The 53884-nt window shown below is 59.6% G+C and carries 52 protein-coding genes, 3 pseudogenes and 1 riboswitch (2 of these 56 cut by a window edge); of the genes and pseudogenes, 20 read left to right on the plus strand and 35 right to left on the minus strand.

The features are described from left to right. From AC2I9W_RS10410 to AC2I9W_RS10440, 7 genes and pseudogenes are all read right to left on the minus strand, one after another. Nucleotides 1-364 carry the 5' portion of an OmpA family protein gene (locus AC2I9W_RS10410; RefSeq protein WP_486409899.1) on the minus strand. 242 nt of this gene lie to the left of the window's left edge, so the window shows 364 of its 606 coding nt (coding positions 1-364); it begins with the start codon at nucleotides 362-364; its stop codon lies beyond the left edge, outside the window. A 14-nt stretch (nucleotides 365-378) separates the two neighbouring features. Further along, on the minus strand, nucleotides 379-4887 hold the full coding sequence (locus tag AC2I9W_RS10415; protein WP_486409900.1) for an autotransporter outer membrane beta-barrel domain-containing protein: 4509 nt from the start codon (nucleotides 4885-4887) through the stop codon (nucleotides 379-381). 175 nt (nucleotides 4888-5062) lie between these two features. Then, nucleotides 5063-6370, minus strand: a complete 1308-nt coding sequence (gene kynU / locus AC2I9W_RS10420; RefSeq protein WP_486409901.1) for a kynureninase — start codon at nucleotides 6368-6370, stop codon at nucleotides 5063-5065. Nucleotides 6371-6449: 79 nt separating this feature from the next. Then, nucleotides 6450-7082 carry an arylformamidase gene (gene kynB, locus AC2I9W_RS10425; protein WP_486409902.1) on the minus strand — a complete coding sequence of 211 codons (633 nt, stop codon included), beginning with the start codon at nucleotides 7080-7082 and terminating at the stop codon, nucleotides 6450-6452. An 8-nt stretch (nucleotides 7083-7090) separates the two neighbouring features. Then, nucleotides 7091-8458, minus strand: a complete 1368-nt coding sequence (locus tag AC2I9W_RS10430) for an amino acid permease (RefSeq protein ID WP_486409903.1) — start codon at nucleotides 8456-8458, stop codon at nucleotides 7091-7093. 98 nt (nucleotides 8459-8556) lie between these two features. Beyond that, nucleotides 8557-8877, minus strand: coding sequence for a helix-turn-helix domain-containing protein (locus AC2I9W_RS10435; protein WP_486410114.1), 321 nt, complete (start codon nucleotides 8875-8877; stop codon nucleotides 8557-8559). A gap of 177 nt (nucleotides 8878-9054) precedes the next feature. Beyond that, a pseudogene (locus AC2I9W_RS10440) lies at nucleotides 9055-9207 on the minus strand (AraC family ligand binding domain-containing protein); the annotation flags it as partial. Between the two features lie 779 nt (nucleotides 9208-9986). Between AC2I9W_RS10440 and AC2I9W_RS10445 the strand changes: the two are divergent. Next, a complete protein-coding gene (locus AC2I9W_RS10445; RefSeq protein WP_486410115.1) occupies nucleotides 9987-10718 on the plus strand; it encodes a Stp1/IreP family PP2C-type Ser/Thr phosphatase in 732 nt (243 codons plus the stop codon). 34 nt (nucleotides 10719-10752) lie between these two features. Here the strand turns inward: AC2I9W_RS10445 and AC2I9W_RS10450 are convergent, their stop codons facing one another. Beyond that, a complete protein-coding gene (locus tag AC2I9W_RS10450) occupies nucleotides 10753-11073 on the minus strand; it encodes a YkgJ family cysteine cluster protein (RefSeq protein ID WP_486409904.1) in 321 nt (106 codons plus the stop codon). 323 nt (nucleotides 11074-11396) lie between these two features. On the opposite strand from AC2I9W_RS10450, the gene AC2I9W_RS10455 reads away from it, so the two are divergent. From AC2I9W_RS10455 to AC2I9W_RS10465, 3 genes are read left to right on the plus strand one after another with little or no spacing between them, the layout of a single operon-like run. Further along, entirely contained in the window at nucleotides 11397-11738 is a 342-nt protein-coding gene (locus AC2I9W_RS10455) for a FeoA family protein (RefSeq protein ID WP_486409905.1), read from the plus strand. Next, the gene (feoB, locus tag AC2I9W_RS10460; protein ID WP_486409906.1) at nucleotides 11735-13669 is read left to right on the plus strand and encodes a ferrous iron transporter B; all 1935 of its coding nucleotides are present in this window, start codon (nucleotides 11735-11737) and stop codon (nucleotides 13667-13669) included. Before AC2I9W_RS10455 ends, feoB begins: the two co-directional genes overlap by 4 nt. Before the next feature lie 13 nt (nucleotides 13670-13682). After that, a complete protein-coding gene (locus AC2I9W_RS10465; RefSeq protein ID WP_486409907.1) occupies nucleotides 13683-13877 on the plus strand; it encodes a hypothetical protein in 195 nt (64 codons plus the stop codon). A gap of 168 nt (nucleotides 13878-14045) precedes the next feature. On the opposite strand, the gene AC2I9W_RS10470 is transcribed toward AC2I9W_RS10465, so the two are convergent. Together AC2I9W_RS10470 and AC2I9W_RS10475 are read right to left on the minus strand one after the other, a co-directional pair. Then, on the minus strand, nucleotides 14046-14411 hold the full coding sequence (locus tag AC2I9W_RS10470; RefSeq protein ID WP_486409908.1) for a YkgJ family cysteine cluster protein: 366 nt from the start codon (nucleotides 14409-14411) through the stop codon (nucleotides 14046-14048). 118 nt (nucleotides 14412-14529) lie between these two features. Next, a complete protein-coding gene (locus tag AC2I9W_RS10475) occupies nucleotides 14530-14793 on the minus strand; it encodes a hypothetical protein (protein ID WP_486409909.1) in 264 nt (87 codons plus the stop codon). On the opposite strand from AC2I9W_RS10475, the gene AC2I9W_RS10480 reads away from it, so the two are divergent. Continuing rightward, entirely contained in the window at nucleotides 14792-14995 is a 204-nt protein-coding gene (locus AC2I9W_RS10480) for a hypothetical protein (protein ID WP_486409910.1), read from the plus strand. The genes AC2I9W_RS10475 and AC2I9W_RS10480 overlap by 2 nt on opposite strands. A gap of 11 nt (nucleotides 14996-15006) precedes the next feature. Here the strand turns inward: AC2I9W_RS10480 and argF are convergent, their stop codons facing one another. Then, nucleotides 15007-15927 carry an ornithine carbamoyltransferase gene (gene argF / locus AC2I9W_RS10485; RefSeq protein ID WP_486409911.1) on the minus strand — a complete coding sequence of 307 codons (921 nt, stop codon included), beginning with the start codon at nucleotides 15925-15927 and terminating at the stop codon, nucleotides 15007-15009. A gap of 18 nt (nucleotides 15928-15945) precedes the next feature. After that, nucleotides 15946-17142: an acetylornithine/succinylornithine family transaminase gene (locus AC2I9W_RS10490; protein WP_486409912.1), complete on the minus strand. Its 1197-nt coding sequence runs from the start codon at nucleotides 17140-17142 to the stop codon at nucleotides 15946-15948. Between the two features lie 237 nt (nucleotides 17143-17379). On the opposite strand from AC2I9W_RS10490, the gene AC2I9W_RS10495 reads away from it, so the two are divergent. Further along, entirely contained in the window at nucleotides 17380-17703 is a 324-nt protein-coding gene (locus AC2I9W_RS10495) for a DUF3579 domain-containing protein (protein ID WP_158392821.1), read from the plus strand. Between the two features lie 285 nt (nucleotides 17704-17988). On the opposite strand, the gene rpsT is transcribed toward AC2I9W_RS10495, so the two are convergent. Then, entirely contained in the window at nucleotides 17989-18282 is a 294-nt protein-coding gene (rpsT, locus tag AC2I9W_RS10500) for a 30S ribosomal protein S20 (RefSeq protein ID WP_486409913.1), read from the minus strand. Between the two features lie 308 nt (nucleotides 18283-18590). On the opposite strand from rpsT, the gene murJ reads away from it, so the two are divergent. Further along, on the plus strand, nucleotides 18591-20156 hold the full coding sequence (murJ, locus tag AC2I9W_RS10505; protein ID WP_486409914.1) for a murein biosynthesis integral membrane protein MurJ: 1566 nt from the start codon (nucleotides 18591-18593) through the stop codon (nucleotides 20154-20156). 101 nt (nucleotides 20157-20257) lie between these two features. Further along, the gene (locus tag AC2I9W_RS10510) at nucleotides 20258-21106 is read left to right on the plus strand and encodes a SirB1 family protein (protein ID WP_486409915.1); all 849 of its coding nucleotides are present in this window, start codon (nucleotides 20258-20260) and stop codon (nucleotides 21104-21106) included. A gap of 36 nt (nucleotides 21107-21142) precedes the next feature. Here AC2I9W_RS10510 and AC2I9W_RS10515 read toward each other — a convergent pair whose 3' ends face one another. Together AC2I9W_RS10515 and purM are read right to left on the minus strand one after the other, a co-directional pair. Beyond that, the gene (locus AC2I9W_RS10515) at nucleotides 21143-22201 is read right to left on the minus strand and encodes an AI-2E family transporter (RefSeq protein WP_486409916.1); all 1059 of its coding nucleotides are present in this window, start codon (nucleotides 22199-22201) and stop codon (nucleotides 21143-21145) included. A 40-nt stretch (nucleotides 22202-22241) separates the two neighbouring features. Then, nucleotides 22242-23294 (minus strand): phosphoribosylformylglycinamidine cyclo-ligase, encoded by a 1053-nt coding sequence (gene purM, locus AC2I9W_RS10520; RefSeq protein WP_486409917.1) that lies wholly within the window; start codon nucleotides 23292-23294, stop codon nucleotides 22242-22244. Nucleotides 23295-23652: 358 nt separating this feature from the next. Between purM and hda the strand changes: the two genes are divergently transcribed. Genes hda through folK form a run of 4 tightly spaced genes read left to right on the plus strand, consistent with a single transcriptional unit; the run spans nucleotide 23653 to nucleotide 27180 of the window. Then, entirely contained in the window at nucleotides 23653-24351 is a 699-nt protein-coding gene (gene hda / locus AC2I9W_RS10525; protein ID WP_486410116.1) for a DnaA regulatory inactivator Hda, read from the plus strand. 57 nt (nucleotides 24352-24408) lie between these two features. Next, complete coding sequence (locus tag AC2I9W_RS10530; RefSeq protein ID WP_486409918.1) at nucleotides 24409-25113, plus strand: histidinol-phosphatase; 705 nt, start codon at nucleotides 24409-24411, stop codon at nucleotides 25111-25113. Further along, nucleotides 25110-26678, plus strand: coding sequence for a polynucleotide adenylyltransferase PcnB (pcnB, locus tag AC2I9W_RS10535; RefSeq protein WP_486409919.1), 1569 nt, complete (start codon nucleotides 25110-25112; stop codon nucleotides 26676-26678). The genes AC2I9W_RS10530 and pcnB overlap by 4 nt, the downstream gene beginning before the upstream one ends. Continuing rightward, on the plus strand, nucleotides 26671-27180 hold the full coding sequence (gene folK / locus AC2I9W_RS10540; RefSeq protein ID WP_486409920.1) for a 2-amino-4-hydroxy-6-hydroxymethyldihydropteridine diphosphokinase: 510 nt from the start codon (nucleotides 26671-26673) through the stop codon (nucleotides 27178-27180). Before pcnB ends, folK begins: the two co-directional genes overlap by 8 nt. A gap of 97 nt (nucleotides 27181-27277) precedes the next feature. On the opposite strand, the gene AC2I9W_RS10545 is transcribed toward folK, so the two are convergent. Continuing rightward, nucleotides 27278-28246: a Bug family tripartite tricarboxylate transporter substrate binding protein gene (locus tag AC2I9W_RS10545; protein WP_486409921.1), complete on the minus strand. Its 969-nt coding sequence runs from the start codon at nucleotides 28244-28246 to the stop codon at nucleotides 27278-27280. Between the two features lie 120 nt (nucleotides 28247-28366). Beyond that, nucleotides 28367-29413, minus strand: a complete 1047-nt coding sequence (locus AC2I9W_RS10550; RefSeq protein ID WP_486410117.1) for a CDP-6-deoxy-delta-3,4-glucoseen reductase — start codon at nucleotides 29411-29413, stop codon at nucleotides 28367-28369. A gap of 98 nt (nucleotides 29414-29511) precedes the next feature. On the opposite strand from AC2I9W_RS10550, the gene AC2I9W_RS10555 reads away from it, so the two are divergent. Continuing rightward, nucleotides 29512-30465, plus strand: coding sequence for an SDR family oxidoreductase (locus tag AC2I9W_RS10555; RefSeq protein WP_486409922.1), 954 nt, complete (start codon nucleotides 29512-29514; stop codon nucleotides 30463-30465). Nucleotides 30466-30571: 106 nt separating this feature from the next. Here the strand turns inward: AC2I9W_RS10555 and AC2I9W_RS10560 are convergent, their stop codons facing one another. Both AC2I9W_RS10560 and AC2I9W_RS10565 read right to left on the minus strand, forming a co-directional pair. Further along, nucleotides 30572-31267, minus strand: coding sequence for a DUF4124 domain-containing protein (locus AC2I9W_RS10560; RefSeq protein WP_486409923.1), 696 nt, complete (start codon nucleotides 31265-31267; stop codon nucleotides 30572-30574). A 79-nt stretch (nucleotides 31268-31346) separates the two neighbouring features. After that, nucleotides 31347-31865: a hypothetical protein gene (locus tag AC2I9W_RS10565; protein ID WP_486409924.1), complete on the minus strand. Its 519-nt coding sequence runs from the start codon at nucleotides 31863-31865 to the stop codon at nucleotides 31347-31349. A 358-nt stretch (nucleotides 31866-32223) separates the two neighbouring features. Then, a riboswitch (FMN riboswitch) is annotated at nucleotides 32224-32392 on the plus strand. Between the two features lie 89 nt (nucleotides 32393-32481). Between AC2I9W_RS10565 and AC2I9W_RS10570 the strand changes: the two genes are divergently transcribed. Continuing rightward, nucleotides 32482-33024 carry a 6,7-dimethyl-8-ribityllumazine synthase gene (locus AC2I9W_RS10570; RefSeq protein ID WP_158392797.1) on the plus strand — a complete coding sequence of 181 codons (543 nt, stop codon included), beginning with the start codon at nucleotides 32482-32484 and terminating at the stop codon, nucleotides 33022-33024. 240 nt (nucleotides 33025-33264) lie between these two features. Continuing rightward, on the plus strand, nucleotides 33265-34401 hold the full coding sequence (locus tag AC2I9W_RS10575; RefSeq protein WP_486409925.1) for a branched-chain amino acid ABC transporter substrate-binding protein: 1137 nt from the start codon (nucleotides 33265-33267) through the stop codon (nucleotides 34399-34401). 163 nt (nucleotides 34402-34564) lie between these two features. Here AC2I9W_RS10575 and AC2I9W_RS10580 read toward each other — a convergent pair whose 3' ends face one another. Further along, on the minus strand, nucleotides 34565-35482 hold the full coding sequence (locus AC2I9W_RS10580) for a LysR family transcriptional regulator (protein ID WP_486409926.1): 918 nt from the start codon (nucleotides 35480-35482) through the stop codon (nucleotides 34565-34567). Nucleotides 35483-35590: 108 nt separating this feature from the next. Here AC2I9W_RS10580 and AC2I9W_RS10585 point away from each other — a divergent pair, with 108 nt between their 5' ends. Beyond that, the gene (locus AC2I9W_RS10585) at nucleotides 35591-36250 is read left to right on the plus strand and encodes an NAD(P)-dependent oxidoreductase (RefSeq protein ID WP_486409927.1); all 660 of its coding nucleotides are present in this window, start codon (nucleotides 35591-35593) and stop codon (nucleotides 36248-36250) included. Nucleotides 36251-36383: 133 nt separating this feature from the next. Then, nucleotides 36384-37598 (plus strand): sugar transporter, encoded by a 1215-nt coding sequence (locus AC2I9W_RS10590; protein ID WP_486409928.1) that lies wholly within the window; start codon nucleotides 36384-36386, stop codon nucleotides 37596-37598. 83 nt (nucleotides 37599-37681) lie between these two features. Here AC2I9W_RS10590 and AC2I9W_RS10595 read toward each other — a convergent pair whose 3' ends face one another. From AC2I9W_RS10595 to AC2I9W_RS10605, 3 genes are all read right to left on the minus strand, one after another. Beyond that, nucleotides 37682-38647, minus strand: coding sequence for a tripartite tricarboxylate transporter substrate binding protein BugE (locus AC2I9W_RS10595; RefSeq protein ID WP_486409929.1), 966 nt, complete (start codon nucleotides 38645-38647; stop codon nucleotides 37682-37684). A gap of 106 nt (nucleotides 38648-38753) precedes the next feature. Next, nucleotides 38754-40004, minus strand: coding sequence for a CaiB/BaiF CoA transferase family protein (locus AC2I9W_RS10600; RefSeq protein WP_486409930.1), 1251 nt, complete (start codon nucleotides 40002-40004; stop codon nucleotides 38754-38756). 327 nt (nucleotides 40005-40331) lie between these two features. Beyond that, nucleotides 40332-41525, minus strand: a complete 1194-nt coding sequence (locus AC2I9W_RS10605; RefSeq protein ID WP_486409931.1) for an acyl-CoA dehydrogenase — start codon at nucleotides 41523-41525, stop codon at nucleotides 40332-40334. Nucleotides 41526-41722: 197 nt separating this feature from the next. Between AC2I9W_RS10605 and AC2I9W_RS10610 the strand changes: the two genes are divergently transcribed. Both AC2I9W_RS10610 and AC2I9W_RS10615 read left to right on the plus strand, forming a co-directional pair. Next, the gene (locus AC2I9W_RS10610) at nucleotides 41723-42688 is read left to right on the plus strand and encodes a LysR family transcriptional regulator (protein ID WP_486409932.1); all 966 of its coding nucleotides are present in this window, start codon (nucleotides 41723-41725) and stop codon (nucleotides 42686-42688) included. A 124-nt stretch (nucleotides 42689-42812) separates the two neighbouring features. Beyond that, nucleotides 42813-43309 (plus strand): annotated as a pseudogene (locus AC2I9W_RS10615) (thiaminase II/PqqC family protein). Nucleotides 43310-43821: 512 nt separating this feature from the next. Here AC2I9W_RS10615 and AC2I9W_RS10620 read toward each other — a convergent pair. Further along, the gene (locus AC2I9W_RS10620) at nucleotides 43822-44562 is read right to left on the minus strand and encodes an LrgB family protein (protein WP_486409933.1); all 741 of its coding nucleotides are present in this window, start codon (nucleotides 44560-44562) and stop codon (nucleotides 43822-43824) included. Continuing rightward, entirely contained in the window at nucleotides 44559-44948 is a 390-nt protein-coding gene (locus tag AC2I9W_RS10625) for a CidA/LrgA family protein (RefSeq protein WP_486409934.1), read from the minus strand. Before AC2I9W_RS10625 ends, AC2I9W_RS10620 begins: the two co-directional genes overlap by 4 nt. 197 nt (nucleotides 44949-45145) lie before the next feature. Between AC2I9W_RS10625 and AC2I9W_RS10630 the strand changes: the two genes are divergently transcribed. Further along, nucleotides 45146-45364: a hypothetical protein gene (locus tag AC2I9W_RS10630; protein ID WP_486409935.1), complete on the plus strand. Its 219-nt coding sequence runs from the start codon at nucleotides 45146-45148 to the stop codon at nucleotides 45362-45364. 806 nt (nucleotides 45365-46170) lie between these two features. Here AC2I9W_RS10630 and AC2I9W_RS10635 read toward each other — a convergent pair. The 10 genes and pseudogenes from AC2I9W_RS10635 to AC2I9W_RS10680 form a co-directional block, all read right to left on the minus strand. Further along, a complete protein-coding gene (locus AC2I9W_RS10635; RefSeq protein WP_486410118.1) occupies nucleotides 46171-48087 on the minus strand; it encodes an autotransporter family protein in 1917 nt (638 codons plus the stop codon). Nucleotides 48088-48900: 813 nt separating this feature from the next. Beyond that, a pseudogene (locus AC2I9W_RS10640) lies at nucleotides 48901-48984 on the minus strand (ESPR domain-containing protein); the annotation flags it as partial. Between the two features lie 173 nt (nucleotides 48985-49157). Further along, nucleotides 49158-50189: an integrase gene (locus tag AC2I9W_RS10645; RefSeq protein ID WP_486409936.1), complete on the minus strand. Its 1032-nt coding sequence runs from the start codon at nucleotides 50187-50189 to the stop codon at nucleotides 49158-49160. 10 nt (nucleotides 50190-50199) lie between these two features. Beyond that, nucleotides 50200-50415, minus strand: coding sequence for a hypothetical protein (locus AC2I9W_RS10650; RefSeq protein WP_486409937.1), 216 nt, complete (start codon nucleotides 50413-50415; stop codon nucleotides 50200-50202). Between the two features lie 4 nt (nucleotides 50416-50419). After that, nucleotides 50420-50632: a hypothetical protein gene (locus AC2I9W_RS10655; protein WP_486409938.1), complete on the minus strand. Its 213-nt coding sequence runs from the start codon at nucleotides 50630-50632 to the stop codon at nucleotides 50420-50422. A 23-nt stretch (nucleotides 50633-50655) separates the two neighbouring features. Continuing rightward, nucleotides 50656-50883: a hypothetical protein gene (locus AC2I9W_RS10660; RefSeq protein ID WP_486409939.1), complete on the minus strand. Its 228-nt coding sequence runs from the start codon at nucleotides 50881-50883 to the stop codon at nucleotides 50656-50658. Between the two features lie 21 nt (nucleotides 50884-50904). After that, a complete protein-coding gene (locus AC2I9W_RS10665; protein ID WP_486409940.1) occupies nucleotides 50905-53016 on the minus strand; it encodes a replication endonuclease in 2112 nt (703 codons plus the stop codon). Nucleotides 53017-53033: 17 nt separating this feature from the next. Then, nucleotides 53034-53459 carry a hypothetical protein gene (locus tag AC2I9W_RS10670; protein ID WP_486409941.1) on the minus strand — a complete coding sequence of 142 codons (426 nt, stop codon included), beginning with the start codon at nucleotides 53457-53459 and terminating at the stop codon, nucleotides 53034-53036. Between the two features lie 2 nt (nucleotides 53460-53461). Beyond that, nucleotides 53462-53608 (minus strand): hypothetical protein, encoded by a 147-nt coding sequence (locus tag AC2I9W_RS10675; protein WP_486409942.1) that lies wholly within the window; start codon nucleotides 53606-53608, stop codon nucleotides 53462-53464. Beyond that, on the minus strand, nucleotides 53605-53884 hold the 3' portion of the coding sequence (locus AC2I9W_RS10680; protein WP_486409943.1) for a hypothetical protein. 116 nt of this gene lie beyond the right edge of the window; 280 of the gene's 396 nt are visible here — the last part of the coding sequence; the start codon falls outside the window, past its right edge; the stop codon is at nucleotides 53605-53607. The genes AC2I9W_RS10675 and AC2I9W_RS10680 overlap by 4 nt, the downstream gene beginning before the upstream one ends.

Here is a 53884-nt window from a genome sequence, read left to right on the forward strand (position 1 = left end):
TGCTGCCCAGGCGGTCGGTGTGGCCGACGACCACAATTTCCGTAATCTGGATGTAGTCGTTGAGCAGCTGCTCAACCAAAGAATCAAGCTCCAGTCGGGCAGAAGGCTTCATCTGGCTCAGGTCTGTGCCATCGAACTTAAACAGCATGTCTGCCTGCAGCCTGACTTTGTAGAGCTGTGGCTTCTGTGGCTCAGGCATGACCTCCGGGGCTACGTCGACCGGCGGTGTAGCCGAGACCACTGGCTCGGGATCACACCAGCGGTGACGTACATCTTGCAGCTGGCCACAGCCAGTCAGGGCGGTGATGATGGCCGCTGCGCTCAGCAGAGAAAACGGCCTGAATGTCTTGGTATGGGTCTTCATGCGGACTCCTTTTCTTACCAGCTGTGGCGCACACCGATGCGACCGTTGTAGCCTTCGCGCTGGACTCCACCCAGAGCCCCCTTGCTGCCATCGAGCGAGCGCTGATAGCGCACATCGACAAACATATAAGTGCTCTTGTTGAAGGCCCACTGTGTGCCCACACCCAGTTCGCCCCAGGTTCTGCCATAGGACTCGCTGTAGCGGGTGCTTGGGTTGTCGGCTGCCGCGCGATTGGAGGTCATATTGACGGAGGAGCTGCCTCCGGTAAGGTCACGCAGCAGGTTGGCGGTGACATAGAAAGTCTTGGTGCGTTTCTTGTCTTGATAGCGGTCATTCCAGGCCAGACGGGCTCCGATGCGGCCACGCAAGGCATCGTTGTTCATGCCAGTGACGCGATACGTCCCGTCGTCGATGTCTTTTAAGCGCACCATCTGATAGCTCAGCTGAGCCTGAGGCTCGATCTGCCAGTGGCTGTCACCCAGTTGCCAGGGGCGACCGACTTCGGCCGAAACACCCAGGCCCCAGCCACTTTGGCTGGCCGAGACGCCGGTTCTGCTGGAGTACTTGTTGCGCAGCCAGGAGGCCTGGCCCACCAGATCTACGTAGCTGCCGTTGTCGGCATACCAAGTGGTGTAGCCACCCAGAGACAGCATGTCGGTGCTGGACTTGCCGGTGTACTTGTCACCAGAAACCAGACCGTTAACGGCGCGATTTTGATCATAGAAGTCGTGGCTGCCCCAGCCGTAGCTGAACATGACACCGGTGTGGCGACGCGAGAGGTCTTGCTCGTTTCGGCTCACATTCACATCTGCACCGAATTGTGCAAAGCCTGTGCTGCTCTTCACTCCATAGCGGTTGTCGCCTTGAAGCTTCAGGTAGTCGGCATTGAGACGGCCCCAGACCGGATAGATCTTATTGTTGGCATTTTTAGCGCTTTGGTATTGGTCGCAGCGCTGGCCGCAGTCGTCCCAGGCCCAGGTTTGTTGCTCGCCTACGCGTTCATGCAATTTTCCCAGCTGGCTGAAGCCCATCTCCAGGTTGGCCTGCTGTGTCTGCACATAGCCGGGCACGGGGTGAGGAGCAATCGGTGCAGGAGTTGGTGCTGGCGCGGGTGCTGGGGGCTCGGGTGGCTGCTTGGGGTCAGGCGCCGGACCGGGTTCTGGCGCAGGAGGTGGTGGAGGCGGAGGTGGCGGCGGTGCAGAAGCTTCCAGCGTCCAGTGGTAGTTGTTGCCTTGCTTGACCAGCTGCGCTTCAGCGCCATTCAATGTTGGAGCAGTCCCGGTGAAGACTGTATCTAGGTGCACAGCGCTGACTTCAACAATGGGAAGATTGGAAATCTTGGCCTGTGTGTCAGAGGTTACGTTGCCGAGTAATCCGCCGGGGACAATGACTGAGGTATGGCCTTGGGCATTGCCGTTGATCTTGAAGGAGTCTGTTTTAAGGTCATTGCCATCATTCCAGGTGTCGTTGAGCAAGAGCTTGGAGCCTGCAACGCCCGTGTAGTTGCCATTGAGGGTCAGGATGGCACCCGGAACGGCATTGGCATTGCGCAGGTCCAAAGTTCCGGCATTGCTGAGCAGATCGGCATTCACCGTCGCTTGAGTCACACCGGTTTTGCTCAGCGTGGAGCCGGGGCTAATGCTCAGAGAGCTAAGGCTGGTGGTGCCGGTTTGACCCAGGTCGCCAGTGAGGTTCAGGCGAGCTTGATCCTGTAGTTTGATGTCAGACCAGTTGATGATCTGGGTGTTGTCGGCAGAACCAGCTCCAGGGGTCTGACCATTGAGGATGGTGGCGCCTCCAATGGTCAAAATGTCGGTGCCTTGACTGCCATCGGCATTGATGCCGCCGTCCATGATGTAGACGTCACGCAGAGAACTATTGCCTAGAAAACTCAGCTGGTCATCGCCTTGACCGAGGCGGAAGTTACCCTTGTAGGTGACGTCGCTGAAGGTCAGGTGATCGGTGCCTTCGCCGGGATTGCTCGTGCGCGAGCGTGTCTCGATATTGCCAATCAGGGTGCCGCCTGACTGGGATAGCGTCAGTGATTTGTACTCGTCGGCATCAATCAACTGGAACAGTGTGGATTCGTTGAAATCTGTGGCGGTAGAGGCAATGCTGCCGGTTTGTCCGCTCATGTCCAGCGTACCGTTTTTGGCTGCGCGCAGATAGAACACCGAGGCCGTATGGCCGGAGTTCCCCATGTCGATCGTGCCCGTGTTCTGGGCTTGAATGTTGAACGTTCGGCTGTTGCTGACATCGGCTCCGGAGGCATCTTGCTGGATGGCAGAAGCCACAACAGCGATTGCCGGGCCTTGGAAGCCATTGGGATTGCTGTTACTGATCTGTCCGGAGTTGATGGCGCTCAGGTTGACCGAAGTGGCCGAGGGCAAGTCAAAGACCGGGGCCACGATGCCGCCCAGGTCATTGTTGTCCATGGACTGCGTCTTGGTGATGTTGGAGGCGCGAATGGTGGCGTTGTTGATCTTGGCCACTTCACCCTGCTGTGCCACATAGATGGCGGCGCCGGCACCAGTTTGAATGCTGCCGCTGTTGTGTACCTTGACAGGGTCGTTGATGGTGTAGGCCGCAATACCGGCATTGGCTGCAGAGCTGGCCGTGTTGCTTTCGGCCATGGGCACGAAAATGTTCTGGTAGTAGCCCTGAGTCGTGTCCATTGAGCGGCTCATATCACCCGCCACCATGATATTGCCAGCGTTGACAATATTCAGGCCAGGCTGAACCCGATTCAGAAAGCTCATGTCAGCAGGGTTCTGAGAAGCTGCGTCCAATGAACCGCCGGGGCGGCTGGCTTCTTCTCCCTGATTGCTGACGGAATGCTCTGGATAGCCTGGAATCGTTTCTTTGTACATGTAGTCTGCAGAAGCAGGTGTTTTGAACTTGTAGTTCTCCTGAATCTGGTCTGCGGTGTAGGTGCCGAGATCCGAGACGGCCAGGGTGTTGGCTGCAGTGGTCGAATTGCTCAATTGCTTGGTTAGACCGGTGGTGGTATTCATCAAGCGGCTGGCACCATTGGTGGTGCCTACGGCTGCAGCCAGCACACCGGTGGTAACGCCTTTGGTCTGGCTCAGGTCAATGGTGGAATTGGCGGCGATGTTGATGTTGACATTGGCGCCGCCCACTGCCAGCACGCCGGTGCCGTCGGTGACATTGCTGCCCAACTGGATCTGGCTGGGTGTACTCAAGGTAGAGTTACGTCGCCCCATCTCCAGCATCACGATGGAAGCGTTGTCGCTCTTGCCCGGGTTGAGCATTTCAATGCCGATGGCATTGGAAATTACGGGAGCTACAGGGCCTGTGGTAATGGCTGCGCCTGTGACTGGGTCCACAGGGTTTTTGTCAACGGTGGTGATCTGACCGCTGAAATCCACATAGTTGTATTCCGTGGGGGTGCCCAGTGTGCCTGCGCCCTGCTGAGCGCCTGTCACCTGGTTCGTACCATTGCGGTACTGGCCGCGCACATTGGCGGTCAGTGCAGGGGCGCGGTTGCTTTCTTGCAGAACCAGCGTGGAATCAATGCTGGCATGCAGCAGCTTGTTGGCCACGGCGACGATGGGGCGGCTGCCGAGTGCGTTGACCTTGGCCCCGCCCTTGAACGTCACATGTTCATTGCTACTCAGTTGCAGCATATTGGTGGCAGAGCCTGCAGCGCCGTTGTAGGTGTTCGTGTGAACGGTGTCGCTGGCGACAGCTTTGTTTGTGCCAGACTGCTGCACATAAGGGTCGCCGTTGACGCCCAGAGTTTTATAGTCACTGCCGTTGGCATAAAACAATGTGGTGAACGCATCGCCTTGACTGGGGATGTTGCACCAGCTGGGCTGTCCGCAGAGAAAGGATGACAAGCTTGAATAGGTGGTGGTGAACTGTCCTCCAACTACGATGATAGGGGCGTTGGCTGTGGCATTCAGGCGCATCTTGGTGGGGGCGACCCAGGATGTTTTGATGCCGTCAGTGGAGGTGCCTGCAATCGATTTCGAATTAATGCCGCTGATCAGCATTCCAGTGGTGTCGCTGCTCTTAGTCAGAATGTCGATATTGATCTGACGTGTAGAGCCAAAGAGCGAGGTATAGGTCGGGTTGCCCGCGTACTGAAATTGATACAGGCCATCCTGGTTGAGGCTCATGTTCTCAAAGGACATGCCTGTCTTGACCATCCTGTAGGTAGGCGATGTCTCCTCCCAGGTACTGCCAAGAGCGTAGCTGTATTCGGTTTGGTTTTTCAGGTAGTGATCGACGTCGATGTAGTAAGAGCGGCCCATAGGGCGGTTGCCTGTACTGACTTCGCTGGCGACGACGGGATTATTGGTGTTGCCAATGGTGTTGATCTCAAGCGGCGGTGCCGAGAGACGGGGGCCAATTACAAGGGCCTGTGCCGTGGAGAGGGCGACACCAAAGACTGCGGCCGTAACGACGGCCTTGGTTTTGCCCCGCGCTCGCCCTGTCTCGGGTACAGCGACCCAAGTTTGTAGTTGCTGGCTCCAGATGCTCTTGAAAATTTTATTCATTCCCATCACCTCATCACAAAAAACTATGCGGTGATGCTCGTATGGGTGCGTGCTAATGACTGTAGGAAAAAACTGTTAATGATTGCATACTTTGTAAAAGATATTGAAGTCAGAAAAGGCCCTGCGATGAGTCGGTACTCACCTTCAGGGCCTTTTGTTTCAGGACGGATAGGGTTTAGGTCACTGCATTGATCTGGTTGAACTCGGACTTCTTCCATTCGCCCGATTCCAGTACCTGGCGCAGATGCTCGACTGCGTGCCAGACATCTTCAAAGCCCACGTACAGTGGCGTGAAGCCAAAACGCAAGATGTCCTTGTGCTTGCCCGTTCCGCCGTCGCCCTTGCGGAAGTCGCCAATCACGCCGCGTGCAATCAGCGCCTGCACGATGGCGTAGGCGCCGCTGTCCTTGCCGTCCACGCCCAGGCCTTCATCACGCGTCAGGCAGACCTGGGAGCCACGCGCTGCATGCTCGCGCGGTGTGGCAAGACCCAGGCCGTAGCCCTGACAGCGTTCTTCTACCAGTTGAATGAACAAATCGGTCAAGGCCAGCGACTTGGCACGCAGCGAGGCCATGCCGCCGAATTGCTCGGCTTCTGTGTAGATGTCGATACCGCATTGCAGCACGCTCATGCTGAGCATGGGCTGAGTGCCGCACAGGTAGCGCTGAATGCCCTGGGCCGGGTGGTAGTCGGGCACAAACTTGAAGGGCTCAGCATGGCCAAACCAGCCCGACAGCGGCTGCCAGAAGCGATTGATCAGGCGTGGGTGCGCCCAGACAAAGGCGGGCGAGCCCGGGCCGCCATTTAGGTATTTGTAGCTGCAGCCCACGGCAAAGTCTGCATTTGCGCCCTTCAAATCTACGGGCACGGCACCGGCGCTGTGGCACAGGTCCCAGATGCAGAGAATGCCTTGGGCGTGTGCGGCAGCCGTGACGGCAGCCATGTCGTGCATGGCCCCGGTGCGGTAGTTGACGTGGGTGAGCATGGAGATCGCCACGTCGGCTTGCAGTGCTCCGGCGATCTCTTCTGGCTCCAGCAGCACCAGTTCCAGCCCATATTCCTGGCAGACGGACTGGGCGATATAGAGGTCGGTGGGGAAGTTGCTGCGCTCGCTGATGATTTTCTTGCGGCTGGGCGAATCTTCACGGGCGATGCGCGCCGCTGCGCTCAGCACTTTGTAGAGGTTGATGGAGGTGGTGTCGGTGAACACCAGCTCGCCCTGACCAACGCCCAGCCATGGCGCGAACTGGTTGCCCAAGCGCTCGGGCAGGGTGATCCAGCCGGCCTTGTTCCACGAGGTGATGAGGTCCTTACCCCACTCCTGGGTCACCACTTCTGCGGCGCGTGCAGCAGCGGCTTTGGGCTGGGCGCCCAGCGAGTTGCCATCCAGATAGATCACGCCCTCTGGCAGGGCAAAGCGATCGCGCAGGGGGCGCAGAGCATCTTGGGCATCCAGCGCCTGGCAGTCTTGCAAAGTGGTCATCGTTTTCCTCGTTTCTTTCTCTATTTTGATAGCTGCTGGCGCTTATTGTGTCTGAATTACAGCCGGTTTTTGCTTGGAATCAGCTCAGGGCTCGCAGCACGGCGCGTACGGGTGACGCATCGGCTTCGGTCAGTTTGAGCGGCAGGGCAATTAGCTCGTAGTCACCTTCGGCCACGGCGTCCAGCACCAGGTTCTCCAGCACGCGGAGGTTGCGCTGGCGTATCACCATGTGGCTGTCCAGTGTCTTGCTGCTGGCGGGGTCTATGCTGGCCGTGTCGATGCCAATGAGCTTGACGCCCAGGTCGGCCAGTTTTTGTACGGTCTCTGGTGCGTAGGCGGCAAGATCCGGGTCCCAGTTGGTGGGCGCAGCCTGGTAGGTGCGCACCAGCACGCGCTGGGGCAGGTCGGAGCTGATGGCGTGGGCGATATGCTGCCATTCGATCAGCGGCCCACAGCCTATGGCGTGAATCACGCGGCAGTGGCCGAGAAAGGCATCTAGATCGATAGCGCCAATGGCCGCGCCCTGCGCATCGTAGTGTAGCGGCGCATCGGCATGCGCGCCCACATGGGGGCTCATGCGAATGGCACTGACATTGACGGGGCAGCCCGGTCCAATCGTGGCGCACCATTCCTGCGAATAGGCGGTGTCGCCGGGGAACACCGGGCTGGACGGGGCAATGGCGGGAGAAATATCCCAGAGTTGTCGTGTCATGGTGGCAGTCATTTTTTGCGGTACCAAAGCGTATAGGCAAGTATGAGCACGATCAGAAAGGGCACGCCCACCAGGGTGGTGGTGTGGAACTCCTTGGTAAACAGTGTGGTGACGATGACGCCCAGCATGAGCAAGGCACCGATCAGCGTCAGCACCGGAAAGCCCCACATGCGGAACTCCAGCTTCTGTCCCGGATGCTCGCGCTGCCAGCGGGGTCGAAAGAACAGGTGCGTCACAAAAACCATAAACCAGGCGAACATGGCGCCGAACATGGCAATCGACATCATCAGCTCCAGCGATTGCTCGGGCTTCCAGACATTGAGCACCATGGCCACACACATGCCCATGCAGGACACGGCAATCGCGCCCAGCGGCACGCCGCTCTTGCTGAGCTTGCTCAGGCCCTTGGGGGCATAGCCGCCGCGAGAGAGACTGAACATCATGCGCGAGGTCACATAGAGCTGGCTGTTCATGGCCGACAGCGAGGCCAGCAGCACTACAAAGTTCAGCGCCGCAGCCGCGCCGGGGATCTGCAGAATTTCCATCACCTTCACAAAGGGGCTTTTGTCGGTGCTGGCGTGACTCCAGGGCACGATGGCCAGCATCAAGGCCAGCGACAGCAGATAAAACAGCACCAGACGCAGCACCGTGGTGCGAAAGGCGCGGGTCACGGCCTGTTTGGGGTTCTGAGCTTCGCCGGCAGCAATGGCGATGGACTCCAGACTCAGGTAGCTGAAGATGGCCACGATCACGCCCACCCAAGTGCCCCACCAGCCGTTGGGGAAGAAGCCGCCATCGACAAAGTAGTTGTCAAAGCCCACGCCCTTGGGGCGCGTGCCAAAGACCACATAGGCGCCGATGAGGATAAAGGCCACGATGGCAATCACCTTGACCATGGAGAACCAGTACTCCACCTGGCCAAAAGCCTTGACGCTGGTGGCGTTGACGGCGGCCAGCAGGGCTGAGAACAGGGCGACCCAGACCCACTGCTCCACATCCGGAAACCAGTAAGCCATGTACTTGCCCACGGCGGTGACTTCCATGCCCACGGCCAGCACCACGGCGCCCCAGTAGGCGTAACGCACCAAAAAGCCGGCCAGAGGACTGATGTAGTGCTCGGCATAGGCGCCGAAAGAGCCTGAAGTGGGGTGGGCCACCGTCATTTCGGCCAGGCAGCCCATGAGCAGCAGGCCGATGAAGGCGCCGATGCCATAGCTGATGAGCACACTGGGGCCGGCAAAGCCGATGGCAAAGGCGCTGCCCATGAAGAGGCCGGTACCGATGGCGCCGCCAATGGCGATCATGGTCATCTGGGCGGAATTCAGGTGCTGCTGCAGCCCGGTTTCGCGTTGTTGAATACTGTCAAAGTTGGCCATTGCTCACTTGCGCGTGCGAAAAATCGAAGCGGCAAGTATCCCGCGAATGTAGGCCAGAGGCGGGGCGGGCCATGCTTTCCTGAGGCGCTGATGCAGGCTCAGCGCTGTGTTTGAGCGTAATTGCCGGGCGTTAGTGCGTGGTGGGCCTTGAAGGCCCGCTGCATATGGGCCTGGTCGGCAGAGCCCATCTGATGGGCCGCTGATGCCAGTGGTAGACCTTGTGCCAGTAGATGGCGCACGCCATTGAGGCGCAGGTTGAGCCGGTAGGCACCGGGTGTGACGCCGTGAACGGTTCGAACGTGGCGGATGAAGTGGCTGGGGCTCATGCCACAGCGTAGCGCCAGTGTCTGTACCGAGGTTTCATCTTCCGGGCTGTTATGCAGATGCTGCAGGGCTGGCTGGATGGGAGTGGACGGCAGCTTTGATTCATCGCAGGCTTCGGCTGTGCTGCTGCAACTGTGTGTCCGTGCAGTTGCGGCTCAGCGGCTGGCAGAGGTTGGCACCCAGCGCGAAATTTGCGGCGCATGCAGAACTCGCTTGGCAAAGCGCAGCGCGTTGACGCCGCGCCGGGCGTGAACACCGTCCACCTGCACAAATCACATGCGGTAAGACCAGGGCTGCAAGGTCTCGGGTTTACAGGCATGCCAGTGGTCGGGCTCGATCAGTAACAAGCTGCTTGCCGTCAAAGCTTCGGGACTGTCGTTATGTAAAAACAGCGTCTCACCCTCATCCACCAAGCCTATGGAATATTGCGTATGGGCGCGAAAGTGTTAGCTGTGCAGTATTGATGACGCAGGCGAGCAAGATGATGGCCAGAGCTTGGGTCAGTCGCCGCTGGCACAAAGGCGTATTCAGCCAGCCCAGCAGTAGATGACCAATGGCAGCCTAGCAGCCAACGCCAATCAGGCATGTCAGCAAGGAAATGCCGCAGAACACCAGCAAGGCGCTTGAGAGAGGCAGTTGCTGACTGGATAGCGGCACTACAAACATGCCTACGCCTGAAAGCGCCATCAGCCACGCTTGGGGGTTGAGGCTTTGAATGGTGATGCCTTGTATAGGGAGCCCAGAGCTGCAGCTGTGGCTTTTCAAGCAGCCAGTGCCTCCCTTGATCCCATCAACCAGACGGTCAGCGCGTTGCTGAGACTGGTCCCATGACATCAAAGAAAGCCGCGCATGCGCTCTGGTGACCGTGGCGCAAGGCCAAAACGTTAACAGGGCCGGGAGTGATGGCCCCGGTCAATGCAAATCCGGCCATGCCCCCAAGTGTTGAATTCATGGAGAGCTTCCGCAAGAGCCAGACAGGCCAGAAAGAACAGATGGTGCAGTCTGCTGCCTCATGTCACATGGGTATTGAACAAAATTGCCCCCTTCTTTGGTGTTCACAGTGCAAAACAGTGTTTCGTGGGGTCAATAGATGTTGTAACTTGCGTTACGCTTGGACGCTCTTCTCGCGCACCGATTCACCGCACCTCAACCCATGCCGCCTGTTGCCACTTCCAGCCATTCCCGCATCTGGCCAGCCGTGAACATGGTCGGGCGCGTAGACATGGGGCGCCAGCGCAGCAATAACGAGGACTGTGTGGGCGTGGCTCCTCAGGCGACGCCTTGGCCTGTGGCCGTCCTGGCCGATGGCATGGGGGGCTATAACGCCGGTGAGGTGGCCAGCGTCATGGCCGTGGAGCTGGTCACAGCCGCTGTGCAAAGCGGCCCAGCAGCCGATGACACATTGAAGACGGCGCAGTGCGAACTGATGGATGCACTTCAGATGGCCAATAGCGCCATTTATTCGGCGGCCCAGTCCACACCGGGCTGCAGAGGCATGGGCACCACGGTGGTGGTGGCCATGGTGTTGGGTGATGAGTTGCTGATTGCCCATCTTGGGGATTCACGTGCCTATGTATGGCGCGAGGGGCAGCTCATGCGGCTGACCCATGACCACTCTCTGGTGCAGCAAAATATTGACGCCGGACTGATGACTGAAGAAGAGGCCAAGGCCTCGCGTTACGGTCATCTGGTGACGCGGGCGCTGGGGGTGGTGTCTCAGGTAGAGCCGGAGCTGACCCACTGGCCGTTGCAGGATCAGGACCGTATCTTGCTGTGCTCTGATGGCCTCACTGATATGCTGGCCGACACCTGCTTGCAGAGCCTGTTTGAAGAGGACCTGGCGTTACCCCAGCTGCTGGATGCGCTGATTGAGGCCGCAAATGCGGCAGGTGGCAAAGACAATATTGGCGTGGTTTTGATGGAAAAACAGGGCTGAGCCCTTTCCAGTAAAGCGGATGGCGCTTCTGTATTCAGAGCAGACCACTTTCCAGTGCCGGCAGGTTGTTGCGCAGGCGCGCGCGGTTGCAAGCATCTGAGCCCGCGGCAAACTCCCGGCAAGGGGAGGGGCGCCATTCATAAATCCCGCAACTGGCTTTCTCTCCCACCTTACCGACCAGGGCGGCGCAGCGCGGTCTGGCCCAGTCGGTGCCGCGCATGCGGCAGGTGTAGTCCGTAACTTCTTCAATCAGCCCAGATGGGACGCGGCCTCCATGTTCCTGGGACTCGTGTACGGAAAAGTCGACACGAAATGACGCGCAGCAGGCGCCGCAACTGAGGCAGGGGTGGGACATAGTGGTGGCGGAATTTTTCCGGTGGGGCGGAAATTCTCGCAGCTGATCAAGGCCTTGGCTGAAAAAATCAGCGCTTTCTGCACGTCACTTTGACTGCTGGAAGCCATTTTTTCAGCGTTGGCAAAAACATTGGGTCTGGAGCTTGTCAATCGGGTTGCTCAATACCCGCCCAAAAATCCCTGCTGCTGATGCCGTGGCGGGACCGCAGACTGTCAATCACCTACAGTTGATAGAAAATGAGAATCAAAATCAATTAATAATGCGGTATGAGCTTTATGCAGTCCACCCCAGCCATGTCTGAGGCCGCGTCAGTTACTTCATCCATGAATGCTTCTTCTGTTCAAGCGTCTGAATCCGGCGTGCAATCTTCCAATACCTCAACCGGTTCGGGTCACACCGAGTCCGGCATGCCTGTGATGGGCTTGAATGCTCTGACCCCGAATCAGCCCGCCCGTGTGGTGGACTTGATTGCGGGCCCTGATGGGGATGACAGCCTGCTGCTCAGACTGATGGAGATCGGCTTTCTGCCAGGAGAGTCTGTGCGCATTGTCGCCACCGGCTTTCCCGGCCCAGATCCGCTGGCTGTGCGCATTGGTCAGGCGACGTTCGCCTTGCGCAGCCATGAAGCTGCTCTGGTGCTGGTGCAACTGGAGGAGGCGGCATGAGCGTGCATGAATCTCCCGTCACCATGGTGAGCTCTTCAGCGGCAGAGCAGCAACCGCTGCGTGCCGCGCTGCTGGGTAACCCGAACTGCGGCAAGACCGCGCTCTTCAATCTGCTGACCGGAGCCCGTCAGAAGGTGGCCAACTACGCCGGCGTGACAGTAGAGCGCAAGGAGGGCTGGCTGACCACGCCAGCCAAGCGCCGCGTGCGCGTGCTGGACTTGCCCGGCACCTACAGTCTGGACGCCCACAGCGAAGACGAGCGCATTACCCGCGACATCGTCAAAGGCGATCACCCCCGTGAAGCGCCGCCCGAGTTGCTGCTGTGCGTAACCGATGCCACCCACCTGCGACTGAATCTGCGTCTGGTGCTGGAGGCGCGCGCTCTGGGCCTGCCCATGGTGGTGGTGCTCAATATGAGCGACATGGCACGCCGCCAAGGGCTGATCATCGACAAGGCCAAGCTCAGCGAGTTGCTGGGCGTGCCCGTGGTGGAGAGCGTGGGCGTGCATCTGTCCGGCGCCAAGGATTTGCTGAACTGGCTGGACAGTGATGAAGCCAAGCAGCTCAAGGCTCCGTTGCTGGATGGGCAGTTCAAGCCCGTCACCGGCAGCAACTCGCGTGCCCAGCTCATGGCACTGCACCAGCAGGTGGCCGAGATTGTGCGTCAGGCCGTGCAGGAGCCTGCTGCGCCCACCCAGCGCGACGACCGCATCGACTCGGTAGTGCTGCACCCCGTTTGGGGCACGCTGCTGCTGGTGGCGACGCTGTTCCTGATGTTCCAGGCTGTCTTCAGCTGGGCTGAGCCGCTGATGGATGGCATTGAGGGCCTGGTCGGTGACTTCGGTCAGTGGGTGCAAGGCGTGATGCCCGATGGCGTGCTGCGCAGCCTGCTGGTCGATGGCGTGATCGCCGGTACCGGCTCGGTCGTGGTCTTCTTGCCGCAGATCCTGATCCTGTTCTTCTTCATTCTGGTGCTGGAAGACTCGGGCTATCTGCCGCGCGCCGCCTTTTTGCTGGACCGCATCATGGGCAGCGTCGGGCTGTCGGGGCGCTCCTTCATTCCGCTGCTGTCCAGCTTTGCCTGCGCCGTTCCCGGCATCATGGCCACGCGCTCCATCAGCAGCTGGCGCGACCGTCTGCTGACCATAATGATTGCGCCGCTGATGACCTGCTCGGCACGCCTGCCCGTGTACACGCTGCTGATCGGGGCCTTTATCCCCGAGCAGGCCGTGGCGGGCCTGTTCAACCTGCAAGGCCTGGTGCTGTTTGCGCTGTACATCGGCGGCATTCTGAGCGCCATGGCTGTGGCCTGGGTGGCCAAGCTGTTCAGCGAGGTCAAGACCCGTACACCGCTGCTGATGGAGCTGCCTTCTTACCGCATTCCCAGCCTGCGCAGCCTGGTGCTGGGCCTGTATGAGCGCGCCATGATCTTCCTGCGCCGTGTGGGCGGCATTATTTTGGCCGTCAGCATTGTGCTTTGGTTCCTCTCCAGCTACCCCGGCGCGCCCGAAGGCGTGACCGAAGGCGCGATTCGCTACAGCTTTGCCGGCCAGATCGGCCGCGCACTGGAAGTGGTGCTGGCGCCCATCGGCTTCAACTGGCAAATTGCCATTGCGCTGGTGCCGGGGATGGCTGCACGCGAGGTGGCGGTGGGTGCGTTGGGCACGGTCTATGCCTTGTCGGCCGTGGGCGATGACGCCATGGCCCAGCAGCTCAGCCCGCTGATTGCCAGCACCTGGTCGCTGGCGACGGCGCTGTCCCTGCTGGTCTGGTTTGTGTTTGCGCCCCAATGCATCTCTACCTTGGCCATGGTCAAGCGCGAGACCAATGGCTGGCGCTACCCGCTGCTGATGGCGGGCTATCTGTTCGCACTGGCCTATCTGGCCAGCTTTGTGACCTATCGCATTGCTCTGGCGCTGGGCTGGGGCTAGGAAAGGACGGACTATGTGGCAGGAGTTGATCGTGGGCGCCATTGTGGTGGTGGCTGCCATCTCGCTGACCTGGCGTTATGTGCCGGCCAGCTTGCGCCAAAAGCTGGCGCGCGTGCACCCGGCGCTGGCGCCCGCGGCTCAAAGCGGCAGCTGCGGTGGCTGCAGTGCCTGCGGTGGCGACAGCTGTTCGGATACGAGAAAGAGCTGACAGGCCTTTGTTTTGCATCTGCAGGCTCCAAAGCCTTGTAAAAAACATAGCTGCCTGCGCTGTTTATTCAATGATTTCAGATGCTTTTTGCTTTGAAATCAATGAGTAGAAAGCGCAGGCAGCTTTTTATTTGATAGCGCAAGAAAGGGTGTCGGCGTTGGCGGCAACTCACGCCGCTTCCAGCCAAGGCTCGATCTCCGCTTCGCTGAGCGCTGGCAGGCCAAACTTTTCGCGGGTGTCGTGGCAGCCATAAGAGGCAAACGGAAATTCGCGGCAGGGGCGCGAGCGCTGCTCGTAAATGCCACAACCCACACAGCCTTCGCCCACCTCGGGCAGCTCGCGCAGAGCCACACAGCGCACGGGCTTGGTGGCTGTGCCATTCATGCGCACGCGGTTGCCTTTGCCGGGCACATCGTGGGTTAGTTCATCGGGCACGGTGCCGCCCATAGACTGCAGCTCGTAAATGGAAAATTCCACGCGATAGTTCTGGCAGCAGACGCCGCAGGTCAGGCAGGGGTGGACGGATTCGGACATGGTTGTTCTTCAAGGATTGAGGCACAGGGAACAAGCTGTCCTCCTCTCTCGAAGGACAGCTGTGCTGGAGTAGGGGGAAGGCCGAGCGGTGAAACGCTGGCTCTCTAAGCCTGGGCCACTAGGTGTGGCCTTGAAGAAACTTCAGATAGAAGTGGTGGATGCGCACATACAGCGCACGCACACGCGCAGCAAAGCATTTGCGCGGGCCGAAAAAAGAGGGCACGCGCGTATGGCGTGCGATATGGGGCTGGCGCAGGGCGAGCAGGCCGCCGCACTGGCCGTAGCGTGCATCCCCCAGAGCGGGGCGCAGCGGAAACAAGAACACCGCCAGCTGGCGCAGAGCCCGCTGGCGGTGTGGAGATGTGATGAGGCTCAGGTGCATGGAATGGATGAATGCAGATGAGCCCGGTCGTGCTGAATCAGGCTGGCTGGTGGCCCAGCAGCAGGTATTCCATCAGTGCCTTTTGCACAAGCATGCGGTTGTGGTTGCGGCACGCAGCATGCTGCCGCTTCACACCCGCGATGCGGGTATGAGCCTGCGCCGAAATCGCATGCTGGCTCTGACGAGCCGCCGTGCGCACTGATGTCTGCGCCATCAGTTCACCCGGCCGAGCAAAAGGTACTCCATGAGTGCCTTTTGCACGTGCATGCGGTTTTCTGCCTCGTCCCAGACGACGGATTGGGGGCCGTCGATGACTTCGGCTTCCACTTCCTCGCCTCGGTGGGCGGGCAGACAGTGCATGAACAAGGCATTGGGCTGAGCGGCAGCCATCATTTCAGAATCCACACACCAGTCGGCAAAGGCCTTCATGCGCACGGCGTTCTCGGCTTCGTAGCCCATGCTGGTCCACACGTCGGTGGTGACCAGATCGGCGCCCTTGCAGGCTTCCAGCGGGTCTTTGAAGACCTTGTAGCAGTCGGGATTGACGGGCTTGCCGTTGAAGGCTAGCTGCTCGTCCACTTCGTAGCCGCTGGGGGTGCTGACGTGGACGGTAAAGCCCAGCAGGTCAGCGGCCTGCAGCCAGGTGTTGGCCATGTTGTTGCCGTCACCCACCCAGGCGACGACCTTGCCCTTGATGGAGCCGCGATGCTCGATGAAGGTGAAGATGTCGGCCAGGATCTGGCAGGGGTGAAACTCGTTGGTCAGGCCGTTGATGACGGGCACGCGCGAGTACTTGGCAAAGCGCTCGATCTTTTCCTGGCCGAAGGTGCGAATCATCACCAGGTCCGTCATACGGCTGATGACGCGTGCGCTGTCCTCGATGGGCTCGGAGCGGCCCAGCTGGCTGTCGCCCGTGGTCAGATGGACCACGGAGCCGCCCAGCTGGTACATGCCGGCCTCAAAGCTCACACGGGTACGGGTGCTGGCCTTCTCGAAGATCATGGCCATGGTGCGGTCGGTCAGCGTATGGTGCTTTTCGTAGCCCTTGAACTTTTTCTTGATCAGGGCAGCACGCTCCAGTAGATAGTCGTACTCGTCAGCGGTGAAGTCGCTAAATTGCAGGTAATGCTTCATGCGGTATTCCTTGTGAGATCAGGCTGCCAGAACGGCTTGCACCAGGGGCTTGAGCTTGGCGACGATTTCGTCGGCTTCCGTCTTGCTCAGGATCAGTGGGGGCACCAGGCGGATGACGGTGTCGGCGGTCACGCTCAGCAGCAGGCCGGCTTCGGCTGCCTGTGCAATCAGCTGGCCGCAGGGCTTGCTCAGCTCCACGCCAATCATCAGGCCCTGGCCGCGCACTTCAACAAAGCCTTCCAGATCGCTCAGAGCGGCTTGCAGCTGGGCCTTCAGGTACTCGCCCACTTCCGTGGTGTGAGCCAGCAGGCCATCTTCTTCCATGATGCGGATGGTCTCGACACCGGCGCGCATGGACAGGGGGTTGCCACCAAAAGTGGAGCCATGGTTGCCAGCAGTCAGCACCTTGGCGGCGGCATTGTGTGCCACCACGGCGCCCACGGGCACGCCAGAGCCCAGACCCTTGGCCAGGGTCATGACGTCAGGCGTGATGCCTGCCCACTGGTGGGCAAACCACTTGCCGGTGCGGCCCATGCCAGCCTGCACTTCGTCCATCATCAGCAGCCAGCCCTTGGCATCGCACAGCTCGCGCACCTGCTTCAGGTAGTCGGCGCGCATGGGGTGCAGGCCGCCTTCGCCCTGAATGGGCTCCATCATGATGGCGACGATATTGGAATTGCCTTCGGTCGCCTTGATCAGAGCATCAAAGTCGTTGGGGGCAACGCGGGTGAAGCCGTCGAGCAATGCGCCAAAGCCGTTGCGGACCTTGGGGTTGGCCGTTGCGCTCATGGTGGCCATGGAGCGGCCGTGGAAAGCATGGTCATAGACCACGATTTCGGGCTTTTCAATGCCCTTGTCCACGCCGTACTTGCGGGCGATCTTGATGGCGGCTTCGTTGGCTTCCAGACCTGTGTTGCAGAAGAACACATTGGTCATGGCTGAGCGCTCGACCAGCAGCTTGGCCAGCTGTTCCTGGCCGGGCACATGGTAGTAGTTGGAGCAGTGGATCAGCTTGGAGAGCTGCTCTTGCAAGGCGGGCACCAGCTTGGGGTGGTTGTGGCCCAGCGTGTTGACGGCAATGCCGCCCAGCGCATCGAGATATTCCTTGCCGTTCACGTCCCAAACGCGGCAGCCCTGGCCTCGCTCCAGCGCGATGGGAACGCGGCCGTAAGTGGGCATAACGTGGGGCGAAGCTGCCTCGATGAAAGCGGTCATTGCAAGAATCTCCTGAAAAGGATGGTCAACGGTGCACAGTGCACCTCGAAAATGCGAGGCCTGATTTTAGAGTGCTCAGATAACCCCAACGTTGCGCTTTGCGCATCGCTGCCATGCAATGAGCCTACGCCATTGTGGGGTTGACAGCATGGCTCTTATATAAGAGTTAGAATGAACCCTTAGGCATGTTGGCGGAGATCCCGCCCGGTTGCCCGGTTTTTATATAGTGAATATTTGATGGTTACCCCTTCCAGCAAAGAATTGTTCATCATGGGCATGACCCATGCCGGCAAAACGTTCCGCCCCAGCGACTGGGCCGAGCGACTGGCCGGGGTCATGAGTCAGTTCCGACCTGGTGGTGCTTGTGCGGGAAGTCATCTGAGCTACTCCCCCTGGTGTGTCCCCACCGTGATGAATGGCACCAAGTGTGTGGTCATCAACCGGGATCTGCGTGACTATGAGCCCATGGCTTGGGACTTCTGCCTGAACTTCGCCAAAGACAACGATCTGCAAGTGGCCGAAGCCTGCCTGATTCCCGATGAGCCCAACAAGAAAGCTTGAGGCGGCTTTCTCTGCAAACAAAATGAACGAACGCACAAAGGTGCGTTTTTTTGTATCTGCATCCCCCTGAGGCGCTGCGTGCCTTCCCCCCCCCAAGGGGACTACAGCCTCGCTGCAGGGTGGCCCTTGCTCTCTGTCACTGATTTGAACTGTGCTTGTTCAACCCAGCCCGCTACGCGGGCACACAAAAAAACCGCCCAAAGGCGGTTTTGATGTTTTTGCTGACAGCGCACCCGTTACAAACGGCAGATGACCGAAGTCATCCGTGCTTGAGGGAGGCTGGTATTAAGCAGCCAGAGCCAGGGTCTTGACCTTGGCGGACAGGCGGCTCTTATCGCGAGCAGCCTTGTTCTTGTGGAAGATGCCCTTGTCAGCGATCGTGTCGATCACGGACTGAGCCTTGGCAAACAGTTCAGCTGCCTTGGTCTTGTCGCCGGCCACGATAGCCTTTTCGACATTCTTAACAGCGGTACGGTACTTGGAACGCAGCGAAGTGTTCGCAGCGTTCAACTTGACGTTCTGGCGAGCGCGCTTGCGGCCGGAAGCCAGGCGGGGGTTCTTTTTGGCTTTAGTTGCCATGATTTATTTCCTTGTGTCTGAGGATGATGTCAGCAAAACATGAGATTCTAGCACACCCCCTGTTCCGCTGCGCGGCTTCCCCCCTCTCTCGCTTCGCGGGAGGGGGGGACGACAGCTTCGCTGCGGGGCGGCCCTTGCTTGCTGTCCTGATTTGCGCGTGCCTTTTTCAGAAGCGTTTGCTGTGGCGTAGTGCAATGGCACCCGTTTGGTTTCGTGGTTTGGGCGCCTAGCTTTTCCGGAGTGCTACAGAGTGCAAAGCGTGCGATCTTCGCAAGCGAGCGCTGGCGTGAACGCATACACTTCGCTGCGTGTCACTGTTCAAAGCCGCCTCCACCGTATCTCTTCTGACGCTGGCCTCCCGCATTTCGGGGCTGGTGCGCGATCTGCTCATGGCCTCCATGTTCGGGGCCAATGCCCTGACCGATGCCTTCAATGTCGCTTTCAGAATTCCCAACCTGTTCCGGCGCCTGTTTGCCGAAGGGGCATTCAGTCAGGCCTTTGTGCCGGTGCTGGCGGCTAGCAAGACCCGGGATGGGGAGGAGGCCACGCGCCGCCTGATTGGTCATGTAGCGACCATGCTGTTTTGGGCGCTGGTCGTTGTCTGTGTGCTGGGGGTGATTGGCGCGCCTTTACTGGTCTGGCTGCTGGCCAGCGGCATGCGCCAGTCTCCTGATGGCTATCAGGCCGCCGTGATGATGACGCGCTGGATGTTTCCCTACATCGGCTTTATGTCGCTGGTGGCGCTTTCGGCGGGCATTCTCAATACCTGGAAGAAGTTTGCCGTGCCAGCGGCCACGCCGGTGCTGCTGAACCTGAGCATGATTGTGGCGGCTGTGTTGGGCGCCCCCTGGCTGCAAAAGCATGGCATTGAACCCATCTATGCCATGGCGGGCGGGGTGATGCTGGGCGGCGTGCTGCAGCTGGCGGTGCAGATTCCTGCGCTGCGCTCCATGTCGCTGATGCCGCGTATCGGCTTTTCGCCAGCGGCCATTCGTGAGGCCTGGAATGAGGCGGGTGTGCGCCGCATTCTCTCGTTGATGGGGCCGGCTCTGCTGGGGGTGGGTGTGGCCCAGGTTTCCTTGATGATCAACACCCAGATCGCCTCTTATATGGCTCCGGGCAGCGTGACCTGGCTGTTCTACGCCGATCGGCTGATGGAGTTTCCTACGGCCTTGCTGGGTGTGGCTTTGGGTGTGGTGCTGACGCCGCAACTGGCTTCGGCCAAGGCAGCGGGCGATGCGCAGCGTTACTCGAACATGCTGGACTGGGGTTTGCGTCTGGTCGTGCTGCTGGCCGTGCCTTGTGCCGTGGGCCTGCTGACCTTTGCCACGCCGCTGGTGGCCACGCTGTTCCACCGCGGCGCGTTGCAGGACAGCGATGTAGGACAAATTTCCTTGGCTTTGATGGGTTATGGCGCAGGCTTGCTGGGTCTGGTGGCCATCAAGGTCTTGGCCCCCGGTTATTACGCCAGCCAGGATATTCGCACCCCGGTCAAGATCGCCATCGTGGTGCTGGTCATCACGCAGTTGCTGAATCTGGTGCTCGTGCCTTCGCTCAAGCACACGGGTCTGGCGTTGTCGATTGGACTGGCCGCTTTGATTAATGCAGGTTGGTTGTTCACAGGTTTGCTGCGTCGTGGCACATACAAGCCCAATCCGGGATGGCTCAAGTTCATCTTGCAAGTGATTGCAGCCAGTGCTTTGCTGTCTGTACTGCTGCTTTGGGGCAGTCAGTCCTTTGACTGGGTGGGGATGCGCAGCAATGGTCTGCTGCGTGCGGGTTTGCTGGCCATCATGATGCTGGCTGCTGCCGTGCTGTATTTTGGTGTATTGGCGCTGTCCGGTCTGAATCTGCGTCAGTTGTTGCGACGCTGATGCAGGCTGCTGGCGAAAAAGTGAGCGGGCCGCGCAAGCGGCTCAAGCGCCTCAGGGCTATTGCGCTTGCATGAGTCGCCAAGGCGGCTTACAAACCGGCTATGAGCTGGACGATTGATGAGCACCCCACGGCCCTGAAGTATTTTGCATCTCTGGTGCAGAGCGATGATGACTTTGCCCTGATGGAGGCCGCCATCAGCATCGCTCAGGATGCGGAGCCTGATCTTGATCTGCAAACCGTGCAGGCCGAGCTGGACAGGCTGCAGGTGCGCCTGGCACAGAGGCTGGCTGGAGAGCAAGATGCTCTTCGCAAGCTCAGCGAGCTCAACAAGTTTTTCTATGGAGAGCTGGGCTTTGCCGGCAACCTGAATAACTACTACGACCCGGCCAACAGCTATATCCACCATGTACTGCAGACGCGCCGTGGCATTCCCATTAGTGTGGCGCTGATCTGGCTGGAGCTGGCCGCCAGCATTGGATTGAATGTGGAAGGGATAGGCTTTCCTGGGCACTTTCTGGTCAAGGCGATCCTGCCGCAAGGGCAGGTGGTGCAGGACCCGCTGACGGGAGACTCCTACTCGGCCAATGCGCTGGCAGAGCGCCTGCAGCCATTTCTGGAGCAGATGGGGGCTGCACCCGACGAAGCACCGCCCCTTGGCTTGTATTTGCAGACTGCCCAGCCAAGAGATGTGATGACGCGCATGCTGCGTAATCTGCAGGAGATTCACCAGGTGCAGCAGGACTGGCCCATGCTGGTGGCGGTGTTCAATCGCCTGATCCTGCTGCAGCCGGGCAGTGAAGAGCTGTACCGGGATCGGGGCATGGCTTACGCCCAATGGGGCGTCAAGGATAAGGCGCTATTGGATTTGGAGCGCTATGCGCAGGCTGCGCAAGGGGTTGAGGCTGTTTTTATTCAAAAAACTATTGCCGGCCTGCGAGAAGCGAGTTGAAGTGCCCAAGTGCGTAACGGCAGATAGATGGCTGGGTTAAACCAGTTGGGCTGCTTCCAGCTCTTTTTTGAGATAAGCGTAGAAAAGTGGCGCAGCCACCAAGCCTGCGGGGCCAAAGACGGACTCGGCCACAAACATCACCGCCAGCAACTCCCACACTCCCATATGTGTGCGGGTGCCGACCACCTTGGCGTTGATCACATATTCGGCCTTGTGGATCAAGATCAGAAAGCCCAGGCAGGCAGCGGCGGCCACAGGCGAGACCGACAGGCCGACCAGCGTCAGCACTGCATTGCACAACAAATTGCCGACGATGGGAATCAGCCCGGCGATGAAAGTCAGGGTGATCAGGGCTGGCGTATAGGGAAGCTGAAGCTTCCAGATGGGCAAGATGCCCAGCAAAAATATGGCTGTCAGCAGCGTGTTGAAGGCGGCGATCCAGAACTGTGCGGCCACGATTTGTTTAAAGGCCTGTGCAAAGTAGCTGATGCGCTGCTGCAAAGCCATGACCAGAGGAGGGTGACGTGTGGCAATGGGGCGTACAGCCGCCAGGGCACCAATGATCAGGCCGACATAGGCATAGAGCAGACCGGTAAGCCAAGCGCGGCCTGCGTTGGCTAGAACACCGGCCTTGGCGGCGAGGTAGCTGGCCAGCTTGTGCTGTATTTCCTGGGCACCGTCAGGCAGCTGGTCAGCGATGTCTGCGGGCAGTTTTTCGCGCAATTCCAGTACGGTTGCGGCCAAATAGTCCAGCAGCTCCTTGTACTGGGCAGGGGCTTCGGTGATGTAAGTGCGGGTCTGAGAGAGGGCGCCGCTGAGCAAAGCCAGTGGAGCCAAAATGATGATGGTGGTTGCGACCACCTGAGTCCAGCGCGGCAGTTGCCCGTTGGCAAAAGCGGCGGGGTTGGTGCGTAACAGCAGGCGAGACAGTGCGCGGGTGAGCATGAAACCCACACACACGCACAACAAGCCTGGCAGTATCCCCTGGTGCATGACGAGCAGCAGTGCTGCTCCCATCAACAAGTAGCTGGCCAATAGGACCTTGGGCGAAGGAGCCTCTTGCGTTGTGATGGGGGCGGGCAAGTGCTGCGTCATTCAAGCTCTCATGGAAAGAGGTGCTGTGATGAAGTGGGGTTTAGCGCACTTCAACAGGCTTGCCGGAGCCGATTTCGGTGATGGAGCCTATGGTATAGACCTTCTCGCCGAGTTCAATCAGTGTGGCTGCAGTGGCTTCAGCATCTTCTGCGGAGACCACCACGACCATGCCGATACCGTTATTGAACGTGCGGTTCATCTCGATATCGTCAATGCCCGCTGTCTTTTGTAGCCAGGCGAACAGCTCGGTCTGCGGCCAGCTGCCGGCTTTCAGGTGGGCTGCAGTGCCCTCGGGCAGCACGCGAGGAATGTTTTCCAGCAGACCGCCGCCAGTGATATGGGCCAGGGCCTTGATGGGGTGCTTTTCCAGAGCGGTCAGCACGTTCTTCACGTACAGGCGGGTGGGTTCCATGATGGCGGCCTTGAAAGGCTTGCCATCCAGCGTTTCAGGCACGGTGCCCTGGCTTTCGGCGCGTTCGATGCACTTGCGCACGAGCGAGAAGCCGTTGGAGTGCACGCCGTGCGAGGCCAGGCCCAGCACCACATCGCCAGGTTGGACGTTCTGGCCGGTCAAAATCTTGGACTTCTCTACTGCACCCACGGCAAAGCCAGCCAGGTCGTACTCGCCATCGGGGTACATGCCGGGCATTTCGGCGGTTTCGCCACCGATCAGCGCACAGCCCGACAGCTCGCAGCCTTTGGCAATGCCGCCCACCACGGCAGCAGCCGTGTCCACGTGCAGCTTGCCGCAGGCGAAGTAATCCAGAAAGAACAGGGGCTCGGCGCCTTGCACCAGCACGTCATTCACACTCATGGCCACCAAGTCGATGCCCACGGTGTCGTGCATACCCCACTCGAAGGCCAGCTTGAGCTTGGTGCCCACGCCGTCAGTGCCGGAAACCAGCACGGGCTCTTTGTAGCGCTTGGGCACTTCGAACAGGGCACCAAAGCCACCGATGCTGGCCATCACGCCTTCGCGCATGGTTTTCTTGGCAAGAGGCTTGATGCGTTCGACCAGAGCGTCGCCTGCGTCGATGTCAACGCCTGCGTCTTTGTAGGAAATGGGGGTAGAGGAGGATGCGGAAGAGCTCATCGATGGATCCGGTGCGGGGGCGCCCTGCTGGGCGGAAACCTCGGGATTCTACGGCTCTTGCCTGGGCCACGGGGGCGGCTGGGCATGCGCCAAAGGGTTTTGCTGGAGCATTCATGGCCTCTGTGCAACAACGGCAGTAGGCAAAATCAGCCCGAAGCCGCTCGGGGGCTGCGAGTGCAGACTAAAATTGGAGCCTTTGTTACCGAGTGGTCATGCTGGAGCATATTTGCAAGGCCTGATCTGAAAGCACGTCCGGGCCATTGTCTCTCTCACCATTGATGCTGATGAATCTCCTGCCAGATTTCGCCGCATGGGCTGTCGAATGCCCAGGGAAGGGGGCGCTGCGCGTATGCCGCAGATGAAACAGCTGGCTTTGGATATCAGCATGGCGCCCGGCCCCACGCTGGCGCGTTTTTTTGTGGGTCCCAATGCGGCAGTGATTGACCACCTGCGCCATTGGGTGGGCGACGGCCAGTTGCAAAAATCCAGAACGCCTGTGCCCACTTATCTCTGGGGTGAGGCAGGATCTGGAAAAAGCCATTTGCTCAAGGCGGTGCGTGAGGCGCTGCGTGAGCAAGGTGCCATGGTGGGCTGGATGGATGCATCCACGCCTTTCCCTCCGGAATTCGATGAGCGCTGGGCGGCAGTGCTGATGGATGACGTGGACATCTACACTCCATTTCAGCAGGCGCGCGCGTTCAACTGGTTTGTGAACGCCACCAGTCCTGCAACAGGCTTGCCACGCTGGGTACTGGCTGCGGGTCAGTTGCCAGTGGCAGACCTCAAGATGCGCGAAGACCTGAGAACCCGTCTGGGCTGGGGTCATGTCTATCAATTGCATTTGCTCGACGAGACAGCACGTCGTGCCGTGCTGCGCCAGGAGGCTGATGCCCGTGGCGTGTTCTTGAGTGATGACGTGATGGATTACATGCTCAGGCGCTTCTCGCGCGATCTGGGCAGCCTGATGCAACTGCTGGACATGCTGGACGGCTTTGCGCTGCGCAACAAGCGTGCCATCACGATCCCGCTGCTCAAGACCATGCTGGAAACCGAGTGAAGTCACGCGCCTCACTCTCCACTTTGGCTTTGCCATCGTACTTTTTGTTGGATTTGCATGTCGATTTCTTCTGATTTGCCAAACAAGCCCAAACTGGCGCTGTTTGACCTGGACCACACATTGCTGCCGCTGGATTCCGATCATGGCTGGGGAGAGTTTTCTATCGCCATTGGCTGGTGTGATCGAGAAGAATTCGGTCGCCAAAACGATGCTTTTTTTGACGACTACCAGGCAGGCAAGCTCAATATCCCTGACTATGTTCGCTTTGCCACGGCTGCCGTGGTTGAGCGTGGCGAAGCCCAAGCGAATGCAGCCCATCAGCGCTTCATGGAGGAGGTCATCCGTCCGGCCATGAAGCCTGCGGCCATTGCCCTGGTGCAGCAGCACCTGGATGCTGGCGACACGGTGGTCATCACCTCGGCTACCAACGAATTTGTGACTGCGCCCATTGCCCAGGCTTTTGGCGTGCAGCATCTGCTGGCTACCAACCTGGAGCGCGATGCCAGCGGCTGGTTCACTGGCGAAATTGCAGGCCTTCCCAATATGCGTGAAGGCAAGGTGGTGCGTATGACCGAATGGCTGACCCAGCGTGGTCAGTCTTGGAGCGATGTGGAGACCACCTTCTACAGCGACTCCATGAACGATGTGCCTCTGCTTGAGAAAGTGGATCACCCGGTGGCCACCAACCCCGATGCGCGCTTGCGTGCCCTGGCCGAGGAACGCGGCTGGCGCATCGTGGACCTATTTAGCGAAGCACCATGATCAAGACCATTATTGACAAGCTGCTGGGCAAGGCGCCCGCAGCCCCCCGCTCGCGCAAGCCCAAGTTCGGCAAACGTGATGAAGTGCCAGTGCAGGTGCACGGCATTGACCCGAACCTGGTGGATCGCCGTGCCATTGATGTGGTGCAGACCCTGAAGCGCTCGGGTTTTGAAGCCTACATCGTGGGCGGCGCCGTGCGTGACCTGCTGCTGGGTCTGCGCCCCAAGGACTTTGACGTGGCCACCAATGCCACGCCCGAGCAGGTCAAGAACCTGTTTCGCCGCGCCTTCATCATCGGCAAGCGCTTTCGCATCGTGCACGTGGTCTATGGCCGTGGCCGCGAGAACGAGGTCATTGAAGTCTCTACCTTCCGCGCCTTTCTGGATAACAGCGCGGCCGAGCAGGTCAGCGGCAATGAGCGCACCAGCAAGAATCAGCTGGCTGGCTTGAAGCATGCCGTGGACGCCAGCGGCCGCGTGCTGCGCGACAACGTCTGGGGCCCGCAGGATCAGGACGCCACGCGCCGCGACTTCACCATCAACGCCATGTACTACGATCCCGAGACACAGATCGTGGTCGACTATCACGGCGGTATTGCAGACGCCAAGAAAAAGGTGCTGCGCATGATTGGCGATCCGGCCACGCGCTACCGCGAAGACCCGGTGCGTATCATCCGCGCCGTGCGTTTTGCGGCCAAGCTGCATGGCAAGGGCTTCAAGCTGGATGCCAAAACGGCCAAGCCCTTGGTCGAGTGCGAGCCACTGTTGCACGATGTGCCCCAAAGCCGTCTGTTTGATGAAATGCTCAAGCTGCTGCAAACCGGCCATGCGCTGGCTTCGGTAGAGCAGCTCAAGGCGCTAGGCCTGTCACGCGGCATCTACCCGCTGCTGGATGTGGTGATGGAGCGTGCCGACCATCCATTTGTGCAGGCCGCCCTCATGGATACCGACCGCCGTGTCGCCGAAGGCAAGCCCGTGGCTCCCAGCTTTTTGCTGGCCTGCGTGCTCTGGCAAGACGTCAAGACCGGCTGGGAAAAACGTCTGGGCAAGGGCTATCACCCCTTTCCTGCGCTGCAGGAGTCGATTGACGAAGTGTTTGACCAGCGCATTGGCGATGTGTCGGGCCGCGGCAAGCTGGCTGCTGACATGCGCGAAATCTGGGTCATGCAGCCGCGCTTTGACAAGCGCACTGGTGCCACGCCTTATTCCATGGTGGCGCAGCCGCGCTTTCGGGCGGGCTTTGACTTCATGCGTTTGCGAGCCGATATCGGCGAAGTGGAAGAAAGTCTGGCCAGCTGGTGGCAGGAGTTTTCGCAGGCCGATGATACGCGTCGCGATGATCTAATTGCCCAGGCCCGTGACGAACAGCGTGCCCGTCAGCGCTCTCAGCAGCAGGCAGCGCCCAAGGTACACCGCGTTGCTAAGAAAAAAACCGAGTCGGAGGAGGCGGGTAGTCCCCTCGATCAGATCGCTGAAGAAGGCGATGCCGCAGCGCCCAAAAAGCGCCGCCGTCGCCGCCGCAAGCCATCGGCTGGCGCCGCTGCAGCCGCTGGCTCTGATGAATAAGCCCTGTGCTTTGGCCGCCGATACGGTGGCCATCGGGCTCGGGGCGAACTTGGGCGATGCATCCCGGACGCTGGCTTGGGCAGTGCAGGCCATTGCCCAGCTGGCACAGACCGAGCTGCTGGCGGTGTCTTCGCTCTACAGCACCAAACCTGTTGACTCATCCGGGCCGGATTATCTGAACGCGGTGGCGCTGGTGCGTACCCAGCAGGAGCCGCTGGCATTTTTGCACGCACTACAGGCGCTGGAGCTTCAGGCAGGGCGAGAACGCCCTTATCGCAATGCTCCGCGTACGCTGGATCTGGATATTGAGCTGTGGGGCAGCTGGCAGTCGAATGATTCGGAACTCATCGTGCCTCATCCGCGGATGTGGGAAAGAGCCTTTGTGCTGGTGCCACTGGCCGAAATTGCACCCGAATGCGTGAGTGCGCAGCTGCTGCAGTCCGTGGCTGAGCAAGGCATCCAGATTAGCCAGAATCAGAGTTGGTGGAAACTTCAGAATTGATAGCTGCTAGCGCTTTACCCGTAAGCGTTTGAGCCATAAAAGATGTAAAAAAAGGCCCCGATGCCTTGGCGTCGGGGCCTTTTTGCAGGCAGTGTATTTAGTCCACCTTGGCGCCTGATGCCTTGACGATGGGCTGATATTTCGTGCGCTCAGCGGCCATGAACTGATCGAACTCAGTAGGTGTGGAGCCCACGGGCTCGGCCATCAAGGCGTGAAAGCGAGTTTTGGTCTCCGGCGCTTGCAGTGCATCGTTGAATGCCTTGCTCAGCTTTTCCAGCACGGGCTTGGGAGTTCCGGCGGGAGCGACCAGACCCCACCAGGTATCAATCGCAAAGCCAGGATAGGTTTTGGACAGTGGCTGCACATTGGGTAGCAGGGGGGAGGTGTTGAGTGATGTCACCGCCAGAGCCACCAGTTTGCCGCTTCGGATATTGGGGGCGGCTGCAGCCAGGTTGTCGATATTGAAGTCGACCTCACCCGATAGCAGGGCCAGCTGTGCAGGGTTGGCGCCGCGATAAGGCACGTGCAAGGCAAAGAATCCTGCTTTTTGCTTGAGCATTTCACCGGCCAGGTGACCAGCCGAGCCATTGCCGCCGCTGCCGTAGTTGAGCTTGCCGGGATGGCTTTTGGCGTAGCTGACCAGATCCGCCACGCTGCGAATCTTGAGTTGCTCGGCCTTGGCGGCATTCATCACCAGCACATTGGGCACGCGCACCATTTGCGTGATGCCGGCAAAGTCCTTGCCCGCGTCATAGGGCATCTTGGTGTAGAGCCAGGGGTTGACGGCGTGGGTGGCGGTAGCTGCCAGACCAATGGTCATGCCGTCAGGGTTGGCCTTGGCCACAGCGTCGGCACCAATATTGCCGCCAGCGCCAGCCTTGTTGTCAATGATGACCACGCCCAGAGAATCACGCACCCGCTCTGCCAGTGCGCGCGAGGTGATGTCCAGAGGACCTCCGGGCGCATAGGGCACGATCAGACGGATGGGCTCTTGTGCTTGGGACAGGGGAGAGGCCAAGGCAGCAGCGGCCGCCATGACCGAGAGAAGGCTGTTTCTACGGTTCATAGATCTCTATTGTGCAAAAAATTGCAGCCGCTCACGGAGAGGTGGTTACTTGCGCAGGAATTTTGCGTGTAAACCCTGATTCGGTATCAAATGCATCAGGGTTTCTGCAAAAGAGGGTGCTTACTTGTCCGCTTCGGACGTGAAGGCGTCGGCGTAGAACTCTTCAGCGGGCAAACCGCGTTCGCTGGTATAAGCAGCGCGGGCCGAATCCACCACGATGGGCGCACCACAGGCATAGACCTGGTGACCGGCCAGGCTGGCAAAGTCATCCATGACAGCCTGGTGCACAAAGCCGGTGCGTCCTGTCCAGTTGTCTTCGGGCAAGGCATCGGACACCACGGGTACATAGGTCAGGCCGGGCATGGCGGCAGCTTGCTCGGCGATCCAGTCTGCGTAGTACAGATCGCCGGGGCGGCGGCCACCCCAGTACAGGGTGACAGAGCGGTTGAAGCCCTTGTGGCGCATGTGCTCGATCAAAGCCTTGATGGGCGCAAAGCCGGTGCCGGAAGCCAGCATGATGATGGGCTTGTCGGAGTCTTCGCGCAGGAAGAAGCTGCCGAACGGGCCTTCCACGCGCAGAATTTCCTTTTCCTTCATGGCACCAAAAACATGATCGGTGAACTTGCCGCCGGGCATGTGACGGATATGCAGCTCAAGCCCAGGAGAGGTTTCCTGCACATGAGGCGCGGTGCCCATGGAGTAGGCGCGGCGTGAGCCATCGCGGAGGATGAACTCCACATACTGGCCTGCGTGGTACTGGAACTTCTCGCTGGCGGGCAATTGCAGGCGCAACTGCATGACGTCGTGAGACTTCTTCTCCAGTGCAGCTACGCGCACTGGCATCTTCTTGATGGGGAAAGAGCTGGCGTCGGTCACCTGGCGCGACTCCAGCACCACATCGCTGTGGGGGGTGGCGCAGCAGGTCAGCACATAGCCATTGGCTTCTTCCTCGGCGCTCAGCGCCTTGTCGGAGTGCGGGCCGTGGCTGACTTCACCATTGAGCTTTTTGCACTTGCAGGAGCCGCAGGCTCCGTCCTTGCAGCCGTAGGGCAAGCCTACGCCGGTACGAATGGCAGCAGCCAGAATGGTCTCAGCACCTTGTGTGGCAAAAGCACGTCCGCTGGGCTGGACGGTAATTTCAAACGAAGCGTTGGCGATCTCGGTCATGACGTTTTGGTTATCCTTGAAGGCGTAAATGGCAGCTATTGCCAAGCGTTGCTGCTGGTGCAGCAACGTGGTGACCCCTTACGCAGCAGTCCCCGATTTTGCCCTCAAACCCAAACCCATTGGGCGCGCTACCAGCGCGCTTTCGTCGCGAACGTGTATTGATCGTCGGGCATGGCGATGTAGGGCAGCGCATTGCCCGGCTATTGAATGCCTCCCCCGGTGCAGGGCGTGGCTTTCAGATACTGGCCCTGAGCCGCAACTCCAGCCGGGTAGCGGCCATCAGAAGCCAGGGCGTGAGGCCTTTGTATGGAGACTTGGACGATGCGGGCAGCCTGCGGCGCTTCGCTGGCATTGCGACGCGTGTGCTGCACCTGGCGCCTCCTGCTGCACTGAGTGCAGAGTCAGAAGGCTGGTGGCTGGACGCACGAACGACGGCACTGATGCAGGCACTGCGCTTGCGCAGTCTGCCGCGCAGCATGGTCTACGCCTCAACAACGGGGGTGTATGGCGATTGTGCTGGGCAGTGGGTGAGAGAGACTCGCCAGGTTGCGCCTGCCACTCCGAGGGCGCAGCGGCGTGTGAACGCAGAACGGGCAGTGCGCTTTGCGGGGCGAGCCGGGATGCGTGCCAGCATCTTGCGCATTCCTGGTATTTATGCGCCGGACAGAGAAGCAGGAACGCCCAAAGCCCGGTTGATGCGTGCCACGCCCGCCCTGCAGCCTGCCGACGACGTATATACCAATCACATTCATGCAGATGATCTGGCTCGGGCTTGTCTTCGCGCCTTGTGGCGAGGGCAGGCACAGCGCGTCTATCACGCCAGTGACGATACCGAGTTGAAGATGGGGGACTATTTCGACCTTGCAGCAGACCTCTATGCTCTGCCCAGGCCGCCACGTATTTCCAGAGAGCAGGCCCGGGCCGAGTTGCCCGCAAGCTTGCTGAGTTTCATGAGCGAGTCACGGCGTTTGTCAAATCAGCGGCTCAAGAAAGAGCTGGGGTTCAGGCTGCGCTACCCCACAGTGCAGCAGGGCTTGCTTGAAAAAGCATAGCGCTGCTGAAAGGGTGCGCTGGACATAAGGGACACCAAAGAAGCGCCGCCGCGCACCAATGGTGTCGTCCCCTTGAGGGGGAAGCGGCGCAGCCGCTCAGGGGGAATCAAGGTATCGGATGCACTCCGCCGCGATTGTCGTAGCAGCGAAATACATTGCAATTGATGATCTTGGCCGGGGGCTGCGATGGTGTGGGGCGCACCGGTGGATAGTGATGGGGTGGGTGGCTGTAGCCCCATTGCGGGCGGTTGATGGCATTGGGCTGCAGTGCTCTGCTTTGCTGCAGTTGCTGATAGGCCGCACTGCCAAGGCAGCTCATTTCCATCTGTGCCTGGGCAGCCTGGCTGCGCTCGCCCCAGGTCGCGGGATCGGGGGAGGCTTCGGCAAGAATGCTGTTGTAGCGCTCGCGTGCCTGGCGGCAGGCGGGGGTGTTTTCCGGGTTGGCGCTGGCTCTGGCCTGGGCTTTTTCGGCGGCCTCTCGCTCCTTGCGTTCAGCGGCTTCTCGCTGGCGGCGCTGCGCTTCGTCGCGTGCAATCTGGGCTTTGCTCAGCTCACGCGCCTTGGCTGCGGCATCGCGCTCCTCGGCAATTTCCTGGGGGCTTTGCGCCGCGCTTATCTGTGCGGATGCTTCGCCGCCCAGGCAACGGCCGTTGGTGTAGGTGACTTCACCCGTCTTGGCATCGGTGCAGCGCATGATTTGCGCCTGGGCCATATGGCTCAGGCTCAGTAGACCCAGCAGTCCCAGCAAGGCAGTCAGACCCAGGCGCAGCCTCGCCATTGCAGGCAATTTCAACTTGAGCATGACGGGCCTCCTGTTCGCTTTTTATATAGTGGGCAATTATGAGGCGGGCGCCGCAAAATCTGAAGCAATGCCCGAGGCTTTAGCTGCCACGCTCAAATTCGCGCCGCTGTGGTGGGCGTTGATCACGATCTTGCTGTTGACGATCACGCCATTGCTGCTGGCGCTCTTGCTGCTGCTGACGTTGAGCCTGCTGACGCTCACGTTCGCGCTGCTGCATCTGCTGCTGACGGTTGCGCTCCTGATCGCGCCTGGCTTGTTCCTGGTCGCGGCGGTTTTGCTCTTGCTGGCGCTGCCATTCACGGCGTTGCTGCTCCTGCATGCGCTGCTGTTCGCGCATTTGTTGTTGGCGTTCGCGCTGTTGCTGGCGCTGCCACTGGTCGCGCTCTCTGGCTTGGCGCTCACGCTCGCGCATTTGCTGGTTGTATTCGCGCTCACGCTGCAGGCGTTCACGTTGACGCTCGCGGGCAGCCCATTCACCACGGTCGTAGCCATAGCTGGGGTAGACAGGTTGAGCGCCATAGATGGGCGGGTTGGAGTAGCCGTAGTTGCCGCCGCCATATCCGCCACCACCGTATCCGCCGCCATAGCCTTCATCCATGGTCACGCAGGCGGTACACAGTATCGCGAGTGCTCCTACTCCTGCCCAGCGGGATGAGTGACGGAGAAATGTGTGCAGTGCCGGAGTTTTCATGCTCGTCCTTGATCTGGTGAGCTCGCACCGCCTTGCGGCAGGGTCTGGCGAGTTTGCTTTTTAACGTGTCAGGGCATGGATAGGTTGACTGCCTGGGTTGAAACCACTCTTTTATTGATAGCTGTTATCGCATGCTGGATAAGCGATTGATGTGATTTAAGCTCATATTTCTCCGCTTGGCGCCTGGGTGACCCTTTTGGCAGAAGTTGTGTCAAACCGTCGCTAGAATGACTTGGTCTTGTGGTGAATCAGCTTCACTGCAAAGCAGCGTTCTCAGGGCGGGGTGAAACTCCCCACCGGCGGTATCTGTAGCAGTGCCTGGCATTGACTGCAGCAGCCCGCGAGCGCCTGCAGTCTCGCCAGAGCCTGCGGGGTCAGCAGACTTGGTGAGATGCCAGGGCCGACGGTCACAGTCCGGATGAAAGAGATCGCGCAGCATCGACTTGTGGCTCCGCATTGGCTGCTTCATGAGTGGGTGCGTTTGCGCACGCCCTGATTCATTGGAATTTCTGGAAATACCACCATGAATCAGACCCCTATCTCCATGAACTTTGAACCCCACGCTACTTCCGAAGGTACGCCCTGGAGAGCCGTGGCCGCACGCAGCCGCATTGCCATCATCAGCGCCAGCTGGCACACCGAGGTGGTGTACCAGGCCCGTGATGCCGCAGAGTCCGAGTTGAAGGCTCAAGGCGTTGCAGCCTCCAACATCACGCATTTCAGCGTGCCTGGTGCGCTGGAGATTCCCTTGATGGCCAAGAAGCTGGCGCAAAGCGGTCAGTTTGACGCCGTGATTGCAACGGCCTTGATCGTCAACGGCGGCATTTATCGCCACGAGTTTGTGACGACAGCAGTTATCGACGGTCTGATGCGTGTGCAGCTCGACAGCGAAGTGCCCGTGTTCTCCGCCGTGCTGACGCCGCGTGACTTCCATGAGCATGGCGATCATGTGGAGTTCTTCCGCCATCACTTTGTGAAAAAGGGCGTGGAAGTGGCCCATGCTTGCCTGGCGACGCTGGATCAGCACGCCAAGGTGGATGCATTGCTGAAGGCCAAGGCGGCCTGAGTCGCAAGACCACCATGAAAAAACGCCCCGCTCAGGGGCGTTTTTCTTTGGCTGAGCCACCAGTCTGGCCAGGGAGCAGAGAAGAGGCTTTTGCAGCACAGCCATACCCGCCTGCCGATCCCTGAAAACGCTGATTGTTGTACCGGTGTAGCACTCGGTGCGCCTATGTGATTGCCTCATTGCCAATGACGGGGTGCGAGGCATAAGGTGGCGGCTTGTCTCAACCGAGTGGAGTGCGCAATGAAGAACTTTGGCAAGTTGTGTATCGCGACAGTCGTAGCAGGTATGGCAGGGGGCGTAATGGCTCAGGAGCAGGTCATCAAGATCGGTCACATCGGCCCGACCTCTGGACCTCAGGCCCACTTCGGCAAGGATGATGAAAACGGCGTGCGAATGGCCATTGAGGACCTGAACGCCAAGGGCATGGAAATCGGCGGCAAAAAGGTCAAGTTCGTGCTGGTGGCCGAGGACGATGTGGCCGACCCCAAGCAAGGTACAGCCGCTTCGCAAAAGCTGTGCGACGACAAGGTGGCCGGTGCCGTGGCGTTTGTGAACTCTGGCGTGGCCATTCCCTCGTCCAAGGTCTTTCAGGACTGCGGCATTCCCATGATCACGGGCGCGGCCACCAACCCCGACCTGACCAAGCCCGGCTGGAACACCACCTACCGCGTGATCGCCAACGACAACGCCCTGGGCGCGGCGCTGGCCACTTATGCGGCCAAGAACCTCCAGCTCAAGAACGTGGCCGTGATCGACGACCGCACGGCCTATGGCCAGGGCCTGGCCAATGTGTTCAAGAAAGATGCCGAAAAACAGGGCATCAAGATCGTGGCCAACGAGTTCACCAACGACAAGGCCACGGATTTCATGGCCATTCTGACTTCCATCAAGGCCAAGAAGCCCGACGCCATCTTCTACGGCGGCATGTACGGCCAAGCTGGCCCCATGCTGCGCCAGATGGCCCAGCTGGGCATGAATGACGTCAAGATGTTCGGCGGTGACGGTATTTGCGTGACCGAGCTGGCCAAGGTGGCTGCGGGTGCCAAGCCGCTGGAAAATGTGGTCTGCGCTGATGGCGGAGCATCCATTGCCAAGATGCCCGGCGGCACGGAGTGGAAGAAGCGCTATGACGCCAAATACCCCGGCCAGTTCCAGGTCTACAGCCCTTACTTCTACGACGGCACCATGCTGCTGGCCGATGCCATGAAGCGCGCCAACTCCTGGGACCCCAAGGTCTATATCCCCTTCCTGCAGAAGTCCGATTATTCGGGTGTGACCTCCAAGATCCAGTTCGAGAAGAACGGCGAGATGAAGAACCCCAGCTACACGCTGAGCCGCTACATCAATGGCAACAAGACGCCTATCGATCTGAACTGATTGCGCCTGCCTGCTGCCACAGGCCTGCTTTCGAGCAGGCCTTTTTCATGCGCGTGTGCTTGGGAAACTCCTGAAAAAGGAGCTGCTTGCGCTTGCTGAACCTCATATTTATATATAAATCATTCTGAAGTTCATGCTGATAAAGCGGCATAAGCTTTGAAATTCATAGCGAATGCTGCATGCCTTCCAGTCGTGCAAAGTACTGGCGAAGAATCTCGATGGCCTGGCGCACCTTGGCACTGAGCGCATCGCGCTGGGCGGTGACGGCCCAGATGTCGAGCTGGCCCATATCCCACTGCGGCAGCAGGCGCAGCAGCCGCCCATCGCGCAGGCTGGCGGTGACGTCATGGGCGGACAGCAAAGCCAGACCCAGACCCGCTTCACAAAACTGCTGCACGGCAGCGCGGTGGTTGCTGCTCATCTGCGGTGTGGCTTGCAGCGGAAAACGCTCGCCGCTGGCGCTGTGCTGCCATAAGGCGCTGATCTGTGGCGGGTCGCTGCGGCTCATGTCCAGCCAGGGCAGACCGGACAGGTCGCGCGGGTGCTGAGGCCGCTGCGCAAGCCTTGCCAGCAATTGCGGCGCAGCGCACAGCACTGTGGGGCTGCGGCCCAGCGGACGTGCAACCCAGCTGGAGTCCGGCAGATGGCCAAAGCGCAGTGCCAGATCCACACGCGCCTGGATCAGGTCAATCGGCGTGTCGTCCATCAGCAGGCGAAGGCGCAGGGCAGGGTGCCGGTTCAGCCACTCACCCAGCGCAGGCACAGCGTGCTGGGTAAAGCCGGCCGGGGCCGACAGGCGCAGCTCGCCGCTGGGCTGTTGTTGCTCTGCCGCCAGCTCGGCCCGAGCCCGGCTGGCGGCCTCGCACATGGCGGCGCATTGGGTGTAGAAGCGCTGGCCTGCATCGGTCAGGGCCAGCTGGCGCGTGGAGCGATGCAGCAGTGTCAGGCCCGCATCCTGCTCCAGCTGGCGAATGTGCTGGCTGATGGCAGAGGGGGACATATCCAGCTGGCGGCCCGCCGCACTCATGCTGCCGCGCTCTACCACGGCGGCAAAAATGGCCATGCGTTTGAAGTCTTCCATTGGTCTATTGTGAAGCTGTGCTTCAAGGTCATGGTGGCTGAAAGGGGTTTTTCTGCAGATCGATGCTGATTAATCTTCAGTCTTGTTGAAAACACAAGGAGTTGAAAAATGAAAGTTGCATTGATTGGCGCTACCGGTTTTGTGGGTGCAGGCGTGCTGGACGAGTTGCTGCGCCGTGGTCATGAAGTCGTTGCCCTGGTGCGCAAGCCCGAGACGCTTGCGGCACGTGAGCATGTGCAGTTCGTCAAGGCCGATGTGCTCAAGGCCGATGAAGTGCAGCGCGCCGTAGCGGGCTGCGATGCGGTGGTCAGTGCCTATAACGCGGGCTGGACCAATCCCAATATCTATGACGATTTCATGCAGGGCTCGCGCTCCATCGTGCAGGGCGTGAAGGCCGCAGGCATCCAGCGATACCTGGTCGTCGGCGGTGCCGGCAGCTTGTACGTGAACGGTCAGCAATTAGTGGATTCGCCCGACTTTCCCGCTGCCATCAAGCCAGGAGCTACAGCCGCACGCGATATGTACACTGAGCTGAAAAAAGAGCAGACCCTGGACTGGACGGTGCTGAGCCCTGCCGTGGGTTTTCATGGTGGATCGGCTGCGCAGTCCAAGGGCCGCACCGCTCAATACCGTACAGGCAAGGATGAGCCTTTGATGCAGGCCGATGGTCAGCCCGGCGATATTTCGGTGCAGGATCTGGCCGTGGCGTTGGTGGATGCGCTGGACAAGCGCGAGCACATCAAGGCGCGCTTTACGGTGGCTTATTGATCTCTCCGAGTGCGGTCTGGCCCCAGCCTGACCCCAGCGTTTGCCGGGGCAAGGCCGGGCTCTCGGTCTTTTGTCATGCTGCACGCGCACAATTTCGGCTTGTGCCGTGTTTGCCGCCAAGCCGCTTTTTTGCATGACAGAACCTCGAACCGTTTCCTCTACCCCGACAAGATCCAGCACCCAGGCCTGGCTCAGCGTGATTGCGCTGGCGCTGGGCGCGTTTGTATTCAACACCAGTGAGTTTGTGCCCGTGGGCCTGCTCAGCAGCATTGGTGCCAGCTTTGACATGAAGGTGGAGCAGGTGGGGTTGATGCTGACCATCTATGCCTGGATCGTGGCGCTGGCCTCGTTGCCCTTCATGCTGCTGACGCGTCAGGTGGAGCGGCGCAAGCTGCTCATGGGCGTGTTTGCGGTGTTTGTGCTCAGCCATGTGCTCTCGGGCGTGGCCTGGAGCTATGCCTCGCTGCTCGTGAGCCGCATCGGCATTGCGCTGTCGCATGCCATTTTCTGGTCGATTACGGCATCGCTGGCCGTGCGCGTCGCACCGCCGGGCAAGAAGGCTTTGGCGTTGAGCTTGCTGGCCACTGGTACCTCGATTGCCATGGTGCTGGGTATTCCGCTGGGGCGCATCGTGGGGGAGTGGCTGGGCTGGCGCATGACGTTTCTGGCCATCGGCGGCGTGGCTGCCGTGGTGATGCTGGTACTGGGCAAGCTGCTGCCGCTGCTGCCCAGCGAGAACGCTGGCTCCCTGTCCAGCGTTCCTGTGCTGTTTAAGCGACCTGCTCTGGTGGGTATTTATGCGCTGCTGGTGGTGGTGATCACCGGCCAGTTCACCGCGTACAGCTATATCGAGCCGTTTGTGCAGGACATTGCAGGCCATGCGGGCAATGTGACCACGGCCGTGCTGCTGCTGTACGGCGGCATGGGCATTGTGGGCAGTGTGTTGTTTGGCTGGTTTGGCATGCGCTTTCCGCGTGGCTTCTTGCTGTCGGCCATTGCGGTACTGGCGCTGAGTTTGCTGCTGCTGGTCATGAGCAGCGCGCATGTCTGGAGCCTGTATCTGCAAAGCTCGATCTGGGGCATTGCCATGATCTGCTTTGCGCTGTCCATGCAGTCCAAGGTGCTGAACCTGGCGCCCGACGCCACTGATGTGGCCATGTCCATGTTCTCGGGCATTTTCAACATCGGCATTGGTGGCGGTGCGTTGCTGGGCAGCATCGTCAGCCAGCAATGGGGTATGGGCCAGATTGGCTATGTCGGGGGCTGCCTGATTGCGATGGGCGGGGCGCTGTGGCTCTTCATGATGGTGAAGCTGGCGGGTAGCTTCAGACTCAAGCCTTCGCTTTGACAAGGGCCGCGCCGCTTGGCGCGGACATAAAAAATCCCCGCCAGGCGGGGATGGGGTGAGGATGAGATGGGAGCGGCTGGCGCTTATTCCATGGTCAGCTTTTGCTTGTCCACCACTTCCTTGTAGGCAGCGTATTCGGCCTTGATTTCCTGGGCAAACTTCTCAGGTGTGCCTGCAACGATCAGCGAGCCAGTATCTTCAATGCGCTTGCGCACGGCGGGGTCCTGCAGAACCTTCAGCGTGGCGGCATTGATCTTGTTGACGATTTCCTTGGGCATGTTCTTGGGGCCGACGATGCCGTAGTAGGCCATGCGGTTCACGCCAGGGGCTCCAACCTCTGCCAGCGTAGGAACATCGGGCAGCACGGCCAGACGCTGAGGAGCAGCGATCACCAGGGGCGTCAGACGCTTGTCCTTCAGGAAGGGCAGGGTGGAGGGGAAGTTGTCGAACAACAGAGGAATCTGGCCGGCAACTGCATCATTGATGGCCGGGCCGGAGCCGCGGTAGGGCACGTGGATCATCTCGGTGCCGGTGGCCAGCATGAACATTTCCATCATCAGGTGACCGATGGAGCCGGTGCCGGGCGAGCCGTAGGAGTACTTGCCGGGGTTCTTCTTGACTTCAGCCAGAAAGCTCTTGTAGTCCTTGCCGACAAACTTGGGGTTGGCCGCAATGATGTTGGGCGTGGCCGCAATGTTCACGATGGGCGTGAAGTCGGTGAAGGCGTTGTAGGGCAGCTTGGGGTTGATGGCGGGGTTGGTGGCCGTGGTGGACACGGTGGCAATGCCCAGGTTGTAGCCATCGGGCTTGGCGCGAGCGGTTTCTGCTGCGCCGATGCTGCCGCCGCCGCCGCCTTTGTTTTCCACCACGACGGACTGGCCCAGTTCCTTGCTCAGGGGTTCGGACAGGACACGGGCAATCAGGTCCGTGGTGCCGCCAGCGGCAAAGGGAACCAGCAGGCGGATGGGCTTGTTGGGGTAATTGCTTTGCGCTTGTGCTGCGCCGCAAAAGGCCATGGCTGCCAGAACAGTGGCTGTGAGTTTGAACATTTCTGTCTCCTTGGAATGTGTAATTTGCAGTACAGAACTCGTGGAACTGCCTGCGTCCTGGGGCTTGAGCCCTCTTTTTCGGGAAGCTGCCTTGGTTTGAAAAGTTTCAAAGCACTCCCTGCTTGCGCAGTGCTTCAATCGCACTGTCCTCAATCCCGAATTCGCGCAATACCTCGTCGGTGTGCTGGCCCAGCGTCGGTGGTGCACTGCGATAGCTGACCGGTGTGGCCGACAGGCGCATGGGGTTGGCCACGGTGGCCACCTGGCTGATGCCATCGCCCGCCTGACGTGGCAGGGTTTTGTGAATGCCGCGTGCCTTGACCTGGGGGTCTTCAAACGCCTGGGCAATGGTGTTGATGGGGCCGCAGGGCACGGCCTTGTCTTGCAGCAATGCAATCCAGTCGGCGGTGGTGCGTTGCAGCATCACAGGCCCCATCAGATCCAGCAACGCCGTGCGGTTTTGTACGCGGACGGTGTTGGTGGCAAAGCGCACATCCTGCGCCCAGTCGTTATGGCCAATGGCCGCGCAAAAGCGGGTGAACTGGCCGTCGTTGCCAATGGCCAGCAGCACATTGCCGTCCAGCGTGGGGAAGTCTTGGTAGGGAGCGAGGCTGGGGTGGATATTGCCGGCGCGGCCCGGAGCCTTGTCGGTGGCCAGAAAGCCGGCGGCCTGATTGGCTAGCACGGCCATACCCACATCCAGCAGCGCCATGTCGATGTACTGGCCTTCGCCTGTTGTGTGACGCGCGTTCAGCGCCGCCAGAATGGCGTTGCTGGCATACAGACCGGTGAAAACGTCAATCACGGCCACGCCCACTTTCAGCGGGCCACCGCCGGGTTCGCCATCGGCATGACCGGTAATGCTCATCAGCCCGCACATGGCCTGCACCATGAGGTCGTAGCCTGCGCGCTCGGCATAGGGGCCGTCCTGCCCAAAGCCGGTGATGGAGCAGTAAATCAGGCGCGGGTTCTGTTCTTTCAGGCTCGCATAGTCCAGACCGTACTGGGCCAAGCCACCGGTCTTGAAGTTCTCCACCACGACATCGGCATTGGCCGCCATGCGCTGCAGCAGGGCGCGGCCTTCGGGGTGGGCCATGTCTACGGTGATGGAGCGCTTGTTGCGGTTGCAGGATGTGAAGTAGCTGGCCTCGCGCGTGTCGTTGCCCGCATCGTCCTTCAGAAACGGAGGCCCCCAGTGGCGCGTATCGTCGCCGGCCACAGGGCGCTCTACCTTGATCACATCGGCGCCCAGATCGGCCAGCATCTGCGTGGCCCAGGGCCCCGCCAGCACGCGCGACAGATCCAGCACCTTGATGCCAGTCAGAGCGCCTGTGGGAGTGGTTGTCGATGCGTTCATGTCAGATCAATCCAGAAGCCGAGTCGGGGAACTGCGGAAACTATGAAAACAGAAGCTGCTTGCGCTGTATTGGTATGGGTTTTGATATGAAAACCATTCAAAACCCATACAAATAAAGCGGTACCAGCTAACAAATAGATAGCGGAAACAAAGGCTGCGCATGACGACCAAAGTGCTCGCCATGCCCCTTTCGCAAGGGAAAACGATCCAACGTCGCCATCGTTCCGAGGTCAAGGCAGCAAGCAAGAGCCGCCTCGCGGCGAAGCTGCCGTCCCCCTCCCGCGAAGCGAGAGAGGGGGAAGCCGCGTAGCCGCTCAGGGGGAGCTATCAGTTCGCAAACGCCGCGATGCCAGTCTGCGCACGACCCAGAATCAGCGCATGCACGTCATGGGTGCCTTCGTAGGTGTTCACAACTTCCAGATTCACCAGGTGGCGGGCCACGCCGAACTCGTCGGAGATGCCGTTGCCGCCCAGCATGTCGCGTGCCATACGGGCGATGTCCAGCGACTTGCCGCAGTTGTTGCGCTTGACCAGCGAGGTCACTTCGATCACGTTCTGGCCTTCGTCCTTCATGCGGCCCACGCGCAGGGCAGCTTGCAGGCCCAGGGTGATTTCGGTCTGCATGTCGGCCAGCTTTTTCTGGATCAGCTGGTTGGCAGCCAGAGGGCGGCCAAACTGCTTGCGGTCAAGTGTGTATTGGCGAGCGGTGTGCCAGCAGTCTTCGGCCGCGCCCAGCGCACCCCAGGCGATGCCGTAGCGGGCGCTGTTCAGGCAGGTGAACGGACCCTTCAGGCCGCGCACATCGGGGAAGGCGTTTTCTTCGGGGCAGAACACATCGTCCATCACGATTTCACCGGTGATGGAGGCGCGCAGGCCCACCTTGCCGTGGATGGCGGGGGCGGAGAGGCCCTTCATGCCCTTGTCCAGAATGAAGCCGCGAATCTGGCCCACGGTGCCGTCTTCGGCCACTTCCTTGGCCCAGACGACGAACACATCGGCCACGGGGCTGTTCGTGATCCACATCTTGTTGCCCTTGAGCTTGTAGCCGCCGTCCACCTTGTAGGCGCGGGTGGCCATGGAGCCGGGGTCGGAGCCGTGGTCGGGCTCGGTCAGGCCAAAGCAGCCGATGAACTCGCCCGAGGCCAGCTTGGGCAGGTACTTCATCTTTTGGGCTTCGGTGCCGAATTCGTTGATGGGCACCATCACCAGAGAGGACTGCACGGAGGCCATGGAGCGGTAGCCGGAGTCCACGCGCTCGATCTCGCGCGCCACCAGGCCGTAGCTCACATAGTTCAGGCCTGCGCCGCCGTATTGCGTGGGGATGGTGGGGCCCAGCAAGCCCAGCTCGCCCATCTCGCGGAAGATGGACAGATCGACCGATTCATTGCGGAACATGGCTTGCACGCGGGGCTTGAGCTTGTCCTGGCAGTAGTCGCGAGCGGCGTCGCGGATCATGCGCTCGTCCTCGGTCAATTGCTGGTCGAGTTGGAAGCAGTCGTCCCACTGGTAGCCATTTGCCATGTTCTTCTCCTGAATACAAAGTGTTGGGCCTCAGGTGGTCTCTCGCCTGAGTGCATGCACACATATTAGGACTCCGAAACTCCTCTGGGCAAACGATGAATAATCATCTATGGATGAGTAAAACGCATGTATAAATGAATTTATTAGGGTTTCTACTTTGTTTTTGATTTTATGGATGCATTGATTGCATAAAAAGTATGCGAAGAGTTCTCCCTTCCACGCAGGCTTTGGCCTGTTTTGAATCTGCTGCCCGTCATATCAGCTACACCAAGGCGGCGCAGGAGCTGTCGCTGACGCAAAGCGCCGTCTCGCGCCAGATCATTGCGCTGGAAGAGTTTGTGGGTGTGGCCCTGTTCAAGCGCACGCGCCATGGTGTGCTGCTGACGGATGCGGGCCGCCACTACGCCACCCAGGTCGGCCGCTGGCTGCAGGGGCTGGAGCGCGACACGCTGGACTTGATGAGCCATCAGGGCGAGGGCGGGCCCATCAATCTGGCGGCCGTGCCCACCTTCACCACCCGCTGGCTGCTGCCGCGCCTGCCTCAGCTCACGCGAGAGCATCCGGATATCACCGTGCACATTGATGTGCAGACCCGGCCATTTCTGTTTGCCGACACCGTTTTTGACGCCGCGATCTACGCTGGCACGCCCGAGCAGGTGGCGCGCTGGCCAGGCGTGCAGGCGCAATGGCTGATGGATGAAGAGGTGGTGCCCGTGTGCAGTCCGCAACTGCTGGCCACGGCTCGACAGCGCGACCCTGGGCGCGCCTGGCTGCCCGTGGGACCCGAGGTGATTGCGCGCCTGCCGCTGTTGCAGCAAAGTACGCGCCCCCAGGGCTGGCGGCAATGGTTTGACACCATGAATGTCGATGCACCCCGCGCGCTCGACGGCATGCGGCTGGAGCTGTTTTCCATGCTGGCCGTTGCCGCTAGCCAAGGGCTGGGTGTGGCGCTGATTCCGCCCATGCTGATCGAGCAGGAAATTGCGCGTGGCGATCTCATCATTGCCTGCCCTCAGCCTTTGCGTGGCAACCGAGCCTATTACCTGGTCACGCCCGAGCTGGCGACCGAGGCTCTGCCCTCGCCGGCGCTCAAGGTGTTCAGTCAATGGCTGCAAGACAAGGCGCAAGAGGCTGCAGGCGGAAAACCGGGGACTGCTCGCTGAAATACAGCTTTGACCTGATATCGAGCGGGCTTTGGGCGGTAAAAGCAGGTATCTGGGCAAGAATGGCCGCTTCCCCCAGTCAGTAAAAGCGCTGACTGCTATGAATTTAAAGTGGAGATTCGTCCTGTCTTTCAGCCAAAGCCTGTGGGATGCCAACCAGGCGCTGTTTCAAAGCACGCTGGAGTTGCCCTTCAACCAGGAACTGGCCGCTGGAACGCTGAGCCAGGAGCGCTTTCGCCACTACATGATTCACGATGCGCATTACTTGGTTGCCTATGGCCGTGCGCTGGCGGTAACGGCTGCCAAGTCCGTTAACGCCGAAGGCGTAGTGCAGTTTGCCAATGCGCCAACGAAGCCGTGGTGGTGCAGCGCAGCTTGCATGACGGTTTTATGCGCGACTTATGCACGATCGGCCAAGGACAACCCGTATCAGGGCTGGGTGGATATCTATGCCAGCGAGGAATTCCATGCAGCAGTGCGCGGTGTCTGCGCCACGGTGGACCGCTTGGCGGCTGATGCCAATGAAGCCACGCGGGCCGCATGAAGGATGCGGCGCGCCTGGAGTGGATGTTCTGGGACAGCGCCTACCAACTGGGAGACTGGCAGCAGCCGCTGCGTTGAGCTTCTGATGGCTTAGCTGAAACGGGGTGCTGATTAAAAAATAATCAGCAACCCGTTTTTTCTGATGTGACAAGGAGTTAAGTCGCTTATTCAAGCGGTTGCTAGAGCTTGTCCACAAGCTTGTAGCTGTTTAATGGGGAAAACTGACAGAAAGCGCTGTTGACACGACTATGAGCTGCCATGAAACACATGTTCTGCAGCACTTAAGCATGACAGACTGTGATTTGCTTAAAAATTAAGCGCGTTCTGAAAAATCTTTTAAGAACAAAGACTTGAGTGGCTTATCCAGATGGGCAGTCAACTTTGTCCACAAGCTTGTGGGGCGTTGGTGGGGAGAACTTGGCTTTTTGTGAGGTGGCCTCTTTGAGTGGCTGGCATTGATCGGTATTTGCCGGCCTTGGCTCGTTGATCGCCAGGCCAAGGCATGGCCAAGTGCATACGCCAGTGTTCTTAAACTGATCCAAGCTCCGAGTGTGGCTGTGCCGCATTGGCTTTAGCGACTTGGGACAGCTTCAGAGCCAGGGCGTGATGCTCAATACCAGTGGCATCATCATTGCGGTGGCTATGCCGTTCAGGCCCATGGCCAATGCCGAAAAGGCGGCAGTTGTTGGGTTGACCTGAATTGCCCGTGCAGTGCCGATGGCGTGGGCGGTCAGTCCGAGCGCAAAGCCTTGTACGGCAGGGTCCTTGAGGTTGAGAAAGCGGCACAGAAGCGGGGCCATCATGGTGCCGCTGATGCCGGTGATAGCCACGGCCACAGCAGCCAGCGATGGTTGGCCGCCAAAGCGCTCTGCCATGGGAAGTGCAATGGGGATGGTGGCAGACTTTGGGGCTACGGCGATGAGAGTGGCCTCCGAGCCGCCAAAGATCCATGCAATCCCCAAAGCGGAAAACAGTGCCACCAGGCAGCCCACCAGCAAGGCGACACTGACAGGCAGCCAGAGCTGCTTGATGCGCTCTCGCTGCGCATAAAGAGGGATGGCCAAGGCAACGGTGGCAGGACCAATCATCAGACCCAGCAAAGAGACGCCGCTGCGGTAGGTCTCATAGGGAGTGCCAGTCAACATCAAAATGCTGACGATGACCACTACGCCGGTGAACACGGGAATCAAGATGGGGCGGCTGCCGCTTTTCTTGTAGACGGCCATGGCCGCTAGATAGACCAGTAAAGTCAACACCAGCCATGGCAGAGGCGAGCCTTGGGCAAGGCTCAGCCAAGCCGAGTGCAGGCGATCAAGCAGTGAATTGCTCATGTGCTTTGCTCCAGTTCAGAGTCGCCTTTGGACCGGGGTTGCAAAGACGCCTGGCGCAGCAAAAAGAATCGGAAGGTGAGGGCGGTGGCTGTAAAGGTAACCGCGGCACCGGCAATGCAGGCAAGGACAAACGGCAGCCATTCGCGGCGCAGATGATCAAACTCCAGCATCACACCCGCGATGACGGGAATGAAAAGCAGCATCATGTTCTGGAGCAGTAGTTGTGCGGTGTCTTCCAGAGCCTTGGGCAAGCGCTTGTAAAAAAGCAGACCTAGCAGCAGGAGCAAGGTGCCTAGTAGTGCTCCGGGAAGAGGAAGGTCGGTCGTGCGAACTACCAATTCCCCAAGTAATTGAAAGGCAAAAAGTATTGCAAGCGCATACAGCATAAGGGCAGCAAGCTCCTGAAAAAAGAGTGGCTGCCAAACCTTATGCAGCCAGTGAAGTGAGGTGAAAGAGCGTCGCGTGAATTAAGGTAAAGCAGGCCACCGTCTATTGCTTGATGCGAATGACAGGCATATCTTGCTTGTCAGGTGCTCCGAATTCGGAGTACTGGTTTCACTGAATGAGCTTAGGAGAAATCATCATGCTAACTGCACTCTACCGCGCACCTGTGTATGAACCTACGGTCGATGAATTGGAAACGCTCAAGAAGCTGGAACTGGGTGAGGATGTATCGCTTTGGTCTGCTGCCAGGGAATACTTGTCTCACCGTTTGCTTGAGCGAGGCCTGGTGGAGCAGGATGTACAAAAGCATTGGCATATTACTGAGTCTGGGCGAATGCTGATCCGGCGTCAGCTCTGAGGTGGCCTAGGGTTTGCCCTTGATGTGCAGTTGCCTGATTTGAAGGCAATCAACCTTTGTTCATCTTGATTACAAGGGGAAACGAAGGTTTGTCACTTTAAATTCACAGACTGCTAACAATCTTATCCACATGAATTGTGGAGAAAAGGCGCTGCATCGGTCAGCGCTTTTTTGTGTATTCAGGGAAAAGGGTGCTCTGCATTGGCAATGCAAATGCCTGGTCTGCAGTGGACGTACGCTGACAATGAAAAGCTATTTCCCAGAGAGGAACACCTCGATACTTGCTCAACTAAACGAGGGCGAGCGCGTGAGAGCACTGTCTGCACATGCTCAGTGATATGTAACTTGAATTGAGAAGCGCAGCCTTCAGTGTCTGAAGCATGAAGGTGGTTGAGGGAAAGTTATGCACAGATTCTGTGCAATCCCAGACAAATGGGTGGCTAAGAGCTGACTTTGCTTGCTCCCGGGCAAGGGAAGGCTCTAAAAACTGGCATGACGTACGCAGTTTGCCAGTTGCTCAAGCAATGAACGCAGAGAATAGAAAAGCCGAGAAAGTGAGAATACTTTCTCGGCTTGGATATGTGGTGCCCGGGGCCGGAATCGAACCGGCACGCCTTGCGGCGGGGGATTTTGAGTCTGACCACTTACCCTTAAAGGACGTGGATTGTATCGCGTTTTAGGCGCAAAGAATCAATAACGACTTCCCTCTGTCAATGAGGCTTCGCGCCAATGACTGGTATCAGCACCTTCACGGGTGTGAAGGCCCTGTAATGCAAGTGCTGAGTGCAGATCTCAAGAGTGGATGCTTACCACAGGACCTTCACGCCGACAGAGGCCTGTACTCCGCTTTTGACTCGGCTGTCCCCGCCATTGGCCCAGAGTTTGCTCAGCTCACCGTAAAGGCTGGTGCTATTGCTAAGCTGCAATGTGGCACCGGCAGCCAGCTCGGTGGTGGTGTAGCCGCCCTTTGCCTTGATGTCGGTCGAAGCTCCAGGCGTGATAAAGGTCGCCATATCCGTCGTGGAGCTCGCTTTGTAGATGTTGATGCGGCCATAAGGCTGCAGTAGGCCAGCACCAGTGCTGAAGTTGCCCTTGATGCGTGCTCCCAGACGCAGTGTCCAATCGTCATCAGTCTTGTTTTTCACAGAGGCCAGGCTGAGTGCAGTGTCATCAATGCTCAGCTTGCGGTAGATGATTTGTGCCTGAGGCTCAACTTGCCAGCTGCTGTTGATGGTGAAAGGTTTGCCCAGCTCTAACGAGGCCAGCCATCCGTCTCCCTTGGTTCGGGAGTTTGATTTGTCATCTGCGGTGCGCGAGTCGCTGCGATAGTCAGCGCCTTGCACCACAGCATCTGCATAAAGGCCTGAGGCATCTTTCCAAGTGCCGTACACGCCCAGATAGCGGGTACGCAGATTGTTAAAGCCGACATATTTACGCTCAACGCCGCTGGCAAAGCCCTTGACGCTCATATCGCCGTCAAGCTGTCCTATATAGATACCGGCTTTCACATTTTTGTCGGCATACAGATCCAGGCCTGCCTGGAAACCTGTCATATGGCCGCTGCTCTCGGGACTTACTGTGCCCTGCTGACGAATGGTCGGATCTGTGCGCAGAACGCGTCCCCAGACGCGACGGCTTTGCTCAACACCGGTGTTGGTAGTCACTTGTGAAGCCTCATCTCCCATACGCTTGTGCAAATCGCCAAGCATGGCCATGTCCGCTTGCCGCAGTTGTGCAGGAAGTGCGGATAGCAAAGGCACTTCAGCACGGTAGGTAGGTGCAGGTGCAGGTGCAGGTGCAGGTGCAGGTGCAGGTGCAGGTGCAGGTGCAGGCAAGCTTGAATGCAATGCTGCGCTTTGGGCCGTCTGAATTAGGCGGTACTCATAGGCGCCAGCATCGACGTGACCGCCAGCCAGAGTAAAGCTACCTGGCTGCAGGCTAGCTCCGTTCTCTGTTCCTACAACTTCAATTCCGCTGCCTGTCGTCTGCGCGCCCAAGCCCCCTGCATTGGTGATTTGCAAAGACGTGTGACCGCTTGCTACGGCAAGAGGGCTGCTCAGTAATATTTTGTCAGTGACGCTGCCATCAGCGCCAAGTGCCGTAGACAGTGCCAGCGTGCCGTTATTGCCCACATAAGGACCGGTCACTGTAAGCACGGTTCCCGGAGCGGCACCACTAAGACGAATGGTGCCGCTATTGTTTACGCTGGGCAGGGTCTGGTTGTATCCAGCCAGATCCAGCGCAGCGCCACTGCTCACCGTATAGGCAGAGCTGCTGTTGAACACATTGGCAGCACCTGCCCGCAGAGTACCCGCCTTGATGCTCCAGTCGCCAGCGGCAGTTTGTGTGCCAGTGACAGTCCAGGTACTGCTGCCCGTCTTGGAGAAACGGGCGAAGTTTTGGTATTGCACACCAATGGTGGACAGGTCGAACTGACTGTTGTCAGTGCCACCCAGCGTGAGCTCATCACTGCCCCCTGCTACAGCCACCACATTGCCAACAATGGCGGAGCCTGCTCTCAGTTCAAGCGTGTTGTCAGAGCCGCCGAAGGTGATGGCATTGGCACGAACCAAGGCATCACCGGCTAAACCGCCAGCGATCGTGCCTGAATTGATGATGAATAAATTGCTGCCATTGATGCCTTCACCTCCAACTCCGTGAGCACCAACGGTCTTGCCTGTACCGCCTACTCCACCAGATCCACCATTGACCTGTGATCCCACACTTAGCTCAATAGTGCTTTGAATAGCGGTGATTCCAGCTCCACCAGCCGCACCGCTCCCCCCAAGTTGGTCAGAAGTGGTAGTCCAGGCTGATCCTCCCGCTCCTCCCGCCCCCCCTTGTATGTCGGTGCCGCCCTTTATCAGGATTTGAGCTCCTACTGAGCCGGAGATATGCAAGCCTTTGCCGCCGCTGCCAGCATTTCCGGCCCAGTCTCCGGTTCCACCATCTCCTCCAGAACCTCCGAGAACGGAGTGTTGGATTGTTTCGGCGACGCTCCCCAATTGCAGCACCGCACCATAACCCCCAGAACCGCCGCCCCCGCCGTCATAGATACCTTGTGCCCCATCCCCACCTCGGCCTCCAGCGCCTCCTGTTGCAGCTTGAGTCAAACTGGTTCCCAAAAAACCATGGGCACCACCACCACCACCACCACCACCACTTAGAGGCGCACTACCGCCAGCAGTACCAGCCATTCCTGCTGATATTCCGCCTATTCCTCCGATGCTTGAGGCTGAGCCCGTACTGCTTCCTCCATTACCGCCTTGAACGCCTGCGCCACCTCCGCCACCACCACCAATGTTGTATTTAGATAGCTTCCCATTTTCTCCATTCACCACCAGCTGATCTTGTCCACCTGCGCCGCCGTACGAAGGGCGTCCTGCACTGCCCATACCACCATCTGCCCAGGCTGAGCCAACAACAGACAGGCCAAGCGCCATAGCAAATGCCACGGGGCTAAACAGTGTTTGGATGCGGAATGTGAGGCCCTCAATCGTCGCTTGAGTCCCTTCAATGCAGGCAGCGCGGCTGCTCTGCCCGCTAGAATGCGCTGTCTCCGGCGCTGCAACCCAAGCTCCCAATGCCAGGTTCCAAATAGTCTTATACGTCTTGTTCACTTCTGCTCTCCATTGCAGATTCGCCGGCTGACGAAAAATTGCAGCGGCCTCAAATCTGAATGTCAGAGAGTTTTAGTTTTGCAACTTAATTTAACAATCACTGAAATCAGGTATTTTTCGTTTTTAAAACAACTGTGTAGTTAATAAATGAACGTAATGAGGATCGAACTAGCTCAACGCACAGCCTTCAACCGCGTGGCCCGCGTCCGGTAGTGCTTGCGCGTCACGCTCACATTACTGTGGTCCAGCAGCTTTGATGCTTCATCAATGTCTTCGGCCAGGTTGGCGGCGAAGCTGCGCATATCGCGCAGGTACATGGCGCGGATGCGTTTGCCCAGCTCATCATTGCCAGTCACCTCGGCGCGGTAGGCCGCCGCATCGCGGGCATCTTCCCAGCGGCGGGAGATCATGCGGTAGGTCACCGGCCGGCCATCGGGCAGCACCAGCACATGGGGGCACAACGTGTCCACCAGTTGGCGGCGCTCGATGATGCGGGTCAGCACGGGCGATTCACTGATGTCGAACTCGATGGCACCCTTGACCTTCTGGGTCTTGCTGGCAATGCGCTTGAGCAGCCCATTCCTGGGCAGCTCCACCGCAATCACATCCTTCAGGCGCATACCCGTGGCGGATGCCATATCCATCCCGTCGCGCAGCACCTGATCGGCCTGTGCGTAAACCAGACGAAACAGCTCGGGCGTCACCTCAAAGGTGCGCGCGTTTTCCTCATTCTTCCAGCCGCGTATGCCCTCGGCGGGCCACGGGCAGCGCGTCATGCCCCAGAGCTTGGCCTTGCCCCAGATCAGGCGCAGCAGAGACATCTCGCGATTGCCCTGGGTCTTGGCTGTGCGCAGGTCCAGATACTGGCGCAGCGTAGGCAAATCCACCTCATCCCAGACCATCTGGCCAAACACAGGGCGGATGGTGCGCAGATTCTTGAAGTAGCCTGCATAGGTGTCGCCGCTGTACTTGGGCAACTCGCGCTCCTCCCAGCGGGCAAAGGCCTCCTCGATCCGGCCAATCGTCTGGGGCCTCTGGTTGTGCAGCTCATCCCACTTCAGCAAGGCCTTGGCATGGTCGGTGCCCAGGCGAATGTCGGGCTTGCCTTCCTTGCGCATGTCGTACACGTAATAGACATAAGCCTTGCCGCCCTTGCCCTTGTAGACCTTGGTGCGCAGGCGTGGGTACTTGGTGACCTTTGGCATGGTTCTCCTCTTATCGAATGGCGCTCAGGTTCATGCCGCTGCGTGTCAGCATGACCTTGCCTGCCAGCCAGTCCCGCACATGCTCGCGCGAGACGATGATGCGCTTGCCGTCCTGCTGGAACGGAATGCTGCGCAGCTTCAGCCAGTTGGACTTATGCGAGTTCTCGCTGCCTCCGGTGAGACGGCTCAACTCCTGGTTGCTCAGATACTCGTTATTCATTGACATGGAATTACGCCTCCGCTTCTTCCACACGCTCAACCCGCAGCACACCCTTGCCGCTGGCCAGATGCGCGCGCGCCTCGGCCTGGGTGGCATTGCTGGCCTTCAGACGGATGGTCGGCAGCAGACCGGCGTCGGCCAGGTCTTCCAGATTGCTGGGGTTGGCGTTGGACGGAATGAGGATGGCGCGGTAGCTGTGCAGTGCGCTGATGTTGTGGTCCATGATGTGGCTCCGGTGGTGGCGGGTCAGATGGCTTGCTTGAAAAGAGGAAGTACTTGTGCGCCTTGCTCCAGCTCCAGCGACTGCTGGGCTTGCATTGCTTCGAGTGCAGCGGCATTGCGCTGCTGCTGGGCTTGCCTGCGGCGAATGGCGGCAAAGCTTTTGGCGAGATCGGTGCCCACGGCGGGCGTGTACTTGAAGCCCGCCGCCTGGTTGACGGCGCTGCGGCTGGGTTCGGTGCGTTTTGCGGACATGAGTACTCCTCCTGTGATGGATCAGTGGGCGTTTTGGAAGAAATGGGCTGCTTGCTGGAAGCGGCTGGCCATCGTTGGCGGCTGGTACAGCACCGAATCGGGGCTGTTTGGACTGCTCCAGTCCTCAGGTTCGTGGTCTCCACGACCAAAAAACTCTCTGGCCGTCTCGCCGCTGAGGCGGGCCGTACAGTTATTGAAACCAGTCCAAGGGGCCGCCAGCGGCGGCCTGGACACGGCCATGCCTGTGCCCTGCGCCTCATTGGCCCCTTGAATCAGTTCAGACGTTTCAGCATCCACATCAGCGGCCAATGTCGAGACATAGGGCGCCCATGCAATGCGGCGGCTGACGAGCCAGCGGCCACGCATGCAACCGCGCTGCGGCGTCAGGCCCACGATGCGGCCTTGTGTGATCTCTTCGCCGTACTGGTTGACGGCCCCCGCCTCGGGTGTGCGGTGCACCACGCGCAGATGCCACTCACTGCGCTTGCGGGCGTGGCCACCCATGGCCTCCATAAAGCTGCACCAGTCGGCGCGTATCTCGCCATGGCGGTGGCAGGCCGTATAGGCACGGCGGGTATCGCGGTCACCCTCACGGCCAAACAGCTCCAGCTGGTCTTTGCTCACGCGGCGCAGCTCGCGCCACACCGTCACGCTGGGCATGCCAATGGTCTGAAACTGGCGAATGCCCCAATGACTGGCCCATGCATCCACACGGCGGTAACCGGCAAAGCCATCCTTGTCTGACTCTTTGGCCTCGGGCTGCACAGGCCTGTCCAGGTCCAGCGCCATCTGCACTTCCTGGCCTTGCACCACATCGGTGTGCTCGGCCAGTGCGTGGTGGCCTACGGACTTGGCGATGTACTTGGCCACATAGCCCGCAGCACCACCAGCCACCATTCGCTTGATGCAAACGCGGTTCTTTTGCGCACCTGATTCATCGCCTTCATCGGCCAGCCAGTACTTGCGAATCAAGGCCTCCAGCGCCTGGGCCTGCTCCTCGTTCTCCACCCACACCAGCGCATGCCAGTGGGGCGTGGCGTCATGGTGGGGCTCGGCCACGCGCAGGCCATACATATTGATTTTTTTGCGCTTGGCAGCACTGCGCAGCTTTTGCCAGTTCCCGCGCAGCCACATCTGGCCGTCACGAGGGGTAATACCCGGCACATACTTCTCATTGGGCACAGGGTGGCCACCCCGGCCCAACTTCACCGGATGAAAGCGGCTGGGCAGCGTCAAAGTGAGGAACAGCCCCACATGGGCCCGAGCGTCCGCATACTCCTCGGCGCCACGCACCCGCGTCATCAGCTCACCACCGCGCACCACGGGGTTGGATGTGCCCAGCGCCGCCAGCTCGGCCAGGTTGTAGATCTGCCCCGCCTCATTGGTATAGAGCGAGCGGGCCAGTGCCTCTGCATTGCGCTTGATCTGGTGCGTGCGGCGCATCAGCCCGGCATGGCTGATATAGCCACCACTGGCGCGGTGCACCATGCCCAGGCGGATATAGCCGCCCTCAACAATGCGAGCCACATGCGTACGCAGACGCCTGCGCCACCAGCGTGGGTCTTGGGCGCGTTTGACGGCGGGGAGCCCCTTGATAGGCTTGTCCTCCTCCACGCCAATCATGCGCACCAGCATGCGAATGGCATCCACACGGCGGGCAATGCAGCGGGCGGCCTCGGCTTCCTTGTCTTCTTCGGTCTGGCGCGTACCCTTGGCCAAGCGCTGCAGCACCTCGGTGGCGCGCAGGCTGCTCTCTTCGGCCAGGCACACCGCCTCCAGCTCGCCCGCCTGCCCAGCCAGTGCATTGGCCCATTTGCAGATGTCGTGATCGTCCAGGTTCCAGCGCATGGCATCGCCATAGGCATCTTGAAATGCCGCCAGCTCTTTCAGGCTTCTCCATGCCTTGGCCCAGTCCGGCGGCTGCTGGGTAAACCAGCGGGCCTGCTCATTGGCATCTGTGCCCATGGGGGACACAGGCTCTATCTTGGTAAAGCGATTGCGAATGAATGCGCGCCACGCCTGCGGCGCATCGTCAATGATGCGTTCCAGATGCTCGGCCACATGCCGCAGCTGGGGCTTGTTCTTCCTCCAGTCGGCAAGGCTCTTGGGCAGTTCGCGCAGTATCTTGGCCATGGCGTTCTACCTAGCGTCTACCAAAGGCTGACCAGCGCAACCAGGCGCGCAAACTGACGCTTGGCAAGCCGCAGCTCAGACTTGATAGCACCACGCTCAGGCGGCGGCATGGACTGAATGTCACGCCCGGCCAGCGTTGGCAAGTCCCCCTCAATGCCGCACAGCAGCAGCAAAGCCATACGCCAGCGCACGGGCAGAGCCATCCACTCCTGATTTTCTGCATCGATATAGCCACGCCCCGAACTGCGGCGGTAATCCTCACGCAGTGCCTTGAGCTTTTTGCGCACCGCCAAAGGCATAGGCACGGCATCGCTCTCACGCAGCGGCCCCCAGGCCTCTGTCGTAATGCGCAGCAAATCCACGGCACCGGGCAGCAACTGCGCTGCAACAGGGGAGGGCTGAGGCAGCATGACCAGCGCATTGCGCAAGATGGGCTGGCTCATGCTCACACCCTCACTGCAGACAGATACCGGGGCATGCCATACAGCTGCTCGGCAAAAGCCCACGCCAAATCGCGGCTGGGGGCGCTGATGACCAGACGGCGGCGCACGCCCTGGGCATCCACATGGGTCACGTTGTAGTGGCGGCTCATGCGGCACCTCGCACGGCTTTGACCCACGCCCACAACACCGCAGCAATGCAAACTGCGCACAGCACAATGGCAGCCCAGTACCAAAATGTGCTGCCCGTCCATACCGCAGCCGCGCTGCCGATGAGCTGCATCCCGTAGACCATGAACAGACCACGCATGCCCACCTCCGTTTTGAAGCTCTTTTTGTCCGCGTTTGCCCGCACCTTGCTGCTGCTTGCCTTTGGGGCGTTCTCTCTGTGGCGCTGGTTGGGCGCCGATCCTTCGCAGCGCTCTTGG

It is taken from the genome of Comamonas sp. FUJ_7, from assembly GCF_057369555.1.

Bases quoted from the DNA above. Each gene is read 5' to 3' on its own strand.
- hda (WP_486410116.1), top strand. From the start codon at position 23,653: ATGAAACAGCTGGCTTTGGATATCAGCATGGCGCCCGGCCCCACGCTG.
- AC2I9W_RS10565 (WP_486409924.1), bottom strand. From the start codon at position 31,865: ATGGATGAAGGCTATGGCGGCGGATACGGTGGTGGCGGATATGGCGGC.
- AC2I9W_RS10585 (WP_486409927.1), top strand. From the start codon at position 35,591: ATGAAAGTTGCATTGATTGGCGCTACCGGTTTTGTGGGTGCAGGCGTG.
- kynB (WP_486409902.1), bottom strand. From the start codon at position 7,082: ATGACACGACAACTCTGGGATATTTCTCCCGCCATTGCCCCGTCCAGC.
- AC2I9W_RS10480 (WP_486409910.1), top strand. From the start codon at position 14,792: ATGGAATGGATGAATGCAGATGAGCCCGGTCGTGCTGAATCAGGCTGG.
- AC2I9W_RS10495 (WP_158392821.1), top strand. From the start codon at position 17,380: ATGGTTACCCCTTCCAGCAAAGAATTGTTCATCATGGGCATGACCCAT.
- AC2I9W_RS10575 (WP_486409925.1), top strand. From the start codon at position 33,265: ATGAAGAACTTTGGCAAGTTGTGTATCGCGACAGTCGTAGCAGGTATG.
- AC2I9W_RS10610 (WP_486409932.1), top strand. From the start codon at position 41,723: ATGCGAAGAGTTCTCCCTTCCACGCAGGCTTTGGCCTGTTTTGAATCT.
- AC2I9W_RS10465 (WP_486409907.1), top strand. From the start codon at position 13,683: ATGTGGCAGGAGTTGATCGTGGGCGCCATTGTGGTGGTGGCTGCCATC.
- AC2I9W_RS10580 (WP_486409926.1), bottom strand. From the start codon at position 35,482: ATGGAAGACTTCAAACGCATGGCCATTTTTGCCGCCGTGGTAGAGCGC.
- AC2I9W_RS10550 (WP_486410117.1), bottom strand. From the start codon at position 29,413: ATGACCGAGATCGCCAACGCTTCGTTTGAAATTACCGTCCAGCCCAGC.
- AC2I9W_RS10490 (WP_486409912.1), bottom strand. From the start codon at position 17,142: ATGACCGCTTTCATCGAGGCAGCTTCGCCCCACGTTATGCCCACTTAC.
- AC2I9W_RS10620 (WP_486409933.1), bottom strand. From the start codon at position 44,562: ATGAGCAATTCACTGCTTGATCGCCTGCACTCGGCTTGGCTGAGCCTT.
- AC2I9W_RS10450 (WP_486409904.1), bottom strand. From the start codon at position 11,073: ATGTCCCACCCCTGCCTCAGTTGCGGCGCCTGCTGCGCGTCATTTCGT.
- AC2I9W_RS10545 (WP_486409921.1), bottom strand. From the start codon at position 28,246: ATGAACCGTAGAAACAGCCTTCTCTCGGTCATGGCGGCCGCTGCTGCC.
- AC2I9W_RS10595 (WP_486409929.1), bottom strand. From the start codon at position 38,647: ATGTTCAAACTCACAGCCACTGTTCTGGCAGCCATGGCCTTTTGCGGC.
- AC2I9W_RS10455 (WP_486409905.1), top strand. From the start codon at position 11,397: ATGAATGCTTCTTCTGTTCAAGCGTCTGAATCCGGCGTGCAATCTTCC.
- AC2I9W_RS10630 (WP_486409935.1), top strand. From the start codon at position 45,146: ATGCTAACTGCACTCTACCGCGCACCTGTGTATGAACCTACGGTCGAT.
- AC2I9W_RS10445 (WP_486410115.1), top strand. From the start codon at position 9,987: ATGGTCGGGCGCGTAGACATGGGGCGCCAGCGCAGCAATAACGAGGAC.
- pcnB (WP_486409919.1), top strand. From the start codon at position 25,110: ATGATCAAGACCATTATTGACAAGCTGCTGGGCAAGGCGCCCGCAGCC.
- AC2I9W_RS10590 (WP_486409928.1), top strand. From the start codon at position 36,384: ATGACAGAACCTCGAACCGTTTCCTCTACCCCGACAAGATCCAGCACC.
- AC2I9W_RS10670 (WP_486409941.1), bottom strand. From the start codon at position 53,459: ATGAGCCAGCCCATCTTGCGCAATGCGCTGGTCATGCTGCCTCAGCCC.
- AC2I9W_RS10475 (WP_486409909.1), bottom strand. From the start codon at position 14,793: ATGCACCTGAGCCTCATCACATCTCCACACCGCCAGCGGGCTCTGCGC.
- AC2I9W_RS10625 (WP_486409934.1), bottom strand. From the start codon at position 44,948: ATGCTGTATGCGCTTGCAATACTTTTTGCCTTTCAATTACTTGGGGAA.
- AC2I9W_RS10665 (WP_486409940.1), bottom strand. From the start codon at position 53,016: ATGGCCAAGATACTGCGCGAACTGCCCAAGAGCCTTGCCGACTGGAGG.
- AC2I9W_RS10645 (WP_486409936.1), bottom strand. From the start codon at position 50,189: ATGCCAAAGGTCACCAAGTACCCACGCCTGCGCACCAAGGTCTACAAG.
- purM (WP_486409917.1), bottom strand. From the start codon at position 23,294: ATGAGCTCTTCCGCATCCTCCTCTACCCCCATTTCCTACAAAGACGCA.
- AC2I9W_RS10675 (WP_486409942.1), bottom strand. From the start codon at position 53,608: ATGAGCCGCCACTACAACGTGACCCATGTGGATGCCCAGGGCGTGCGC.
- AC2I9W_RS10560 (WP_486409923.1), bottom strand. From the start codon at position 31,267: ATGCTCAAGTTGAAATTGCCTGCAATGGCGAGGCTGCGCCTGGGTCTG.
- feoB (WP_486409906.1), top strand. From the start codon at position 11,735: ATGAGCGTGCATGAATCTCCCGTCACCATGGTGAGCTCTTCAGCGGCA.
- AC2I9W_RS10650 (WP_486409937.1), bottom strand. From the start codon at position 50,415: ATGTCAATGAATAACGAGTATCTGAGCAACCAGGAGTTGAGCCGTCTC.
- AC2I9W_RS10470 (WP_486409908.1), bottom strand. From the start codon at position 14,411: ATGTCCGAATCCGTCCACCCCTGCCTGACCTGCGGCGTCTGCTGCCAG.
- kynU (WP_486409901.1), bottom strand. From the start codon at position 6,370: ATGACCACTTTGCAAGACTGCCAGGCGCTGGATGCCCAAGATGCTCTG.
- AC2I9W_RS10660 (WP_486409939.1), bottom strand. From the start codon at position 50,883: ATGTCCGCAAAACGCACCGAACCCAGCCGCAGCGCCGTCAACCAGGCG.
- AC2I9W_RS10515 (WP_486409916.1), bottom strand. From the start codon at position 22,201: ATGACGCAGCACTTGCCCGCCCCCATCACAACGCAAGAGGCTCCTTCG.
- AC2I9W_RS10510 (WP_486409915.1), top strand. From the start codon at position 20,258: ATGAGCTGGACGATTGATGAGCACCCCACGGCCCTGAAGTATTTTGCA.
- AC2I9W_RS10655 (WP_486409938.1), bottom strand. From the start codon at position 50,632: ATGGACCACAACATCAGCGCACTGCACAGCTACCGCGCCATCCTCATT.
- AC2I9W_RS10430 (WP_486409903.1), bottom strand. From the start codon at position 8,458: ATGGCCAACTTTGACAGTATTCAACAACGCGAAACCGGGCTGCAGCAG.
- AC2I9W_RS10415 (WP_486409900.1), bottom strand. From the start codon at position 4,887: ATGAATAAAATTTTCAAGAGCATCTGGAGCCAGCAACTACAAACTTGG.
- AC2I9W_RS10600 (WP_486409930.1), bottom strand. From the start codon at position 40,004: ATGAACGCATCGACAACCACTCCCACAGGCGCTCTGACTGGCATCAAG.
- AC2I9W_RS10605 (WP_486409931.1), bottom strand. From the start codon at position 41,525: ATGGCAAATGGCTACCAGTGGGACGACTGCTTCCAACTCGACCAGCAA.
- argF (WP_486409911.1), bottom strand. From the start codon at position 15,927: ATGAAGCATTACCTGCAATTTAGCGACTTCACCGCTGACGAGTACGAC.
- folK (WP_486409920.1), top strand. From the start codon at position 26,671: ATGAATAAGCCCTGTGCTTTGGCCGCCGATACGGTGGCCATCGGGCTC.
- AC2I9W_RS10530 (WP_486409918.1), top strand. From the start codon at position 24,409: ATGTCGATTTCTTCTGATTTGCCAAACAAGCCCAAACTGGCGCTGTTT.
- AC2I9W_RS10570 (WP_158392797.1), top strand. From the start codon at position 32,482: ATGAATCAGACCCCTATCTCCATGAACTTTGAACCCCACGCTACTTCC.
- rpsT (WP_486409913.1), bottom strand. From the start codon at position 18,282: ATGGCAACTAAAGCCAAAAAGAACCCCCGCCTGGCTTCCGGCCGCAAG.